A 49,560-nucleotide genomic window follows, 5' to 3' on the forward strand; every position below is an offset into this window, starting at 1 on the left:
AATAAAATCGCAAGTGGTGGGGCTGAGTTTTTAAAAAAACAAGGTGTAGAGGTTGAATTTGACATACTTAAAGAAGAAGGAAAAAAACTTTTAAAACCTTTTTTAAAATGGCAAAAAGGGCAATTTAAACTTTTTAAATTAGCCCTTTCTATGAACGGCTCACCTTTTGGTAAAATCGTAAGCAATGAGCTAAGTCGTACTTATGCACATAAAATTAGAGCGGTGATTGATTTACTTGTAGTCGGTGGAGAAACCATAAGAAAAGATCACCCTATACTAGATGCTAGGCTTTGCAAAGCAAAAGCGCCCAATCTTTGTATCTTAAGCCGTCAAAATATAGATAATTTTGATAAAAATATCCCTTTATTTAAAGTTCCAAATCGCCAAATTTATACCCAAATTCCAAGTGAAACTAAATTTTTAATGTATGAGGGTGGAGAAAATTTTCTCAAAACCTTTAAAGATGAAATAGATATGTTTTTGATTTTTCAAAGTTCAAGTTTAAATGATGAAAAAAATGTTACAATACCTTTAAATTTCAAGCCACTTTATAGGAATTTTTTAGGGAGTGATACTTATGGCATTTATGAACTTTAGTGGATTTTTTTATGCAAGAAATGATTTAAGATTATTTAAAATAGAAAAGAAAAATGAATTAAAATCCTTTTTTTACAAAGACTACACCTTATCAAGCTATAAAGATGCTTTAAATTTAAACAATGAAATCTTTTTTTATCAAAGTTTAAAAGAAGGCTTATTTAAAGAAAATGATGAAATTTTAGTTTCAAATTTGGGTAAAAAGATCATACTTTTTAGAAATTTCACTCAAAATTGCGATAATTTTAATGAAGCAAAATTAAAACAAATATTGCTTTTATTTTTTTTATTATTAGCGAGTGTATTTTTTGCAAGTTTGGCTATGATTAATGAATTTGGAGCCATAGATCTTGTTTTTTTAATGATTTGCTTATTGCTTTTAGTGATGGGAGTAATTAATCTTGGCTTGCTTTTTAAGCAAATTCGTATTCTTAAAAGTTTTTCCAAAGAAGAAATGAAAGAATTTTTAAGTCAAAGAATGAAAAAATATGCTAAAGTGTAAAAAACACTTTAGCATACTGTTTTTAAATTTGTAGCAAGACCACCTAAAGAAGTTTCTTTGTATTTATAATTCATATCTTTTCCTGTTTCATACATGGTTTCTATAACCTCATCAAGGCTTACCATAGGAGTAGATTTACGTGTCATTGCCATTCTAGCAGCACTTATAGCCTTAATAGCTCCAAAGGCATTTCTTTCTATGCAAGGAATTTGCACAAGTCCTGCAACTGGATCGCAAGTTAAACCTAGATGATGTTCCATTGCCATTTCAGCAGCGTTGCATGCTTTAAAAGCATTAGCTCCCAAAACTGTTGCCATAGCCGCAGCTGCCATCGAACTAGCACTACCAATTTCTGCTTGACAACCTGCTTCTGCTCCGCTAATACTTGCATTTTTCTTATAAAAAGAACCTATAAGCATTGCTGTTAATAAAAACTCTATAGCCTTTTCATCGCTAAAACCTATAGTATGATTTTTAAGATAAAGCATAACAGCAGGGATAACAGCACATGCTCCATTTGTTGGCGCGGTTACAACTTTTGCTCCGCTAGCATTTTCTTCAGCAATCGCAATAGCATATAAAGAAATAAAATCGATAATGCCCATAGGATCAGCTGTCATCGCCACTCTTTCTTTAAGTCCTTTAGCTCTACGCTTTAAATGAAGTTTTCCAGGCAAATAATCTTCATTTGGATGTGTACCATTATAATACACTTCTTGCATTACTTCCCAAATTTCAAGACAATAAGCACGAATTTCCTCTTTAGTGTGAAATTGCAATTCATAACAATAAGAAAGCTCTGCTAAATCCCAATCTCTTTTATCGCAAAGCTCTAAAGCTTCTTTTGCATTGTTAAGCTCTATATCTAGTTTTTTCTTTTTATTTTGGTTAGAATTTTTACCTTTTTTTTCTAATTCCGCAGCTGTTAAAACAAAGCCTCCACCTACAGAATAATAAGTTTCCTCATCAACTAACCCACCTTTACAATCATAAGCTTTAATCTTCATACCATTCTCATGTAAAGGTAAAAAATCTTTGGAAAATATCAAATCTTTTTCATAATTAAAACAAAGTTTTTTCTCACCACAAAAATCAATTTGAGCATTTTCAATAGCATTTTTATTTACTTCATCTTGTATTGCCGCACTTAAATTTTTAGCTTCTAGGCCATTTAACCCCCAAATTACAGCCTTATCACTCAAATGTCCTTTACCTGTTAATGACAAAGAACCATAAAGAATGACTTCAACTCTATCAATTTCATCAAGCTTTTTAGCAACTTTTTTACAAAATAAATTTCCAGCAAGCATAGGCCCTAAAGTATGAGAAGAAGAAGGACCGACACCTATTTTAAAAATGCTTAAATTACTCATTTTTTATCCTTAATTTATAAAAGATTGTGAATTGCAGCAGAAATCGCAACTATTCCCATTACCAAAATAAAAAGATCTAAAAATTTATTACGAAATCTTGCCAAAATATCAAAACGATAAATACAATAAAGCGGCATCAAGAAAAGCAAAATAGCCAAAACAGGACCACCAATAGCCTCAATAATTCCTATAACACTTGGATTTTTATACGCAACAAGCCAAGCGATAGCAAAGGTAATGATCGCTGTTAAAGTTTGAGCGAATTTACCTTGAATTTTACCATTACTTGCTTTATATAAAATACCGTTTAAGCCTTCTTGAGAACCAAGATAATGTCCTAAGAAACTTTTACTAATGGCCACAAGCGCAACAATAGGCCCAACATAAGTCAGCAAAGAAACTTCAGGAAATTTATTTGCTATAAAGGTAAGAATATTGATATTTTGTTCTTTTGCTGATGCAAAATCTTCTGGTGTAAAAGTTAAAGCACAAGAAAAAACAAAAAACATTACAACAAAAACCATAAGAATAATTGCCAAAGAAATAATTTTTCTAGCACGAGGTTCAGCATAATCACCATATTCTTTTTTACAATAACAAGCAAGCGAAGAAATAATAGGAGAGTGATTAAAACTAAACACCATCACAGGAATAACAAGCCATAAAGTAACCCAAAAATTACTTGTTGAGATTACAGAAAAATCAACATTTGTAAATAATGATGAATTCCATTGTGGAATTAAAAGCAATGAAAAAATAAATAAAAATATAATAAAAGGAAAAACAAGAAAACTCATTGCTTTTGTTACAACATTTTCACCAAGAATAGAAATCAAAACCAAAACCCCAACAATCAAAAAACTTACCCACCAACGAGCAGCATGAGTAAGATCTGCATTGAAATTAAACTGATTGATTAAGAACTCAAGCAAAGTTGTTGTAAGATTAGCACTATAAACCAGTAAAATGGGCAAAATAGCAAAAAAATACAAAAGCGTAATTAAAAATCCACCACCCTTGCCAAAATAACTTTCTGCAACAAAAGTAATATCATCTTTTGGGTTAGAACTTGAAAGCACAAAGCGACATAAATTTCTATGAGCTAAGTAAGTCATAGGAAAAGCTAAAACAAGTATAACTAACAAAGGTATCAATCCACCAAGCCCAGCACTAATAGGTAACAAAAGTACGCCGGCTCCAATAGCTGTTCCAAAAAGAGATAAAACCCACCTTGTATCGTGACTAGTCCATTTAGGAGTATTCATTATTCTTCCTTAAATTATAAGATTGTATCTCTTTTATTTTAGCAAAATATTTATAAATAATTATTTTTTTTAAAAAATATTTTAAATCTTATGTAACATTTTGTAAATTTAATTTTATAAAAAAACAATCACTTGTATCAATAAAGTATTATTTTAAAACTAAATATATTTTGGGTTTTGCAATCAAAAAATAAAAATTTGGAAGACTATGCTTCCAAATTTTTGCATCAAATTTTCTAAGGGAGTTAAATTTTCAAAAATTAATCTAATTTTTGACCTAGGATATTTCCTTGCATATCCGTATAAACTTTCATGTTATTATTAAACTTAAATTTATAACCATTAATTTCTTTATCTATTTCAAGAATTTGAGCATTTGGTTGAGTTGCACTCACTTTTTTCATAACACTAGGTAAAATAGTATGTGGTAAAGCCTTATATTTTCCATCAACTTCTTTCCAATCTCCATTGATCATAAAATCAATTTCAGTTCCATCATTTAAAATTACATCATAAGAATCTATATCTTTTTTCACCAAACCAATTTGAGCGGTTTTAAAATTTTTAGAAATAAATTCTTTGGCATTATTTGGAAGTTCGCTAGCAGGAACAACCATATCTTTAGCTAAAAGCACCGTAGCACCCAACAAAGCAAGTAAAGTTAATTTTGCTTTCATAATTTCTCCTTTTGTGTTTTGGTTGGCGAAAGTTTAACTCAAAACTGTGAAGTGAATGTGAAACTTAAAAAATAATTTTCAAGCTTTCGTTCTCAACACTTATACCTTGACTTTTTATAAATTTTATTTCTTTTCCATCTTCAAATTTTAAAATATCTTTATCTTTTAGATTAATATCATAAGTTAAAATATGTAAAACAATATCATAAATACAAAAGAAAAGTTCTTTTTCTTCTATGTTTAAATCACAAACTTCAAGTTCTAATTTATCAAAATTTCTAAGCCCATAAGTATAAGCATTGACTCCATTTTCACTAGGATAAACACTAACATATATCCAATTATATACCGGCAAGCGATTATCATCTAACATTTTTGCATTTTCTATATAAAAACTGGGCTCTAAAACAACTGCACCTGTATAAAAACCTAAAGCATGTTTATTATCCAAACATAAAGCTGCAATTTTCGTAAACATTTTAGCTTGTTCTAATTTGCTTTGATCTTGACTTAGCACCGCTATAAGAAGATGAGCTTTATGTTTTTTAGTTTGCTGTAAGGCATCTTTCCACATAAAATTAAAATTTGCATAGTATTCTGCTTCGTGATTAGGTATAGGATTTTTAATCAAATTTAGAGTAATCAACATATTTTCATGTGAAAAAATCACTCCCTCTTTGGTAAAATTTTCATCAGCTATTTTTATATTAAATTTATCTTCTAAAATGCTTTTTAATTCCGAAAAATTAAAATCAACTTCATCAAGAAGAACAAAAGAGGTAAAATTGTGATTTAAATCTATAGTCATGTTAAACCCTATTAAATTTTTATAAATTATAACCTAATAAAAATAAAAACTATAAACAAGAATTTCTTAAAAATTATGATAATTGATATTAATTATAAATTTATTTTTTATATAGTATAATCTTTTAAAATTTAGTAAGTATATTTTTGGAGAAAAATGTGGAATTTCTAAAAGATTACATCGATTTAATTATCTTTTTAATTCTAGGAATTATGGCATTTATAGCTTTTTGGTGTGTTGTAGAAAGAATGCTATTTTTTAGAAAAATTAACTTTAAAAATTATGAGAATCAAGAGCAATTTGATGATGCGATTAGTGAAAATTTAACCACTATATATATCATCTATTCCAATGCCCCTTATATAGGACTTTTAGGCACTGTAATAGGCATCATGGTTACATTTTACGAAATGGGCTTAACGGGCAATATAGATGTCAAATCTATAGTTGTGGGACTTTCTTTAGCTCTTAAAGCTACAGCCTTAGGACTTTTGGTTGCTATTCCTGCTTTAATGGCTTATAATGCCTTACTTAGAAAAGTTTCCCTCTTAAGTAATGCTTATAAGGCAAATAAAAATGCTTAAACTACCAAAAAATGAAGGTTTAAATATAGTTCCATTTATAGACATTATGCTTGTTTTGCTTGCTATAGTACTTAGTATTTCAACCTTTATTGCGCATGGAAAAATTCAAATCTCACTTCCTTCAAGTGAAAATGCTACCAATATAAGCAATAATGAAAAAAAACTTCTTATAACCATAGACGAAAAAAATACTTTTTATTTAAATGATAAATTAGCTGATTTAAATGAAGTTCAAAATGCTATTTTTTCACTTGATAAAAAAACCATAGTAGAACTAAAAAGCGATAAAAATGCTAAATTTGAAAGCTTTGTAAAAATTATAGATTTTTTAAAAGCCAAAGAACATGAAAATTTTCAAATTCTTACTGAGAAAAACAAATGAAAACTTTATTTTTAAATCATAAATACCAAGCTTCTTATATAACTTTTATAGTCTTTATACCTTTGCTTTTTGTCATTTTTCACTCGAATGACTTTTTTAAAATGGAAATTAAAAATGAAGATTCTTTTTCTTTAGCAATAAAACAGTTTACCCAAACTAATCCAACAAATGAGACTAAACCAACAGAATCCATTATAGAATCTATCAAAGCAAAACCTCAGCCAAAAGTTATTAAAAAAACTCCTGAAAAAATGCAAAAAAAGATAAAAAAAGATAAAAAAACACTTTCACATCCAATACCAAATAAAACCCCAATAGCACCAACTCAAGAAGTTAAAACTTTTACAAAAACAACTGATACAAATGTCAAACCTAAAATCACCCAATTGACACAAGGAAAAGATAATCACCCTGTATTAAAAGAAATCCAAAAAGCTATACAACAAGCACAATTTTATCCAAGGCAAGCAAAAAAAATGCGTATGCAAGGAACTGTAAAAGTAGAATTTTTATGGAAAGAAAATAAAACTTTAGCAGATTTAAAAATCATAGAAAGCTCAGGATATGATTTGTTAGATAAAAGTGCTTTAGAAAGCATAAAAAAAGCTTCTTTAAATTTTCCACACTATAACGGGGATTTAAGAATTACACTACCTATTATATATGATTTTAAAATCTTAAGAGGGTAAAATTATAATTTACTACACTCTCTTATCTACAATTTGTGTTTCTTGATTTTCAATTTTATTTTGAAAATCTTTACTTAAATTCTGACTTAATTCTTGCAAAGATTTTTGCTTCAGTTTTTCAAATTCTTCAGGATTACTAGCCTCAAGCTTTGCCTGCTCATCAGCACTTAAAGCACTTAAACCTTTTTCTTGGGCTTTTTGAAGCAAATCTTCGTCTTCTTTTTCTTTGATATTATTTTCCTTATCATCTTTTTTATTGATTTTTTGCGGATCTATGGTTTTCATAGCACTAGCTCCACTACCTGATGCCTCTTTAATGTCACTTAAAATTTCTCTCATGCTAGGTTCTTTAACATCACTATCATCAACTTTACCATCTTTATTTACATCTTTATCAATAAAAAAATTTAATTTTTCTTCTATATTTGCATCATCAGATATTTTTTCATCGCTTATTTTAAAGCCTAAATTTTGCATACTTTGTTGAAGGGTGCTTGTATTAAAATTTAATTTTACACTTTGTTGTTTATTATTTAAATTTGAATTTAAAGAACCAAAATTATCTTTTACACTTTCAAACCAATTTGAAACAAATTGATTTGCTTCGCCATTAAGCCTTATGCTACCATCATTTCTAGCAACATAATTCGTATAAGAACTGAAATTTTTTTGTAAACTACTATAATTTTCATTGCTTAAATTTAAAGCTATAAGTTCACCTTGCTTATTTTCAAAAACAACCTTAACACCATCGTTATTTAAACTCGAAAGATCTTGCACGGGAATTTTATCTTGATCTTCTTTTTTTAATACGCTAAGCTCTTTTTTATCAACATTATTAGTTAAAGAATGAGTTAAACTAGTAGAAGTATCGATTTTCATTATTTATCCTTTTTTACATTTTGCAAATAAACCTAAACGACACATTTTTCTCTCATGTGAATTTTTTAAAGAATTACACTTTTTAAGTTCTTGCTCGTAGTTAGCACAAGATTTTGCAAAAGCAAAAGAACTCAAAATGCTTAAAACCAAAATTATTTTTAACATTTTCCAATCCTTATTTTAAAGATTTTTTAGTTAAAATTATACCTTTTATAATCGACAAAATCTTAAAAAATTTTATAATCTCAGAAAGGAATCAATGAAAGCATTAGCTCTTTTTAGCGGTGGGCTTGATAGTATGCTTGCAATGAAACTCATCACTGCACAAGGCATAGAAGTTAAAGCTCTAAATATCAACATAGGTTTTGGAAGCACAAGTGATAAAAGCGAAATCATGAAAAAGCGTGCGGCAATGGTAGGTGCAGATTTTGAAATGATAGATGTAAGAAATTCCTATCTTCAAGAAGTACTTTTTAATCCACAATATGGCTATGGCAAACATTTTAATCCTTGTATAGATTGTCATGCTTTTATGTTTAAAACTGCTCTTGCTATGTTAAAAGAAGAAAATGCAAGTTTTATCATCACAGGAGAAGTTTTAGGACAACGCCCTATGAGTCAAAGAAGTGATGCGATGGCAAAGGTTAAAAAACTTGCTCTTGATGAAGAAGATTTAATCTTGCGTCCTATGTGTGCAAAAAACCTACCTCTAACCAAACCTGAAAGAGAAGGCTGGGTAGATAGAGAAAAACTCGAAGGTATTAGCGGAAGAAGTCGCAAAAGACAACTTGAACTTGCAGCTAAATTTGGCTTAGAAGACTTTGAAAGCCCAGGTGGAGGTTGTTTGCTAACTCTTGATAGTTTTGCTAAAAAAATTCGAGATTTCATAGAATTTAACAAAGATATGCAGGTTAATGACGCACAACTTTTAAAATATGGTCGTCATTTAAGATTACCCAATGGAGCTAAAATGATCATAGGTAGAAATGAACTTGAAAATACTCTTTTAAAAGGTTTAAAAACTTCTAAATATGAAGTAATAGAACTTGGGGATTTAATCGGAGCTTACTCTTTGGTAGATGAAAAAATTTCAGAAAAAGACTTAGAACTTGCCTTAAAAATAGCCCTTACCTATACTAAACACGAAGCAGGAAAAAGCTATGAACTTAAATTTAAAAATCAAGCTTATACAAGTATAGCTTTTGAAAATAAGGCTGATATTAATCAATTTTTTATTAGTTAAAGTGTAAAGTATTTAGCAAAACAAGCGATATAGTATTTGAATCTTTTCAAAATATTGCAATCAAGCCCATGAAAATGGGCTTTTTTATTTTAATCCATAAGCATTTTTTAAATTGTTTAAATTCGCACTCGCATTCAAAAGCAAACAATCAGCCAAAACCAAACGCACCATAGCACTAGCTACAACACTTCCTCTAACACCTACACAAGGATCATGCCTACCTTTGAGTTCAAATTTCAAATTATTACCAAATTTATCTATACTTTCTTGTTTGGCAAAAATAGAAGGAGTAGGTTTAAAATAAGTTTTTAAAATAAGATTTTCTCCATTTGAAATTCCTCCTAAAATTCCTCCGCTATGATTGCTTAAAAACTTGCCATCTTTTAAAGCATCATTATTACACGATCCGCGCATTTTGCTTGCATTAATACCTTCACCTATTTCAACTGCTTTAACAGCATTAACTCCCATTAAAGCATGAGCTAATTTAGAGTCTAACTTATCATAAAGAACTTCTCCAAGTCCCACAAGCATACCACTAACTTTTGTAAAAACGGCAGCGCCTACACTATCTTTTGAACTTCTAGCATTTAAAATTTCATTTTTAAAGTCACTTTCTAGTTTTGGATCAAGGCAAAAAATTTCACTTTTCTTAGCAAATTCAAAATCAAATTCTTCTTCTTTCAAATTTGATACAAAAGTTCCTACTCCAAAAACACCACTTTGAACACAAATACCAAATTCACGCAAAAGCATCGCTGCAACTGCACCACCAGCCACTCTAGCAACACTTTCTCTAGCGCTTGATCTACCTCCACCCCTATGATCTCTTATGCCATATTTATAAAAATAAGCAAAATCCGCATGAGCAGGACGAAATAGATCTTTTAAATTATCATAATCCTTAGAATGAGCATTTTCATTAAAAACTACTATAGCTATAGGATGACCCGTTGTATATCCTTCAAAAACTCCGCTTAAAACCTGAGCTTTATCACTTTCTTTTCTTGGTGTTGCAAATTTACTTCCGCCTTTGCGTTTATCAAGCTCATTTTGTAAAAATTCTTCATCAAATTTAACTCCAGCAGGCATTCCATCAATAATACATCCAACAGCCACACCATGAGACTCACCAAAACTTGTAAATTTCAATCTCGTACCAAAGGTATTCACTATAAAGCTCCTAATTTCTCAAGTGCAATTTTTGCTGCCATTTGCTGTGCTTCTTTTTTGCTTCCCGCAATAGCTCTTGCAAGTTCTTTACCATCAAGTATTAAAGCGATTTCAAATTGCTTTAAATGATCAGGACCAAAAGCACGCACTGTTTCATACTGCGGAGTTTGTCCGATTTTTCCCTGTGTAATCTCTTGTAATTTTGTTTTATAATCTTTTATAAGAATTTTTGCATCAATTTGAGGGAAATTTTTTTCTATAAGTCTTAAAGCAATAGTTTTTGCAAACTCAAACCCAGCTTCTAAATGTATAGCACCTATAATGGCTTCTAACGCATCTGAAAGTATAGAAGGCTTTTCTTTTCCTCCATTGTTTTCCTCAGCAACACTCATAAAAATAAAATCGCCCAAATTTAAACTATTTGCAATTTTTGCAAAAGACTTTTCATTCACTAAAGCCGCTCTAAGCTTAGATAAATCTCCTTCGGCATCTTTGGCGAATTTATGAAAAAGGTATTCACCCACAACTAAATCAAGCACAGCATCACCTAAAAATTCCAAGCGTTCATTGTTGTAAGATTTTTTAAAACTTTTATGGGTTAAAGCATGTATAAGAAGATTTTTATCTTTAAATTCATAAGTTAAACTCTGCTCTAGTTTTTCAATGTTTTTCATCATTTTCCCTTGCAATTTTCAAAGCAGCTTCACGCGCCAATGTATCACACCTTTCATTTTCCAAATGTCCATTATGTGCTTTTACCCAAAAAGCCTTAATCTTATGAGATTTTGCCACTTTAATATATTCCTTCCATAAATCTATATTTTTTTTACCTTTAAAATCCTTTTTTATCCATCCTTCTAGCCATTCATTAATACTTTGAACCATTAGGTTAGAATCTGTAAAAAGCGAAATTTCACAAGGCTCTTTTAAAGCCTTCAAAGATTCAATAATTGCCATTAGCTCCATTCTATTGTTAGTGGTATTAGCCTCAGCTCCAAAACCTTCCTTTTGATACTCCTTATAACGCAAAATATAAGCCCATCCGCCAAAACCCGGATTATTAAGACATGAACCATCTGTATAAATTTCAATGTGTTTCATTGTTTTTCACTTCATAAATAATTTTACAAGTATTAAACTCATAACAAACAGGACAGTGATAAAAAAACAAAGGCATAACATTTTTACACTCAGAACAACGATATGAAAATTCTAACCCCGCATTAAAAGAACTATCTTTTAAAATTTTTAACATTTTAAAATTAGAATTTTTAAAAACAAACTGATGCGTATCATCATGCTTTGAAATTTTACCCAAAGCATAAAAGAATTCTAAAAAATCTTGATTTTCTAAATTAAACGCTTCATTTTCTCTATAAAGCAAATCACAAATATCAAAAAAATTTTGCCCTAAAAACATATGATATTTTTCAAAAACTAAACGCCCTAACATAGGATTATCTTCTATTTTAAATTCTAAAAGTTTTTTCTTTTTTTCTTCATCAGTGATATTAAAAGTACAAAGTTCCAAAGCTTTGATAAAATCATGCTCTTTTTGCACATCTTCATTAAGCTCAAAAAGACATTCTAAAAGTTCTAAATTTTCTTTATAAGAACGAAGTTTTAAATAAACAATTTTTAAAAGTTTTAAGGCTTGTATATTTCTTGGACGCAGTTTTAAAGCTTGTAATAAAACTTCTTTTGCACGCTCTAAAAATCCTGCTTTAAAATAAACTTTTGCTAAAGAAAGGAAAATAAATTCTCTTTCTTGTTTATCTTTACATTTTTCAAGAGCAATCAAATAAATTTGAGTTGCTTTTTCAAATTCCCCGCTTTTAGTAAAAATTTCGGCCAAAAAACTTAAATTTCCAAAACTCAAGCTACTATTTCTTAACAACTCTTTATGAGCATTATCCATTTCAAATTTTTTTATAAATTTTTCAAGCTTTTGTTCTTCATCTTTGCTAGCAAATATTTTCCAAATATAATTTGCAACAGCTACAACAAATACTAAAATGGTTAAAATTATAAGCCCTACTAAAGGGTCTCTGTATTCTACAAAGAAAAAATCCATAGTCTCGCTCTAAAAAAATTTATGCCAAATTATAGCCAAATCTTTGTATAATTTTAACAAGGTTTATAAAATGATAACTAAAGAAAGTATAGAAAATTTATCCCAAAGACTTAATATTGTTGATATTATAGAAAATTATATTGAAGTAAAAAAACAAGGCTCAAGTTTTGTGTGTATCTGTCCTTTCCATGCAGATAAAAACCCGTCTATGCATATCAATCCTACCAAAGGTTTTTATCATTGTTTTGCTTGCAAGGCTGGTGGAGATGCTTTTAAATTTGTAATGGATTATGAAAAATTAAGTTTTGCCGATGCAGTTGAAAAAGTTGCAAGCCTTAGTAATTTTACTTTGAGCTATACAAAAGAAAAACAAGAAAATAAAAAAGAGCTAAAATCTATACTACCAAGCTTAAATGCGTATTTTAAAGATAATCTCAAACACCACAAAGAAGTTTTAACCTATCTTTACCAAAGAGCTTTAAATGACAAAGATATAGCCAAATTCGAATTAGGTTTTGCAGGAGCAAGTGAAGATAGTATAAGATTATTGCAAAATCAAAAAATTCCTTTAGAAGATGCTATGAGTGTTGGAGCTTTAAAAAAAGATGAAAATAATGAATTTTACGCAAGTTTTATATGGCGTATCACCTTTCCAATCTACGATCATAAAGACTTATTAGTAGGGTTTGGAGGGCGTACTTTAAATCCCAATGCACCGGCAAAGTATGTAAATTCACCCCAAAATATACTTTTTGATAAAAGTAGAATTTTTTATGCTTTTAACATCGCTAAAGAAAATATAGCCAAAAAAAAAGAAATAATAGTATGTGAAGGCTACATGGATGCAATAGCTTTTCACAAAGCAGGGTTTAACAATGCTGTAGCAGTTCTTGGAACAGCATTAACCGAACATCATCTACCCTTAATCCGCCGTTATGATGCAAAAGTGATTTTATGTTTTGACAATGATGAAGCAGGATTAAAAGCTGCGACACGATCTGCATTTTTATTAAGCACAAACAAAATAGACGGTAAAGTGGCAATTTTGCAAGGCGGAAAAGATCCTGCTGAGCTCGTAGCAAAAAATGAAAGCACAAAACTTCATAATATACTCGATGAAGGAATAGAGCTCGGTGAATTTTATATCAGACGCTTAATATCCACTCATTCCATAATTTCTGCTCTTGATAAACAAAAAGCTTTAGAAACTATACAAAAATTCACCTTTAATCTTGAACCTTTAGTGGCAAATTCTTACACTGGTCTAGTTTCAAATTTATTAAAAGTGGATGAAAAATTTATTGTCTTATCACAAAATTCAAAAAAAATCATACAAACCCCTTTAATTTCTCAAAATAAATACAATTTTCCTAAAGAAAAAATTCACATTGCAGAATTAGAACTTATAGCTTTTTTAAAACAGCATCCAGATATATGTAACGATTTTAAGCAAATTAGTGATAGTGTTTGTTTTAAGCATAAGATTTTATTGGATAAAATTTTAGAAAAAAAAGGTTATGAAGATAGTGATATCAGAGAATTTGAAAGTAAAAATATTCGAAAAAATTTAAACTATAGCGAATTCTTGTTAGGTATTTGCAAGGTTAATTTAGCTTTTTTAAACAATGTAAAAATTAAAAATTCTACACTCGCATTAAAAAAACAACTTTTTACGCTTATTGATAAAAATTTAAATCTTTTAATTAAAAATTTAAATACCGAAGAATTAAATAATTTTTTAAAAGAATATTTAAGCTTCTTAAAATATGAAAAAAACGAAGAAATTCTGCAACAATCATTTAGAAACTTAAATGGAATTTTTGGCAATAAAAACTTTACAGTTTATGATTTAGGATTTAGCGCGCAAGATAATGACGAACCTTTTTAATTTATTTAAATTTCAAGCCTTAATTTACCTTTTTTTAAACACAATCACGCTAAAGTATATAAAAATTTTTAAGGATAAATTATGATGCCTTTTAGTGATGAAGAGCTTATAAATCCTGTTAAAGCAAGTTTAGAAAAGAGTTTGCCTATGCTTGAACGTGATGGCGGAGGGCTTGAATTTTTAGGAATTAAAAATGGGATCGTTTATATCCATTTAATAGGAGCTTGTAAAGGCTGTGCATCGAGTGGAACAACGCTAAAATATGGTCTTGAAAGGCAACTTAAGATTGATATTCATCCAGAAATCACTATAATCAATTTAAACGGCGGAGCAGACGAATTTGCAAAATTATAAAAAACTTGGAATTGAACATTTTTACAAGAAAGATTTTAAAACTGCAAAAATGTATTTTTCTATGGCTTATGAAAAACGCAAAAATAAACGCTTGCTAAATTTTATCTGCCTTTGCGATCTTGCTTTAAAATCTCCTAAAGAAGCTTCTTTACTTTTTGATTTTTATATAGAACATTACAAAATCTCTAACATTGATAAAGACTTAGAAGAAATTTTAAGTACAATTGAATTTAAAAAACAAGAAAACAAACAGGAAAACGAATTTGAAGATGGACATGCGTTAAATTATCAAGATTTTTTAAAAAGCGAAGAAGAACTTGGTTTTCAAAAAAGTTTTGAAAATATCATTAATAGCACTAAGTTAGTTATTGATAATCGTGATGATTTTTTAGATTTTTTGGAAAAATTACTTGATAATGGCTATAAAGATATGACTTTAAATTATATAGAAAATGTTATGCCTCATTTTTGGGCAAATGATAGATTTATCAAACTCCAAGAAAAACTCATAGGATTTAAAAGTGAAATTAAAACTTGAAAATTCATTCATTACAGATAATACCTTAGAGTGTGAAAAAGAATGCTTTTTTTTGCAAACCACACAAAATGCTAAATTTCACGCTCAAGCCTTAGAAAAAGGTGCAAAAATCATTGATGTAAATGAGTGTAAAAAACTTTTAAAAATCGATGAAAAGATTCAAATCATAGGAATCACAGGAACCAATGGCAAAACCACAACCGCAGCAGCGATTTATTCTATCTTATTGGATTTAGGTTATAAATGCGGACTTTGCGGGACAAGAGGAGCTTTTATCAACGATGAACAAATTGATGAAAAATCCTTAACCACCTCCCCTATTCTTAAAACCTTAGAATACTTACAGATAGCCACTCAAAAAAAATGTGATTTTTTTATCATGGAAGTAAGCTCACACGCACTCGTTCAAAACCGCATCGAAGGCTTAAATTTTGCTGCTAAAATTTTTACCAATATCACTCAAGATCATTTAGATTTTCACGGTACTTTTGAAAATTATAAAGAAGCAAAAGAGCTTTTTTTTACCGATGAGAGTTTAAAATTTATCAACAAAGATGCTTTGGCTATTAAATTTAATGTGCGTAATGCTTTTACTTATGGCATAGAAAATCCTGCTTTATATCAAATCAAAGCTTATTCTTTAGAAGAAGGCATTAGTGCTATTGTAACAAATAAAAATCAAACTTTTCACATAGACTCGCCCTTGCTAGGACTTTTTAATCTTTACAATCTTCTAGTTGCTAGCGCTTGTGTGAATGAACTTGTAAAGCCTGATTTAAAAGACTTGGAAAATGCTATCAGTGGATTTGGTGGGGTTTGTGGCAGGGTAGAACAAGTAGCAAAAGGTGTGATTGTAGATTTTGCTCATACACCTGATGGCATTGAAAAAGTGCTTGACACTCTTAAAAATAAAAAACTCATCGTTGTTTTTGGAGCAGGTGGAGATAGGGACAAAACCAAACGCCCTTTAATGGGAAAAATCGTCGAACATTTTGCAAAAATTGCTATCATTACAAGTGACAATCCACGCAACGAAGAACCAAAAACCATCATGGAAGAAATTTTATCAGGCTTTGCTAAAAAAGAAAAAGTTTTAATGATAGAAGATAGAAAAGAAGCCATAAAAAAAGCTTTAGAACTAAAAGAAAATGACGATTTAGTCGTTATTTTAGGCAAAGGTGATGAAACTACTCAAGAAATTAAAGGGATAAAATATCCTTTTAGCGATAAAATAGTTGTTAATGAAATTTTAAAAAATCAAGGATAATCAATGTTTGAAAATATGGATTTTTCTAAAATGGGAGAACTTTTAAATCAAGTTCAAGAAAAAGCAAAAAATATAGAACTAGAACTTGCAAATCGTGAATTTAGCGCCAAAAGTGGAGCAGGACTTGTTAAAGTAAGCGCCAATGGAAAAGGTGAAATTATCGATGTTAGCATTGATGATTCTTTACTTGAAGATAAAGAGTCCTTGCAAATTTTACTTATTTCTGCAATTAATGATGTTTTGGCTATGGTTGCGCAAAATCGTTCCAATATAGCGAATGATGTTTTAGGCGGTTTTGGAGGTATGAAATTATGAAAAAAATTTTAATTATTTGCATGCTTTTTACTTTGTCTTTTGGTATAGAAAGACCTAAATTTGAAGATTTTTTAGCAGGTTATGAAAGAAATAAGGCAAGCATGCTCAACTATGAAGGAATGCCAGCTTTTGCACTCAGTGAAAATTTACTTGCTGTATTAAAACAACCTAATGCTAAGCTCAACAAATATGTAAAATACGATCCATTTTTAAATTTATATCTTGTAAGAACTGACTTTAGCCTAATCCCTACTCCTATGGGCGATGAAGAAAAACTTACTCGCAATGATTGGGTTGGAATTTGGGATCTTAATAAACCCTATATAGGGCATATTAAGTATTTAGCTCAAAATATTGATGAAAAAGATCAACTTGATTTTAATTCTAAAATAGGACTTTTAGGGACTCCATGCTGTGAAATGATGGGGATTGCTTTAAATAATAGCTCTTTTATAGGCAATCGCTATTTAAAACATTTTATGAAATATAACGATGTTTATTGGGGAGATATTGGCGTTGATTTTGTTGTTCGAGAAAATAAAATTTATGTTAACAATGTAAGAAAAAATCCACAATTTTTAATCAATGATCAAGTTATAAGTGTTGATGGTTTGCCCGCCAATGATTTAAGAAAACTCAATGAAAAAATTCTTTTTGCGGATCGCGGAAGTACTCTTTATTTTCAAGTGTTGCGTGATAATATGGATTTAAATATTTCTACCGAAGTTTTTGCAAAAGATTTGAGCAAATTTAACCTTCCTGATTCTAAACCAAAACCAAAAATTACAAATTTCACAAGCAATCTTGGTTTAACAGTTAATACTAGTCTTGTTGTAACCAAAATAGATCCAAAATCAAAAGCATCAAATGCAGGATTTATGGTAGGAGATAAAATTTTACGCGTTAATAATATTATTTTAAATAATTTTAAAGAATTACAAAATATTTTAAGCGCTGGTAATGACTTTAGCATCTTAATTGAACGCAAAAGTACTAAATTACCTTTATCAAATTTCAACAGTGAATTAGGCGGAAATGCCAACTCAGGTGGCGATGGTAAATTTCAATTTTTCATAAGGCTTACTAAGTGAATTTAAAAGAACTTTTTATCCATCACTTAGAAAAAAATCTACCCAAAGTTGAAAGCTTTCATCCTTTTTTCAATGAAGCTTTAGCTCTTATGCTAAAAGCAGGAGGAAAGCATTTTCGCGCACAATTGCTTTTAAGCGTAGTACAAAGCAATAAACCTGAACTTTTAAATCAAGCTTTAGATGTGGCTTTGGCTTTGGAATTTATCCATACTTATTCACTCATACACGATGATTTACCCGCTATGGATAATGCAGACTTTAGACGAGGAATTCCAACCTTACACAAAAGCTACGATGAAACTACAGCCATCTTAGTGGGCGATGCTTTAAATACTGAAGCTTTTTTAGTTCTAAGTCATGCTCATTTAAAAGATGAAATCAAAATCAAACTCATCAAAACCCTTGCCTTTAACGCAGGACTTAATGGAATGGTCATAGGACAAGCTATTGATTGTTTTTTTGAAGACAAAAAACTCAGTTTAAATGAACTTGAGTTTTTACATACACACAAAACCGCAAGATTGATCGCTGCAGCTTTAAAAATGGGTTGTGAAATTTGCGAACTTAACAACGAAGAAAGCAATCAAATTTACAAACTTGGTTTAAAACTAGGACTGATTTTTCAAATCAATGATGATATTATCGATGTAACTACAAGTCAAGAACAAAGCGGAAAGCCTACTAACAACGATATTCATAAAAATTCTTTTGTCAATTTGCTTGGACTTGAACAAGCCATAAAAACAAAAGAAAATCTTCTTAGTGAATGCGAACAAGACTTAGAAAAACTTAATGAAAAACTCGCACAAATGATACAAAATTTAATAATTCAATACTTATAAAGGCAAAAAATGGACATTCAAATTTTACAAGAACAGGCAAATACTCTAAGATTTTTAAGTGCTGATATGGTGCAAAAAGCAAACTCAGGACACCCAGGTGCACCTTTGGGCTTAGCAGATATTTTAAGTGTTTTAAGTTATCATTTAAAGCACAATCCTAAAAATCCCACTTGGCTAAACCGTGATAGACTTATATTTTCAGGTGGACATGCAAGTGCTTTGCTTTATAGTTTTTTACATTTAAGTGGCTATGATTTAAGCTTGGAAGATCTTAAAAATTTCCGCCAACTTCATGCTAAAACCCCGGGACACCCTGAAATTTCAACTCTTGGAGTAGAAATCGCTACAGGCCCTTTAGGACAAGGCGTTGCAAACGCTGTAGGCTTTGCTATGGCGGCAAAAAAAGCACAAAATTTACTAGGTAGTGATTTAATCGATCATAAAATTTATTGTCTTTGTGGAGATGGAGATTTACAAGAAGGCATTTCTTATGAAGCTTGTTCTTTAGCAGGACTTCACAAACTTGATAATTTCATACTCATTTACGATAGCAACAATATCTCTATAGAAGGCGATGTAGGTTTAGCCTTTAATGAAAATGTAAAAATGCGTTTTGAAGCACAAGGATTTGAAGTTTTAAGTATAAATGGACACGATTATGAAGAAATCAATAAAGCCTTAGAACAAGCTAAAAAATCCACAAAACCTTGTCTTATCATCGCAAAAACAACTATAGCAAAGGGCGCAGGAGAGCTTGAAGGCAGTCATAAAAGCCATGGTGCACCTTTGGGCGAAGAAGTGATTAAAAAAGCCAAAGCACAAGCAGGTTTTGATCCAAATATCAGTTTTCATATCCCACAAGCAAGCAAAATCCGCTTTGAAAGTGCTGTAGAACTTGGGGATTTAGAAGAAGCAAAATGGAAAGATAAGCTTGAAAAAAGTGGTAAAAAAGAACTTTTAGAAAGGCTATTAAATCCCGATTTTAGTAAGATAGCTTATCCTGATTTTAAAGGAAAAGATCTTGCTACAAGAGATAGCAATGGTGAAATTTTAAATGTTTTAGCTAAAAATTTAGAAGGATTTTTAGGCGGAAGTGCGGATTTAGGCCCTTCAAACAAAACAGAACTTCACGGTATGGGAGACTTTATAGAAGGTAAAAATATCCATTTTGGTATCAGAGAACACGCTATGGCAGCGATTAACAATGCTTTTGCAAGATATGGAATTTTCTTACCATTTTCAGCAACTTTTTTCATCTTTAGTGAGTACTTAAAACCTGCCGCAAGAATAGCAGCTCTAATGAAAATCAAACATTTTTTTATTTTCACGCACGATAGCATAGGCGTGGGCGAAGATGGGCCAACACACCAGCCTATAGAACAACTTAGCACTTTTAGAGCTATGCCAAATTTTTTAACCTTTAGACCTGCTGATGGGGTAGAAAATGTCAAAGCTTGGCAAATAGCCATAAATGCTGATATTCCGAGTGCTTTTGTACTTTCACGCCAAAAACTCAAAGCCCTAAATGAACCTGTTTTTGGAGATGTAAAAAATGGAGCGTATTTACTCAAAGAAAGCAAAGACGCTAAATTTACACTTTTAGCGAGCGGAAGTGAAGTTTGGCTTTGTTTAGAAAGTGCGAATGAACTTGAAAAACAAGGTTTTGCTTGTAATGTTGTTTCTATGCCTTGTTTTGAACTTTTTGAAAAACAAGATAAAGCTTATCAAGAAAGATTGTTAAAAGGTGAAGTTATAGGCGTTGAAGCAGCACACTCTAATGAACTTTATAAATTTTGCCATAAAGTGTATGGCATAGAAAGTTTTGGAGAAAGTGGCAAAGACAAAGATGTGTTTGAACACTTTGGCTTTAGCGTTTCAAAGCTTGTAAATTTTATCCTTAGCAAATAAAATGAATACAAATTTCAAATTTCAAAACAACACTCTTTTTATCTTTGGAATTTGGGATAAAACAAGCATTTATAAGTTAAAAATAAAAGATTTTTTAGCTTTGATCCAAAGCAAGGAAGTGATTTTTGATTTTAAAGATCTAAAAGCAATCGATACCGCTGGAGTGAGATTTTTCCTTGCTTTGGAAAATGATCTTAAAGATAAAAATATTAAAATCACCAAAGAAGGCTTAAATTCACGCTTTCAAACCCTTTTTGAACTTTGTGAAAAAAACTACCAAAGACTAAGCAAAACAAAAAAATCACATAAAAATTTCAGTGAATACTTTATCGATCTTGGAAAATTAAGTTTAGAACTTTTAAAAATTTTAAGAAAATTCATCAATTTCACAGGAGCTTTTTTCACAAGTCTTTTTTTATGCCTTAAAAATCCTAAAAATTTTCGCTTTATTGCTTTTTTATATCATATAGAAAATTCTGCTTTTAAAGCCTTGCCTATAGTTATTTTAACTGCTCTTTTAGTAGGAGTGGTTTTAGCCTATCAGGCCGCTTATCAACTCGCACAATTTGGAGCCAATATTTTCATAGTAGATTTGATGGGAATTTCAGCCACTAGAGAACTTGCACCTTTAATCGCTGCCATAGTGATCGCAGGAAGAAGTGCAAGCTCTTATACCGCACAAATTGGAGTGATGAAAATCACTGATGAAATTGCAGCTATGAATACTATGGGTTTTCGTTCTTTTGAATTTATTATTATTCCACGTGTTATGGCTTTGGTAGTGGCTATGCCTTTAATCGTTGCCATTAGCGATGCAATCAGTATTATAGGTGGAATGATGGTTGCAAAATTAAATCTTGATATTTCAATTGCCGAATTTTTAAGACGCTTTAGAGAAGCTGTAGATATAAAACATATCTTTATAGGACTTGCAAAAGCACCTATTTTTGGATTTTTAATAGGGCTTATTGCTTGTTTTCGTGGTTTTGAGGTAAAAAACACTACACAAAGCATAGGAATTTATACCACAAAAAGCGTTGTAAATGCTATTTTTTGGGTGATAGCTTTTGATGCTTTATTCTCTGTTATTTTAACTTCTGCAGGAATTTAAATGGTTATTAAAGCGCAAAATATCATTACAAAATTTGGAGAAAAAATCGTCCATGATGGCGTAAGTTTTGAAATCAAAAAAAACGAAATTTTTGGTATTTTAGGAGGTAGCGGAAGTGGAAAATCCGTCCTTTTAAAACAAATGCTTATGCTTGAACATTTTGATGGTGGAGAATATGAAATTTTAGGCTATAAGCTTAAAAATATCAACGAAGAAGATACACTCGCTTTGCGTAAAAAATGGGGTGTGGTTTTTCAGTTTGCTGCACTTTTTAGCTTTTTTAATGTTTATGAAAATATCGCCATTCCTTTAAAAGAATACACTCATTTAGATGAAAATAGCATACAAGAACTGGTTTTAATGAAGTTAAAAATGGTAGGTTTAAACGAAAGTGTTTTAAAACAATTTCCAAGCGAACTTAGTGGTGGTATGCAAAAAAGAGTGGCAATTGCTAGAGCTTTAGCACTTGATAGTAAGTTACTTTTTTTAGATGAACCTACCTCAGGACTTGACCCTCATAGTAGTCGCGAATTTGACGATTTGGTTTTAGAATTAAAAAAAAGTTTTGATTTAAATATCATTTTGGTTACACATGATAAAGAAAGTATGAAAAATTTACTCGATCGCTTTATCATTTTAGAAAATAAAAAAGTTGGATTTTGCGGTACTTATGAAGAATTACGCCTGCAAAATGAACAACTTTTTAAAAGATTTATGGAGTAAAAGTGGAAAATAGAGCAAATTATTTTTTTGTAGGACTTTTTGTTTTTGGAGTGTTTTTTGCAAGTCTTGGTTTCATACTTTGGCTTGGTGGATACTCTAAAGAAGAAAGTTTTAAGTATTATGAAATTCACACACAAGAATCCGTTGCAGGACTTGGCATAAAAGCACCCGTAAGGCTTTTGGGCGTGGAAGTAGGTAGCGTAGAAGAAATCAGCATTTACAATCAAGATGAACTCGGCGTTAACATACGCATTAAGGTCAAAAACAATACCCCTATAAAAGAAGACACCTTTGCTACTTTGCAACTTCAAGGTATCACAGGACTTAAATTTGTCCAACTTCAAGGCGGAAGCAAAAATAGCAAAGATTTAGTATCTATACAGGGAAAACTTCCAGTCATTCCTTTTAAAGAAAGTTTTTTAGCAACCATAGACAGACAAAGTGAACATATTTTTTCTTTGGTTAAAACGGCCGATGATAAATCAAAAGAACTTTTAAGCGAAAAAAATCTTAAAAATCTAGAAATCTTTTTGCAAAATCTAGCAGAATTAAGTGCAAATTTAAATGCTAATTCTAAAAATTTAAGCCTTAATCTTTCAAACACAAGTTTAAAAATAGGAAAAATGGCTGATAATATAAGCCTTAGTGCGCAAAATTTCAACTCCAGTCTTAAAGACATAAAAGAAAGCACGATGATTTTAAAAAATTTCATAAAAAAAGCTGATGAAAAATTAAACACTTATGATGATATTAAAGCATCTTTGATGCAAAATTTAGAGCTTTTTAAACGAGTTTTAATTGAAAGCAATATTCTAATAGAAAATTTACAAAATAGCCCTGCTGATTTGATTTTTAAAGAAACTAAACCTAAACTAGGACCAGGAGAAAAATAATGCTAAAGCAATTATTCTATATTTTGACTTTTACTTTTATATTATGCGGATGCTCTTTAAGACACGAAACCATCAACAAAAATGAAAATATCATATTAAAAGATGAAGGAATAGACTCAAATATTTTTTTTAAAAAAACCGGTAAAATTCTTAAAATTCGCAATGCAAATGCACCTTTGTATTTAAACTCGCGAGCTATTGTTTATATAGATAATGGTTTTAGCAACAAATACGCACATTATTTCTGGGGAGACTTACCAAGCAATCTTTATTCTTTTTTAATTTTGTCAAAATTTGAACAAAGCAATATTTTTACAACCTTACTTTCTTCAACAAGCTCTTTAAATGCGGATTATGCCCTTGAAAGCAGGATTAACTCTTTTGAACAAATTCTTAACAACAATGAAAACTACGCTCAAATTTCTATAAGCGTAAATTTCATAAATCTTGAAAATAATCAAATAATAGCTCATAAAATTTTCAATACTAAAGAAAAAATAGGAAAAAAAGATATCCGCTCTACTTATAATGCTTTTCAAAAAGCCTTAAATAAAATTGGAAATGAGATTGTTTTTTGGGTAAATTCTAATTTATCCTAATTTAGGAACACTTTTTGCTTTTTAAATATTTAGCAATATTTTTGAAAGGTAAACAATGAAAAGTGATTTAGATATATTTAAAAAACACTTAGGCGAAATTCAAAGCGTGAATGAATTTAAAGCAAATCAAATTTGCTCTCAAATCAATGATGCAAATGATTTTATAGGAGCACTTCAAGTACTTGATATGTCTTTAAAAAAAATAGAAAAAAGCATTCTAGAAAGAATAGATGAAAATTCAGATGATATGCAAAAAAGAACTCTTGATGCCACAGCATCACAACTTATACAAAACTGCTCTTTCATGGGAACAGCCCTTTTTGGAAATATTTTCAATGTTTATGTTGGTAAAAAACTTTTTGAATTTGAAATTGCTAATCCACTTTTAATTCTTCAAACAAGTAATTACGAAGGTGTATTGGCCTATATACAAGATAAAAGAGATGAAATAAAAATCATTCTATCAGAGTTAGCAACCGCAATCACCATGGGCGAAACTATGGATAATGCTGGAATTTATAACTCTACAATGGATTTTAAAAATTTATTTAAATAAGAATAGTAATCATTTGTTCTCTTTAAGCGAATATAATATATTTTAGCTTAAAGAGATTTTCCAAACTCTAAAAGAGAGTTAGGCTACGAATAAAAAGGGGGAGGGAAATAGCCTAACCCAAACGAGATCTTAAAAGATCTCTTTAAACTAAAATAAATATTTAGATAATTTAACAATTTTTATTAAATTATCTAAACCATATTTATGTTTTAGTTTAATACGATGTGACACTTTATTCTAATAACACTTAATATATGATAAAAATATTATTTAGTAACTTAAATTATTAAAGAATATTACTACAATATTATTTAAAAAATTTTAAATTTTTAGGATTTTAAGAAAAAAATATTATTTTTATAATTTAATATCATATCATAGAAAGAATTTCAGCACGCCCATTAATCACAGCAACACAATGTTCATAATGAGCCGCATTAAGCCCATCAATACTTCCAGCATCCCATTTTCCATTATAATGTTTTGGTGTTCCATCTTTTTGGCATATCATAGGCTCTATGCAAAACACCATTCCATTTTTAATTTTAGGGCCACTTTTTGCACTCGCACCTTTTTCTAAATAGTTTAAAATTTCAGGCTCTCCATGGGGCTTTCGTCCTATACCATGTCCACAATATCCACGAAGCGGGACAAAACCTCTTGCATGGATAAATTCGCCTAAAGCAGCTGAAAGTTCCTTAAAACGCATTCCATCATGAATAATATCTATAGCATGATATAACGCGTCTTTAGCACAAGAGATTAAAGCTTTATCAGTGGGTGAAACTTCTCCTATAGCAATAGTTCTTGCTGCATCCCCATAATACCCATCAATCAAACTTCCCACATCAAGACCTAAAATATCACCCTCTTTGATAATTTTATCATCTGGAATTCCATGGATACAAACTTGATTTAAAGATGTACAAATGGCACCTGGAAAACCATAAAGCCCCTTAAATGATGGCTTGGCACCAAGGCTTAAAATATAATCTTCTGCCATTTTATCAATTTGTTTTAAACTCATTCCTATTTTAATTTCATTCTCTAAAAAATTTAAAGTTTTTGCTACAATTTGATTTGCTATTCTTAATTTTTCTATTTCATCTGGTTTTTTCAATTCTATCATTTTATTTCCTTATAAATTTAGCCAAATTTTAGCAGTATTTTTTAAAGATTCAACATCGCTTGAAGCATAAAAATGCAATCTTGCTTTATGATTTTTCAAATCTATATTTTCTCTTTCTTTAAGAAATTCAACTATAGCATCTCCTGAATGAATTAATTTTGTTTTATCGCCAAAATACTTACTTAAAGAACGACCTAGTAAAGGGAAATGAGTACAAGCGAGTATCAAAGCATCTGGAGTTGTGATATTTTTAAAATAATACTCCATAGCACTTTGCAAAAAATCTCCTTCAAAAATACCTTCTTCAACCATAGGCACAAAAAGCCCTGTAGCTAAAGCATTTATATTTGTATATCCTTGAGATAATAAACGCTTTTGGTATTCTTCTGATTTAATGGTTGCTTTTGTTGCAATGACTAAAATTTCTTTATTTTTATCATGTAAAGCTTTTATCGTTGCTTCAACCCCTGCATCAATTACGCCATATACTGGAAAATGTGCTTTTGCTTTTAAAGCATCTAAAGCATAAGCACTAGCAGTATTACATGCAATGATAAGCATATCAATTTGAAATTGTTCAAAAAATTCCAATGCTTCAAGACAGAACTTGATAATAGTATCTTTATCTTTTACCCCGTAAGGAACTCTTGCGGTATCTCCATAATAGATAATTTCATCAAAAAGTCTAGCTTCATAAAGAGATTTTAAAACACTAAGCCCCCCTACTCCGCTATCAAATACACCTATTTTCACTTTAATACCTTCTTGCTCCTATATAACGAGCCTTCCAATAAGAACTATTTAACTCGACTTCTTTTACTCCACCTTTAGTAGATAAATGTATAAATTTTCCCTTGCTCGTATAAATACCAACATGCATACCATTTGGCCCTCTACCTGTCTTAAAAAATACCAAATCTCCTGTTTGCAATTTTGATTTAGAAACTTTTCTCCCAGAACCTAATTGAGTTTTTGTAGTGCGAGGTATGCGTATATTAAGCTGAGCTAATGCACTCTGCGTAAATCCTGAACAATCAGCACCTTTTTTAGTAGTTCCACCTAAAACATAAGGAGTTTTTTTCCATTCATTTGCTATAGTCTTAAGTTTTGTTTCTTTATTTGTATTATAAATCGGGCGAGTATAGTTTAAATTCTGATAAAAACTACATCCACTTATAAAGAATACAATCGCGATGATGAAAAAAATATGTCTCATCAGTCCCCTTAAGATCGAGTAGCAAAGAATTTAAGATAAATAAAACCCCAAATCCCAGAACAAAATGAAGCTATGAGAATAGCTAAATTATCTGCATAATTAAAAATATCACTAACTTCATACGCCAAACCATCGATAAACAAACTCATTGTAAAACCGATACCTGTAAGTATACAAACCCCATAAAGTTGTTTCAAATTTGAACCTTGGGGCAAGGCTGCAAATTTAAAGCGGATTGCCAAATAAGAAAACAAAAATACACCCACTTGTTTACCCACAAAAAGCCCCAAAAAAATACCTATACTTACACCTGAAAAAATTGCTCCCATATCGATATTGGATAAATTTACCCCAGCGTTAGCAAAAGCAAATAAAGGCAAGATAACAAAAGCGAGCCAAAATTTTAGACTTTCATAGATTTCTTCTAAAAATGCTTCTCCATTTTTAGTTTGCATCGGTATAAAAAATGCTGTTATGATTCCAGCTAAAGTTGCATGCACACCACTTTTTAAAACACTAATCCAAAGAATAACTGAGCAAATAAAATAAAAAGACTTTCTTGTTATTCCTAAAATATTTAAAACAAGCATTACCAAAATAGCAATTCCTGCAACGACAAAAGCAACTATTGATAATTTTGTCGTATAAAAAATAGCTATAATTAAAATAGCACCCACATCATCAAAAATAGCCAAAGAAAGTAAGAAAATTTTTAAACTTGATGGAATATGCTTACCACACATCATTAAAATCGCTAAGGCAAACGCTGTATCTGTAGCTGTAGGTATAGCCCAACCTTTTAAGGTATAAGCATCTCCTATATTCACCAAAGCAAACAACATTGCTGGTATGAGTATACCCCCTAAAGCAGCCATAAAAGGTAAAACAATATTTTTAGGATTTTTAAAATCCCCATGCAAAAATTCCTTCTTAAGCTCAAGCCCTATAGCAAAGAAAAATATAGATATAAGCCCATCATTTATCCAAAGCAAAAAAGGTTTATTAAGCTCAAATTCACCTACACTAAATCCGACTTTTAAATTTAGAAATTCTCGATAATGTTCGCTAAAAGATCCATTTTGTACAAGCAAAGCAAGCAAAGTACAAACTATAAGTAAAACACCACCAAAAGCCTCGTTTAAAACTAAAGTTTTTAATTTATGTACTATATTATTCATTTAACAATCTTAAGATAAATAAAACCAACAATGGCACTTAAAAAACTAGCTATTAAAATAGCAAGTTTATCCGCATGTTCAAAAATATCACTATTTTTATAAGCCAAACCATCAATAAACAAACTCATCGTAAAACCAATGCCTGTTAAAATACATATACCATAAAATTTTCCATATTTAATATTTTCAGGTAGTTTTGCAAGCTTAAGTTTGACAGCAATAAAACAAAAAGTAAAAACACCTAGTTGCTTTCCTAAAAATAATCCTAGAATAATTCCAAGGCTTACAGGCGAAAATACCGAACCAAGATGCATATCTCTGATATCAATCCCAGCATTAGCAAAAGCAAATAAAGGCAAGATAAAATAAACCACCCAAGGATTTAAATCCTTAAGAACTTCATGCAAATAAGGTTTTTTATTTTTTGTATCAAGTGGTATAAATAAAGAAATGATCACACCAGCCAAAGTCGCATGTACTCCACTTTTAAGCATAGCTATCCATAATACAACACCTACTAACACATACAAAGAAAGATGGGTGATGTGATAATAATTTAACAAAAGCAGAGCAAATATACAAAACAAACAAATAATAATCGCCAAAGCTGAAAGCTGGTCTGTATAAAATAAAGCAATAATAACAATAGCGCCCAAATCATCAAAAATAGCTAAAGAAAGTAAAAAAAGCTTTAAACTTGTAGGAATTTTATTTCCTAAAAGCATCAAAATGCCTACTGCAAAAGCTATATCAGTTGCTGTAGGTATTGCCCAACCTTTCATAGCAAAATCATGGGAATAATTAATAGCAGCAAAAATTAAAGCAGGAGTAATCATACCCCCCAAAGCTCCAAATATAGGTAAAGATACAGCTCTTATATTTTTAAGCTGTCCGCGTAAAATTTCATATTTTAACTCAAGCCCTATACATAGAAAAAATATAGCTATCAAACCATCATTTATCCATAAATCCAACGACTTTGAAATTTGAAAATGATCAAATCCTACTGTAAAATTAGCATGAAAAAAATCTGTATAAATAACACTTAAAGAAGAATTTTTACATAATAAGGCTAAAAATGTAAAAAATATAAGCAAAATACCAGGGAAAGTTTCACTTAAAACCATCTTCTTTATCATTTGCATCCTTGCTCCTAAATAAATATTATAAAAATTTAATACGATAAATAAAATGGCAAAATTATAACGAAAAAATACTAAAGAAATAATTATTTAAAAAAACAAGCTCAAGATACCAACAAGTTCTTAAGCTTGTTCTTAAGATATTTAAGCGTAAATATCCAAACCACTAGAGCTAGAAACTTGTGGAGCGGAGGCTTGAGAGACACCTTCCATACCTTCGATGAGTTCATTCATCAATGCCTCGTTTGTGTCCATAGATTTTTTCAAAACTGAAGTATTAACAGCAGTCATTAAATTAGCATTACCCATAGAAACATCTGAAACCATATCATCCTCCTTTTAGATTGAGTCTTAAGACTTTATTTAAATCGGATGATATTTTTAAAACTTAATATTTTTTACTAAACTTTTTAAAATTTTTAAGGAAACCAATATCTGAAATTAAAAATCATAAATTTTTTAAAATAAAATCCTATTTTAAAAAATTTTACACTATGAAGCAATAAGCAAAATATAAATGGTTGATACTTTTAGAAGCAAATTAAATAGATAAAATTTTACTTCAATAAATTTAAGTTTTATCTTATTTTATACTATTTATAATATAATCAAAAATTACAACTTAAAAGGCTATTACAATTATATAGGAGTTTGCTAATGTTACTTAATACACCTTGCAGGGGAATAGTAGATACAAATTTTGAAAGTAAAAGAATTAGTATAACTTCAACTTTAAAATCTCAAGAAAAAAAAGAAAAAGTAGAAGCTAAAGCTGAGAAAGAAGAAGCAAATAAAGACAATAGCGATTCTACAAACACAGATACCAACAAAAAAGATAAACTTTTGGATATATCTACTTAATCTAAAATATGCTATAACCATCTCCTTGAAGAATACACAATAAATGATTTTTTGATTTTTATTAACACTAAAAAAGAAAAAATTAAAAATACAAAAACAATATCCCAAAGTGCATAGCTTAGAAGAAAGACTTGCGATACTTAAAAATAACCCATATTAAATCACAAAAATAAGATATATTTAAAAATTTATTAAAATATATCTTAAATATAATTAATAAAAAATATTATCGATACAAAAGCTTATTTTTTAGTTCTATTTAAGATTTTTAATATTATACTAGCCATTATTTATTTTGATAATAAATATTATTTTTATCAAAAACCAAGGATAATGATAATGAAAATTTTTAAAATTGTATTTTTAATTATAAGTATTTCTTTATCAAGCTCAGCTTTTGCTAGAGTAGATGATTATATTAATGAAGCAAATCTTATCAAAGACATGCTAAAACAAAGCATAGAAACTTACAAAAAGGGTGATAATCTAGGTGCTAAAAAGCTTAGCGAAGATGCGTATTTTCAACATTTTGAAAATATGGAAGGCCCTATAGGAAGAAACATAGGAAGAAAAGCCATCACCATGGAGCGTAAATTTGTAAATTTGCGTCATATGTATAAAGATGAAGCTCCTTTGACACAAATTAATGCTTTAATTGATAGTCTTTATTATGATCTTGATGAAGTAGCCCCAATCTTACAAAATGGATATCGTTTAAAAGCAGAAGCAAGCGATACAAACTATGATAAGGCTAAAGCTGAAAAATCAAGCCTAGAAGCCAATGCCAAACGCGAAGCTGATGCAGAAGCTTTAATCGCACAAATGATGGGCGTGGATAAAAAAGATTTAGCACAAAGTTCTTTAACCACCCAAGCTTCTACACCTGCAAACAACGACACAAGCAAACTTACAGATGATAATGCAAGCGCTGATTTACAAGCTGCTGCTGCAATGGACGCAAGATTGCAATTTATACTAGATAATATCTCTACCAAATTTTCACAGGCAGCTAATGCTTTTAAAGAAAAAAACTACCAAGCTAGTAAAGATTTTTTAAATGATGCCTTATTTAGTGATTATCGCAATACCAAAGTAGAAATTTTAGTAAATAAATTTACCAAAGCAGGAAACGATCAAAAAATTCAACAAGCCATACGCACCCTTATACGCCAAATCAACGATGCAAAAATAGATGAAAAAGGCTTAAGAGATGGCTTAGATAACATAGAAGAACAAATTTTTGATGTTTTCTTACAAATTCCAAATTCAGAACTTTCAAGTTTGCAAATTTCAGGCTTTAATGATGAAACAAAAGGCAAAGATTACGCCAAAGTTTCTAATGATATCAAACTTGCTTTAGATGGAATTTTAAAAAATTATGATGGCTTTAGTGCTTCTATAGTAGATGATTTACAAGGAATTTATCTAGATATTTTTGAAGCAAGCGGTATGGAAAATAAAATCGGTGCTGTAGATAGCGGCTTAAAACTTAAAATAGAAAGTTTATTTTCCAAAGGCGTGGCACTGATTAAAGCAAGTGCAGATAAAAAAGAGCTTGAAGCTACTTTTAATGACTTAGAACAACTCATAGCAAGCAGCGTGGATAAAATTCAAGATTCTACTCCTTATTCGCTGTTTATATGGGCTTTAGGTATTATTTTGCGTGAAGGCTTGGAAGCTTTGATTATCGTTGTAGCCATTGTTTCTTATCTTGTACAAAGTGGTAATAAAAATCGTCTAAATATCGCCTATAGTGCTCTTTTTACAGGAGTGATTTTAAGTTTTGTTACCGCTTTTGGAGTTTCTTGGCTATTCAAAGAAAATGCAGGACAAAGTAGAGAGCTTATAGAAGGTATTACCATGCTTATAGCCGTATTACTACTCTTTTATGTGGGCTTTTGGCTACTTTCAAACGCACAAAATAAAAAATGGACAAGCTTTATCAAACAAGGTGCTATAGATGCTATATCAAACAATAGTGCAAAAACCCTTTGGATCACCGTATTTTTAGCTGTTTATAGAGAAGGTGCAGAAACTGTGCTTTTTTATCAAGCCTTGCTTTTTGATGCTAAAACAAGCACTGATTTTAGTGCTGTTTTTGGCGGGCTTGGACTTGGAATTTTAATACTTATTGTTTTATATTTTCTTTTAAAAGCAGGAGCCATTCGCATACCTGTAAAACAATTTTTCTATATCACTTCTTACATTATTTTTTACATGGTTTTTGTTTTTACAGGCAAAGGCATAGCCGAACTCATAGAAGGAAAAGTCATTATTCCTAGTCTTATACCTATGAATTTTGAACCGATTTTATGGCTTGGAATTTATCCTTACTATGAGACTTTAATCCCTCAATTTATAGTTTTGATTATGCTAATTATTGGCATTTTAATAACAAAACAAATTTCAAAAAAAGGAGTAAAATCATGATAAAAAAAGTTTTATCAGTAGTTGCTGCAGCTGCGGTTATTAGTACAAATTTATTTGCAGGTGAAGTGCCAATTGGCGATCCAAAAGAACTTAATGGCATGGAAATAGCCGCTGTTTATTTACAACCTATTGAAATGGAACCAAGAGGTATTGATTTAGCTGCATCTTTAGCAGATATTCACCTAGAAGCTGATATTCACGCACTTAAAAACAATCCAAATGGTTTTCCAGAAGGTTTTTGGATGCCTTATTTAACCATAGCTTATGAACTTAAAAATACCGACACAGGTGCGATTAAACGCGGAACTTTGATGCCTATGGTGGCTGATGATGGTCCTCACTATGGTGCAAATATCGCTATGGAAAAAGATAAAAAAGGTGGCTTTGGCGTAGGAAATTATGAACTTACTTTTTATATCTCAAATCCAGAAAAACAAGGTTTTGGACGCCATGTTGATGAAGAAACAGGCGTGGGTAAGTGGTTTGAACCTTTTAAAGTAGATTATAAATTCAAATACACAGGCACGCCGAAATGATTTTACACTCGGATTTTCCGAGTGTTTAAATATTTTTATTTTTATTGAAAAATTAAAATAACAATGTTTAAAGAGTAAATTATGAGTATATATTTTGTGCATTTTCTTATCAGTGTTTTACCGCTAAGTATTTTAATGGCCTTTATCACTCCTGATAAAAAATATATTTTTAAAAGTTTTTTAGTAGTTTTTTTGGGCTTTTTATTTGGATATTTTGCTTTTTTTATCGCAGCACAATTTTTAAAAACCGAAAATTTAATCTTTAATTTTGATTTTGTTTTTATAGGTTTATTGCTAGTAAGCTTTATATTTTATTTTTGGAAAAAAATTGAAATTTTAAATTTTATTTTATTGGGAATTTTAAGTTTTTGCACCGCTTTGCATTATTATTTTTTAAGTCAAGATTTCCCTATTTTTACTAGCTCTTTAATCGATAGCGAAGGTATAAGTTCTTTAGGTTTTATTGCTTTAGCCTTGCTTGTTTGTATTTTGATTTTCTTCTTTTTAAAATGGCAAAAAAATTTTAATCAAAAAACAAGCTTTATGCTGTTTTTACTGCTTATCCTTATAGAAAGTGATAAAGCTCTAGCCAATATCTTGCTTACTTTAATGCGAAATTCCATCATAGAAACTCATACTTTTTTGGTGAGTTTTGTAGGAAAAAGTAATTATTTTGGTGTTTTTGGAATTTATGTTTATTTAATTTTCATCGCTTTTTTAGCATTCTTAAGCTTAAAAATTCGCAAAAAAAATATAAGTAAAAAACAAATTTTAGATATAAATTATCGCAAAAACGAAGCTAAAACAAGTCTTATTAATCGTTATTTTTCCAGTGTTTTTATCTCCTGTGTTATAAGTTTTTGCATTATTTTATACTTTTTTATGGTAAGCTCTAAGCCTTTAACCATAGATGAGCCTAAAGAAATTTTACCCGATAAGAATGGCAAATTTATCTTTGATATAGCTCTTTTAAGGGACAACAAACTTCACCGCTTTGCTTATATCAGTGCTGAAGGCAAAGCGATAAGGTTTTTTCTTATCAACAAAAGAGAAGATAGGGATTCTCCTGTAGCTGTTTTTGATGCTTGTATGATTTGTGGAGATATGGGCTATATCAAAAAAGATGGGCAACTCATTTGCATTTCTTGCAATGTGCGTATTTTCTTACCTAGTGTAGGCAAAAGCGGGGGTTGCAATCCTATCCCACTCAAATACGAATACGATGGTAAAAAAATCACCATAGATGTTAAAGATGTAATAGCAGGATCTAATTATTTTAGTCAAATCAAGGAAATTGAAGTGCAAGATCCTATATCAAAAACAAAAATTATAAACACCCAAGCTCCTTTTTCTTATAGCTATAAAGGGATTACTTATTATTTTTCAAATCAAAACAACTATGAAGAATTTAAAAAAGATCCTACAAAATATGTAGAAGAAAACGAAGCCCAATTTTTAATCCAAAGGAGAAACGATGTTGGCTAAAATGATTTTTAACTCTATATTTAAAAACAAAATTCAAAAATTTTTAGCCTTTCTTACTTGTTTTTTAGCCACGCTTTTGCTCTCTACTATGCTAAATATTACCCTAAGTATAGGCGATGAAGTAACCAAACAACTCAAAAGCTATGGCTCTAATATCCTTGTTTTACCCAAAGGCTCAAGTCTTAGTATAGAAATAGGTAACGAACTTTATGAACCCTTAAAAAACAAAAACTACCTAGAAGAAAAAAATTTATACATGATTAAAGACATTTATTGGCGTAACAACATCACCGCACTTGCTCCTTTTTTAGAAGGTAAAATCACAATTGAAAACTCCCAGCAAAAAGCACTTATTTATGGCACTTATTTTCAAAAAGCCATAAAAATTAAAGATGATGATGATTTTATCACAGGTATAAAAAGTCTTTATCCTTATTTAGCAGTGCAAGGAGAATGGGCAAAAGATGATAGCAATGAAATCATGCTAGGCGAAGACTTTGCTAAAAACAATAAACTAAAATTAGGAGATACTATCAAACTCACAGGAGAAAACAATCGAAGCAAAGAAGCAAAAATCGTAGGCATTTTACTTCATGCCAATCCTAAAATGTCGAATAAAATCATCGCTCCTTTAAATTTAGCTCAAGATTTACTCAACAAACAAGGGCTTTACTCAAGTGCAGAAGTAAGAGCTTTTACCATACCTGAATCAGCCCTTTCTGAAAAAGTGCGTCGCATGGGCGAAGAAAAATTAGATCAGTTAGAATATGACAAATGGTATTGCTCAGCCTATGTAGGCTCAATCGCTAGTCAAATTAGCGATGGCTTACCAGGTGCTGATGCAAAAGCTCTAAATGCTATAAGCGATGCTCAAAGCTTGGTGGTTAAAAAGATCCAATCCTTAATGGGCATTACTTGCATTATTTGTCTTATTGTTGCAAGTATTGCGATTTCAAGCCTGATGAGTTCTGAAATTCATCGTAGAAAAAAAGAAATAGGACTTTTAAAAGTGCTTGGTGCTAATACTTTTCAAATTTATCTCATCTTTGCTAGTGAAAATTTAATCGTAGCTTTATTTGCTGCTTTATTTGGATTTATTTTTGGCACAGCACTTTCTCAAATCATCAGTCTTAGTATTTTTGGATATTTTATTGATATAGCCTTTGTAGCTTTACCTTTAAGCTTTATTTTTGCAGGACTTATTGCCTTACTAGGTTGCTTGCTTCCTATCAAAAATATCACACAACTTTCAGCTGCAGGAGTGCTTTATGGTAGATAAGTTTTTCCTTAATGAGCTTTTTAAAAGCATTAGCTTTTCTTATCAAAGACTTTTTATTATAGTTTTAAGTGTTTTTATAGGAGCACTTACTTGCTCAGCTTTTTTAAATATTTATTTTGATATTGACACCAAACTTTCTAAAGAATTAAAAGCCTATGGAGCAAATGTAATGATAAGCCCTAAACAGGATGAAAATTTTATCTCCAATGCTGAGTATGAAAAAATAAAAGAAAATTTAAAGGCTAGAGCTTTAACTCCTTTTTTGTATGATTTTTTAAATTTAGGCAGTACAAGCGGAGTGGTTTTAGGCACTGATTTTAGGGCTTTAAAAATCACTAAACCTTTTTTAGAAGTTAAAGAAGGAAGCTTTTCTCTAAATGATTTTGATGAAAATTCAGCCTTTTTAGGGGTTAATTTAGCCAAGCAACTAGGCCTAAAAACAGGCAATGAACTTCAAATTTACAATCCAAACAACGGAAAAAGCATAAAACTTACCATAAAAGGCATACTTTCAAGCAATGATGAATTTGATAGCATTGTTTTAGCCCCTTTAAGCGTGGTGCAAAATTTAAGCGATAGAGCCGGTATTAACTATGCTAATGCTGTAGTTTATGGAAATTTTGATGAAGTTAAAGCCAAAACACAAGCAATCAACAATGAATTCATCGATGCAAAACCTATATCTTCAGTATCCTTAAGCGAAGGTTTAGTACTTGGAAAAATCAAAGCTTTAATGTTTTTAATCATACTTGTAGTATTGATCATAGTCACTACTAGCGTTAATACGACCTTAAGTTCTATTATATTTTCTCGCAAAAAAGAAATCGCACTGCGTTTAGCCTTGGGTGCAAAAAAAAGTGAAATTTTTAAACTTTTTGCTAGTGAATGCTTTATAGTAAGTTTTTTTGCTAGTTTAATCGGAGCTTTTTGTGGGATATTTTTAGCCAATGTCTTTGGTTATTTGATTTTTAATTCTAGTATTGATTTTAGATTTATAGCTGTTTTTATAGCCTTAATCATTTCTTTGATTTTTGCCTTTTTGGCTGCATTTTTTCCTATAAAAAGAGCATTAAAAATCAATGTGTGTGAAAATTTGAAAGGTGAATGATGAAAAAAGAACTTATTAAAATAAACAATTTAAATAAAGAATTTGGCAAAGTTAAAGCCTTAAACAATATCAACTTAAGCGTCTATGAAGGAGAATGGCTTGCCATCATGGGTCCATCAGGAAGTGGAAAATCAACGCTTTTAAACATACTATCACTCATGGATACTCCAAGCTCTGGAGAGTATATCTTAGACAATGAAAACCTAGAGCAAATGGATGAGGAGCAAAAAATCACCTTGCGTCGTGAAAAAATAGGACTTGTCTTTCAACAATTTCATCTTATCCCCTATCTTAACGCCTTAGAAAATGTTATGCTCTCTCAGTATTATCACTCAAGCGTAGATGAAGAAGATGCTAAAATGGTTCTTGAAAAAGTAGGACTTTCACATAGACTCACTCATTTACCTAGCCAATTAAGTGGCGGAGAACAACAAAGAGTTTGTATAGCAAGAGCTTTGATCAACAACCCAGAGCTTTTACTCGCAGATGAACCCACAGGAAATTTAGATGAAGCCAATGAACAAATCGTTCTTCAAACCTTGCAAAAATTAAAAAATGAAGGCAAAACCATAGTTTTAATCACACACAATCCTGATTTAGCCAAATTCGCAGATCGAACCCTTATCTTACAACATGGGGTGTTAAAATGAAAAAAAGCCTTTTAATCTTAAGCATTTTGTTTTTGCTCAATGCTTGTTCTTTTGAAAATTCAAAAGATACTGGAAAAGTTGGAGAAAAAAGCGCTGAAATTTCAGCTAAAGATACTTTAGGAAAAGCTGTAAAACTTGCTGATGATAATACAAGTTTAAAAGTTTTGGTCTTTTTTCAAAATGGTTGCCCTTCTTGCTTAAAAGAACTCCCTTCTTTGGATGAATTCATACAAAATCATCCCAATAAAATCAGTGTTTATGCTATAAATTCCATCGATAATGCCAATGTGGTTAAGGTTTTAGCCGAACAATTTGACTTTAAAAATGTAAAAGTTTTAAAAGACGATCTTAAAATCACCAATGATCGTTATGCTGTGTTTGCAACCCCTACTACCATCATCATTAAAGATGGGATGATAAAAGATAGAATTTTAGGAGAAAAACCATGGGAATTTTTCGAATCCAAGCTTATTTCTTTGCTTTAATCATAGCTTTATTTTTTGTAGCTTGTGATAGTGGAGAAAATTTTAAAGCTTTAAATAGTGATAAAACCTATAATTTTGCCTACAATGGTTTTGAAAAAAGCCTAAAAATAAATGATAAAGCACAAAATTTTGCCTTAATATTTTTCACAAAAGATTGTGGAGTTTGTAAAGAACAAATTCCTATTTTACAGAATTTGGCTAAAAATTATGATTTTAATATCTTTGTGGTTTTAGGCGATGCAAACGATGCAAACGATGCAAAAGCTTGGGCTGATGAAAAAGGTTTATCTAATTTAGCAATGTTTTATGAAAAAAGAGCAGCTAAATACCTTTCAAGTGCCATTGGGGAAATATATGGAGTACCTGTACTTAGTTTTTTCAAAGAAGGAAAAATGGATGAAAAATTCATAGGCTTAACTCCTTATAGCATACTTGAAAAAGAAATCAAAAAAGTAAAAAGCTAAAAATTTACTTTAAAGCTTTTTATCTCCTATAAAATATCCATAAAGCTCATAGCTTCCATCTTTTTTCATCAAAATTACAGGATATTTTTCACTATAACCTTGTTCCATTCCTGGGCTTCCTTGCGGCATGCCAGGAGCTGAAATTCCTATAACATCTTTAGGTTTGTTTTCAAGCAACCAGCTTACAGCACTTTCAGGAACATGCCCTTCAATAGCATAGCCTTCCATCACACCTGTATGGCAACTTTGATACTCATCTTTTATACCCATTTTTTCTTTGATTTTAAGAAAATCATTGGTTTTATGAACACTAACCTCATAACCCTTAGCTTTCATATAATCAGCCCAAAGATCACAACAGCCACAAGTAGGACTTTCATAAACTTGTATTTCCTTAGCCTGCGTAAGAGTAAGTAAAAAAAGAATGGTTAAAATTGTTTTTTTCATAATCGCTATCCTAAGTAAAAAATATATAATAATACTTTTATAAAGTTAATACCATCACATTTTTAACACTAAAAATGAATTTACAAAAATTTAATCAAAAAAAGATTTTTAATGAGTGCTGATTTTGTCTTTACAGCAAAGATATAAAAGATAAAACGATTTTAAAAAACTAGAAATTTTTAACTTAAAAAGCTTAAAATTTAGATATATTTTATACTATGTTGTTTATAGTCAAAACCTTTATGGTGTGAAAGCTCTAAAATAATAGAGCTTTCAAGTATTATTTGAAATTATAGCGCTTTGAAGAGATACCAGAACGACAATTAACGCCATTGCTTAATTTTATAGGTCTATCAAAATGATCACATTCAATATCCCATTCAGAAGCCCAATTTGTTTTTCTATCTACAACTAAGAATTCATTATAATAAACAGTCTTTCCTTTTGCTATTTCTTGTTTCATTACTTTTAAAGCCCTTTGAACACCTTCATATTCATGCGGATCATCTTTTTTGATACTTTCTATAGCATAAATCTCTAAGTTATCAGTATTGAATTCATCTTTCATTTCTTCTTTAGCATCTTCTAAAGCTATTTTTGCATAGGCATCATCTCCTCCTGATACTTTAACTAAATTAGAATCATGTATAGTGATAACACCTGCAAATGCTGACACATTTAAAGCAACTAAAGCTGCTAACGCTAAACCTAATTTTTTCATTTTAATCTCCTTGAATTGAATTTTGTATATTTTAATTATTTTTCAAATCTTTTGCAAGATAATTTTTAAATTTATCTAAATTAAATTTGCATTTTATCTAACAATCATAAGAAATTTTAAAATGAAATAAAAATTTATGAGAAATCAACTCTTGTTTGAAAATGATAAAAGTAAGTGGTGCGGATGAAAGGACTTGAACCTTCACGCATTGCTGCACCAGATCCTAAGTCTGGCGTGTCTGCCAATTTCACCACATCCGCTAAAGTGGTACGCCCAAGAGGATTCGAACCTCTGACCTACGGCTTAGAAGGCCGTTGCTCTATCCAGCTGAGCTATGAACGCATATAAAATCTTGGTGGTGCGCCCGATAGGAATCGAACCCATAACCTACAGATCCGAAGTCTGTCGCTCTATCCAGTTGAGCTACGAGCGCTAGTGGGGTGAGTGATGGGAATTGAACCCACGACCCTCAGGACCACAATCTGATGCTCTAACCGACTGAGCTACACTCACCATTTTGTATAAATTTATAAAAAATGGTCGGGGTGAAAGGATTCGAACCTTCGGCCCCTTGGTCCCAAACCAAGTGCGCTAACCAGACTGCGCTACACCCCGAATAAATAAAAGGAAATATTTTATCACAAAATAATTTTAAAGTCAAGGATTTTCATCTCTTATTCTTAAAAACACCGGAAAGCGAGGTAAGGAATTTTTGGTTAATCCATTAAATTTATAAGTCACAATACTACCAATTTTTGGAGGATTTTTTCTATCTTCATCTTTTAAACCACTGCCTATTTTAATGATTTGTCCATTAGGCATTTTACAAAGTAAGGCACCTACTTGATTTTCAAATTTACCCTTACCCTTGCGAAATCCTACTAACTCACACTCTGCATCATCATAGAGTTTTAATTTCATAGCATTTTTACTTCTGCCTTTTTCATAAGGACTTAAATTTTTGCGTATGACAATACCTTCACCTTGATTTTTTATAATGCTTTCGTAAAATTGATTTAAATTATTTTGATTTTCAACTGGAATTTGAGGAATAATTTTTATATAGGCACTAGGATATTTTTGCAAATACTCTTCTAAAACAGCCAAACGATTTTTAAGGGTGCAAGTAGAAATTTTAAATTCTTCACAAGCATTTGGCACATCAAAAATATTATAAGTTACTTCCTTCCATAAGGTCAAATTGCTATCGCCACTACGAATTAAAGCTGAAATTTCATCAAATTTATTTCTTGCTATCCAAAGCTCACCATCAATAACAAAAGGAGGGAAATTTTTTGTAAAAAAGTCAGGAGTTTTTATTTTGTAATTTTGGCGAGTTTTTAGATATTTCCCATCCCAAATTCCACGCACTCCATCAAGTTTTTCGCTCATCAAATAAGCATTAAAATCTTTAGAATTAAAATCTTGCTTATCGAATTTGCTAAGAAGTAAAATTTCATTAGCAAAAACTAAACAAGCGCAACATATTAAAAAAATAAATCTCATCAAAGCAGATTAATCATATATCCAGTTGCATCTTTTTGAATATTATAATTATAAGTTCCATCAAGATATATTACAAGTCGATAATATCCTTTATGAGATCCAAAGTCTATGCGTTTAAAAATAGAATTACTAAGGCGTATATTTTTTGTAGGGCTAATCAAATTAGATCTAAAATCTATAACGATTTTGCTTGGATTTCCTACTGAAAAATCTGTGATCATTTCATCACTAGTGTTAAGTTTTATTTTGTTTTTATAAACCGCGTAAGAAATAAAATCATAAATCTTTGCAACCTGCAAAGGTATTTCAACATTGGCTGTTGAGTTTGATTCTTGTTTAGAGCTATTTTTTTCAGGTATAGTAACTGAAACATCAAGTACTTTTGAAGGATCAGGGCTTTTAAATCTTGATATAGTATAAGTATCGTGCCAATCAATACTTTTATTGACATCTAAATCGATCTTATCTTCACTTCCATCTAAATTGATATAATTAAAAGTGATGCTTTTTAAAATTCTTGCACTAGAATTAAATTTAACTTCCTCTTTTTGAAATTCAGGTGGAGCAACCAAGGTTATATTTTGATCTGTCTTGAAAGGATTTTCATCAGCATATAAAAGAGAGGTAAAAATAAAAAATATTGCCAAAATTCTAGTTTTCATTTGGGTATAATCCTTTTAATTCAAAATAATCTTTTTGTGCTTTAGCATTTTGTTCTTTGAGCAAAATAATCTTTTTATTAAGCTCTTCTTTGGTATTTTCTAAGCTTAATAAAGTATCTAAAGAATACTGCCCAAAAAACATATTGCCAAAATAAATCGCTCCAATTACAACAAGAAAAGCCCAAAAAATCATTTTTATAACATGGGTATAAAAACTTTTTTTTCTTGTGCTTTCGTCGTATTCTTTAAGTAAATCGCTCAGAGCTTTTCTCCTAAGTATTCATCACTTTCAAGTTCAATTTCAAGCAAGCGATTGTATTTTGCAGTTCTTTCGCCTCTTGCTAGGGCTCCTGTTTTGATTTGTCCTGTATTTAAAGCTACGGCAAAATCTGCTATAAAAGCATCTTCACTTTCGCCGCTTCTATGACTCATCACGCATTTATAGTTATTTCTTTGTGCTAAACGCACAGTTCTCATAGTTTGGGTAATAGTTCCGATTTGATTTGGTTTAATAAGCACAGCATTTGCCATTTTTTTGATGATGCCTTCTCTTAAAATATCTTCATTAGTTACAAACAAATCATCGCCTACAAGCTGAATTTTATTGCCCAATTTTTCAGTAAGCTTAATCCAACCTTCAAAGTCATTTTCAGCTAAGCCATCTTCGATACTGCAAATTGGATATTTTGCACAAAGTTCTACATAGCGTTCGATCAAATCCTCGCTTGAAAAAGCCTTGCCTTCCATGTGGTATTTACCATCTTTGAAAAATTCTGTACTTGCTACATCAAGAGCAATTTTTACACGATTTTCATAACCTGCTTTTTTGATACAAGTCATTAAAAGATCGATAGGTTCTGTGTTATTAGCTAAATTTGGAGCAAAACCGCCTTCATCACCTAAAGCTGTAGAATGTCCAGAATTTGCGAGTTCTTTTTTTAATATCGCATAAATTTCACAAACTGAACGCAAAGCTTCTTTAAAACTAGTAAAACCAAAAGGCATGATCATAAATTCTTGAAAATCTACATTGTTGTTTGCATGAGCACCGCCATTTATGATATTACACATTGGTACAGGCAAAATGCTTGCATTTGCACCACCTAAGTAGCGATACAAAGGCATTCCCAAAGCAGCTGCAGCCGCACGAGCTGTTGCCATAGACACGCCTAAAGTCGCATTTGCGCCTAAATTTGAATAGTTCTTTGTTCCATCAAGCTCACGCAAAGTATCATCAAGTTGAGTTTGATTAAAAGCATCTAGCCCTAAAATTTCATCTGCAATGGTTTCATTGACATTTGCAACAGCTTTTAAAACGCCTTTTCCGCCAAATCTTTCATCATTATCACGCAATTCTAAAGCCTCTTTTGAACCTGTACTTGCACCACTTGGAACTATGGCCGCACCTACACTTCCATCGCTTAGCGTAACTTCGGCTTTTACAGTTGGATTTCCTCTGCTATCAAGAACTTCATAGGCTCTAACATCTTCAATTACTAACATTATTCTTCTCCTTCGTCATCTTCGCTACCGCTGAACATACCTTCTATTCCCATAGAATTTTGAATCGCTTTTGTGATTTCATCTGCAATTTCAGGGTTTTCTTTTAAAAAAGCTTTTGAGTTTTCTCTACCTTGTCCAAGTTTTTTATCTTTATAAGAGAACCACGCACCACTTTTATCTACAATATCAAGTTTTACACCGTAATCAATCAACTCACCTTCACGGCTTAAACCCTCTCCAAACATCACATCAAATTCAGCTTGTCTGAATGGAGGAGCAACTTTATTTTTAACTACTTTTACTTTAACGCGGTTTCCTATAGGTTCTTCGTTTTGTTTTAAGGTTGCTACTTTTCTAACATCTAAACGCACAGAAGCATAAAATTTTAACGCATTTCCACCTGTTGTGGTTTCAGGAGTACCATAACCCATAGCACCGATTTTCATACGAATTTGGTTGATGAAAATTACTGTGGTATTCATTTTATGAACTATACCTGTAAGTTTTCTTAGAGCTTGAGACATAAGTCTTGCTTGAAGTCCTACATGTTGATCACCCATATCGCCTTCAATTTCTGCTTTTGGGGTAAGTGCTGCAACGCTATCTACTACGATAAGATCTACTGCACCACTTCTTGCTATAGTTTCTACAATTTCTAAGGCTTGCTCTCCAAAATCAGGCTGAGAAACATACAAATCATCTGTATTTACACCTAAATTTTTAGCATATTTTACATCAAGCGCATGTTCTGCATCGATAAAAGCACAAACTCCACCTGCTTTTTGGCATTCTGCGATAATGTGTAAAGTTAGAGTGGTTTTACCTGAACTTTCAGGCCCATAAATTTCTATAATTCTTCCTTTTGGAACACCGCCTATACCTAAAGCAAGATCAAGCCCAACTGAACCTGTGCCTATGCTATCGATTTGCTCAACTTCTTTATCCCCTAGTCTTAAGATAGTGCCTTTTCCAAAGGTTTTATCTAAACTTTTTAGGGCAGCGTCTAGGGATTTTCTTTTATTATCATCCATAACTTTCCTTAAAAATTCTAAATTTTTAGTTAGAATTCTAACAAAATAAAATTAAATAATGGTTTATTTTGCTAGAATTAAAGCAAAGATTTAAAGGAAGTGTAGATGAAAAAAATTACTATTGCACATTCTCCTGATGCTGATGATATTTTTATGTATATGGCTATTAAATTTGGGTGGATAGGGAATGATTTTGCTTATGAAAATACAGCTTTAGATATACAAACTTTAAATGAATTTGCTTTGAAAAATGAATTTGATGCTACGGCTATTTCTTTTGGGCTTTATCCTTTAATTGCTTCTGAGTATGCGCTTTTACGCACAGCAGTGAGTTTTGGTAAAGGTTATGGGCCAAAACTCATCAAGAAAAAAGACACGCATTTAAAAAGAAATTTTAAAGTCGCTTTGAGTGGAGCAAATACCACCAATGCTTTGATTTTTCGTATGAAATACCCTGAAGCAAGAATTATTTATAAGAATTTTTTAGACATTGAAAATGCAGTTTTAAGTGGTGAAGTAGATGCAGGAGTTTTGATCCATGAAAGCATTTTAGAATTTGATCAAAGTCTTTGCGTGGAAGCAGAACTTTGGGATATATGGCTTGAATTTGCTAAAGAAAATTTACCTTTGCCTTTAGGTGGAATGGCTTTGCGTCGCTCTTTGCCTTTAAGCGATGCGATTAAGATCGAAAAGGATTTAACCAATGCTGTAAAAATCGCCGATGCAAATCGTAAAATTTTAGCCCCTATGCTTATAGAAAGAAAACTTATCCGTGTTGATGAAGAAAAACTGGATGCTTATCTTAATCTATATGCCAATAAAAACTCCATTAGCATGAATCAAACTCAACTTTTAGCTGTAGATACGCTTTTTAAACTAGGATATGATTATAAATTTTATGATAAAATCATACATGTAAATGATTATCTTATCCCTAGCGAATACGAAGAAGCTAGAAATTCTTAAAAAGGATAAAAATGGATGAAAGCACCTTGGTTGCTCTTGGAGTGCAAACCTTTAAAATCACACTTTTACTTTCCTTGCCTATGCTTTTAGCAGGGCTTATTGCAGGGCTTGTAATCAGTATTTTTCAAGCAACTACACAGATTAACGAAATGACACTTTCTTTTGTTCCTAAAATCATCTTGGTTGTAGTTATTTTAATCTTTTTAATGCCTTGGATGACTACAACTATGATTGACTTTACCGAAAACATACTAAATCAAATTCCAACTTTTATCAAATGATCATTGATTTTAAAAAATACTCTTCTGTGCGTATAGGAAATGAATTTGAAGTTTTGGTTTTGGATCAAATTTGTGATTTTGATGGTTTTTTAATAGGCGGCGCAAATAACCTTTTAGTCAGCCCAAAACCTAAAAATATAGGAATTTTAGGAGATAGTTTTGATTTTATACAAATTTTAGATCAAAATAAAGATTTTATACATCTTCGCATAGGCTGCAAAACAAAATCAAGCAAAATATATCGCTTTGCCAAAGAAAATAATCTTAAGGGTTTTGAGTATTTAAGCAAAATTCCTGGTACACTTGGCGGGCTTTTGAAAATGAATGCAGGACTTAAAGGAGAGTGTATTAGTCAAAATTTAATCAAAATTGCTACTTCTCAAGGCGAAATTTTAAGAGAAAATATAAATTTTGATTATCGTTTTTGTCCTTTAAATATGCCTTTTTTTTGGGCTGAATTTAAACTAAATTTTGGCTTTGATACCCTTAAAGATAAAACTTTAAAAAATGCAAGGAGCAACCAACCTAGTGGAGCAAGCTTTGGCTCTATCTTTAAAAATCCAAAAAACGACTTTGCAGGACGTTTAATCGAAGCTGTAGGACTTAAAGGATTTAGCAAAGGAGATGCTATGTTAAGCGACAAACACGCAAATTTTTTAATCAATAAAAAAAATGCAAGTTTTGAAGATGCGTTTTTTCTTATCGAATTGGCTAGAAAAAAAGTTTTTGAAGAATTTGGCATAAACTTAGAAAATGAAGTGATTATAATCTAAACACAGAAAACAATAAAAGTCTAAAAAATTTACTCTTAATCTAACTTTAAATAAAACATAAATTCAAACCATATAGTTTTATTATAATAAGTATTTAATAATATTTTAAGTATAACTATTTTAATATTCTGTCGTTTTATTTTGTATTTTATATTATTTTTAAAAAATATAATATATAGAACAAATTATAAAGGGAGGAAATTCTTATGAAAAATATCACATTAACTAAAACACCTATAGGAGAGGTTAAAGAACCCTGTTTAAATTCTAAAAAGATAGTTTTATCTTTAGCTACTATTTCTTTTTTGGCAAGTTGTGCTAATGCTACATTAAATTCTGAAATAAAAACTTATGATGAAGTTCATAAAAATGTTAAAGCTAGATCAGCAGCAAGCGTGTATAGTCCTCAAGCAAGAATTGATACAACTGTAAGTAGTTCAGAAACTAGCACAATCAACATTTCCGATTCAGGTCCACATACCATAATAATTCAATCAGGTGGAACTTTAGGTAGTATAGGTAATACGGGTAATATTATTTATGCTTCTACTAACAATGGCAATACTCTTACTCTTACTAATCTTACCAATAATGGAACCATCAATGGTAAAGTAGCCATACAAAATAGCCGAGATAACCTCACAGGAACCATCACTGTCAATACCTTTGAAAATAAAGGTCAAGTTAATGGTCAAATTTATATGGGAGTTTGGGGAAATAAAAACTCAGGAATTCTCACTGTGGATAAATTTGAAAATAGTGGGACTATAACAGCTACTAATAACAATCAAGGAGTTTTTTTCGAAGGCGGTGCTAATAATAAATCCACGATTAATAATTTTAACAATACTGGAGTTATAAGTTCAACAAATAAAGAAGCTGTCCAGTTTACTCATACTGATGTTAAAACCATTACCAATAATGGAAACATTAAAAGCGAAGGACATAGAGGTATAAGCATAAATAATTCAAGCGTACAAACTCTTAATAATAGTGGTACTATTCAAACCAGCAATCAAAATGTAAATAACTGGGATACGCAAGCAATATATATTGGCAGTTCTACAATCCAAACGTTTATCAATAGCGGAACCTTAAAAGGCGATGGAAGAAAAGATCCAGGAGGACCTAATGGGGCTATGTTTGCTAGCTCTGGAGTTAATCTTTCTGGCTCTACTATAACAAATTTTGATAACTCAGGTATTCTTTCAGGAAGAGTAGGTATAAATATATCAAGCACTACTATAGATAATTTTAAAAACACTGGTACTATAGAAGGAACATCTGGAGCCAAACAATTATCAGGAGCAATATTCATTCAAAGTTGGCTTCAAACAAGCTCCACTATTAAAAATTTTGAAAACACAGGCCTAATCAAAAATCAAAACGGCAATGCTATCTTCATAGGTGATGGCAACAAGATAGAAACCCTTAAAAATAGTGGAACTATAGAAGCAGGCAACAATGGTATAACTTTTTATGCATTTGATACAAATAAAAAGCCCGTTAATATTGGTAAAATCACTATAGAAAGTGGTGGTGTTATTAAAGCAGGCAATGATGCAATCCATATAGATGGAAGTAAAAATGGTATTGAGGGTGAAGGTATTGAAGTTAAAGAAGGGGGTAGATTAGAAGGTGGTAATGCAGGTATTTATATAGGCGGTGGTAAGCAAGTAAATACTAGCATCAATGTATCTGGAACTATCCAAGGTGGTAATGGGGGTATTATAAATACTGGAACCATTGGAAAAGAAGGACAAGAAAAACAAGAATACGGAATCACTATTGAAAATGAAGGTCTTATTGCTTCGGCAAAAGGAAGCGGTATTTTAAATACTGACAATGGAATTATTTATGGTAATATTTTCAATAAAAGTAATAATAATTTAAGTTTAAAAAATGATTCTGATGCGACTATTACAAGTGGTATTAAAAATGAAGGTAGTGGAACCATCTTTGTTAATAACCAAGGAACCATAGATAAAGATAATAGTGGTAATCATTTAGTTAACAGCGGATCTGGTAGCATAGTCATAGAAGATTGGCTTGTTACTACAGATAAAGATACGGGTAAATTAGACACTATAGTTGTAGGTGGAAGCAATACGGATAATGTAAAAGTAGATAATATAACCGTTGATCAAGGCAATGCTGATCTAGATGGAATAGGAGATATAAATGATATCATCTCAGGGGTAAAACCAGATAATATTGGCAATATAGGAACCAATGGTAGCGGGGAAATTGATTTAATCTATGATCCAATAACAGGAAAAGTTCATAAAAGGTTTGATCTTAGTGCTTCCATATCTGGAGCAACCTTTAGATCTTTAATCTCTACTACTTCAAGAAGATCTACCTTTATAGACAATGTTATGGGTAATTCTATGCAAAGCTTTGCTTTAGCTTCTTCAAGTAAGTCTCAAAGCATTGCTATGTCTGAAAAGGGTAATTTATATGCAGATGCAAGTGATTATATAAAGAGTGATTTAAATAATGGAAGCTATGGTTCTAATAAAGAACATTCTTTATTCATCCTTCCTTATGCTTCTTCACAGAATGTTGAACTTTCTTTAAATGAAGAAAGCAAAGGACACACTAAAGGAACCATTATAGGTTATTCTACTTTAAAAGACAGTGGAATATATGGCGTGTATGCAGGTTATGAAGATACAAGAATGGGTTCAACTTATTTTGATATTAATAATAGAACCTATTATGCAGGTTTAAAATACTTTAATACCTTATTTACTACAGAAAAAGGTCAAGAAGTTTATATCAAAGCTCAAGGTAAAGCTGCTTTGATTAAAAATGATTTAACTAAAAAAATAGGAAATAATGAAGCTAAAGCTGAACCTAATTCTTATGCTTATGGAGTCAATACAGCCTTAGGTATGAATTTTATTTCTAATAAAGATATATTCTCCCCTGAAATAGGTCTTGCTTATGAAGGAGGTTATACTGAAGCTTTTTCTATGAAAGACACTATAGGACAAGCATCAGTTCAAGGTGGAGAAAGAACCTATGCAAACTATTTAAATCTTTTCTCTACTAAAACAAGTCTTACTTGGTTTAGAGATTGGTTGCCTAATTTAAAAACTTCAGTAGAACTTGGAGCTAAGTTTAATATCAATCCTAAAGTAGAAGCTGAGGCTAGATTTGGAAATATAAAAGTAAGTGATGAGTTTGATTTACCAAGAATACAAAAATTTGTAAGCACTTCTTTTATCGTTCCTGTTAATGAAGCTTTCTATTTTAGTTTAAACTATAATGGAATGTTTGATAAAGATGGCAATACCCATACAGGATTTGCTCAGTTTAATTATCTTTGGTAATCTTATAAAAGATCATACCTTAGTTTAATTAGTTT

Annotated in this window: 55 protein-coding genes and 5 tRNA genes (1 of these 60 only partly in view); 32 read left to right on the forward strand and 28 right to left on the reverse strand. The window is 30.8% G+C overall.

Going from position 1 to position 49,560, the window contains the following annotated elements; genetic code table 11:
• Positions 1 to 597: the 3' portion of a bifunctional diaminohydroxyphosphoribosylaminopyrimidine deaminase/5-amino-6-(5-phosphoribosylamino)uracil reductase RibD gene (ribD, locus tag AJ930_RS09535; protein ID WP_079860874.1), read on the forward strand. Its footprint begins 414 nt before the window's first position; the window shows 597 of its 1,011 coding nt (coding positions 415-1,011); its start codon lies beyond the left edge, outside the window; it ends in the stop codon at positions 595 to 597.
• Positions 578 to 1,099, forward strand: coding sequence for a hypothetical protein (locus AJ930_RS09540; RefSeq protein ID WP_070239860.1), 522 nt, complete (start codon positions 578 to 580; stop codon positions 1,097 to 1,099). Before ribD ends, AJ930_RS09540 begins: the two co-directional genes overlap by 20 nt.
• An 8-nt stretch (positions 1,100 to 1,107) precedes the next feature.
• Here AJ930_RS09540 and AJ930_RS09545 read toward each other — a convergent pair whose 3' ends face one another.
• The 4 genes from AJ930_RS09545 to AJ930_RS09560 all read right to left on the reverse strand — a co-directional run bounded on the left by AJ930_RS09545 (position 1,108) and on the right by AJ930_RS09560 (position 5,222).
• Positions 1,108 to 2,472, reverse strand: a complete 1,365-nt coding sequence (locus tag AJ930_RS09545; protein ID WP_070275267.1) for an L-serine ammonia-lyase — start codon at positions 2,470 to 2,472, stop codon at positions 1,108 to 1,110.
• A gap of 14 nt (positions 2,473 to 2,486) precedes the next feature.
• Positions 2,487 to 3,737 (reverse strand): serine/threonine protein kinase, encoded by a 1,251-nt coding sequence (locus AJ930_RS09550; RefSeq protein ID WP_070275268.1) that lies wholly within the window; start codon positions 3,735 to 3,737, stop codon positions 2,487 to 2,489.
• A 260-nt stretch (positions 3,738 to 3,997) separates the two neighbouring features.
• Positions 3,998 to 4,414: a PepSY-like domain-containing protein gene (locus tag AJ930_RS09555; protein WP_070239865.1), complete on the reverse strand. Its 417-nt coding sequence runs from the start codon at positions 4,412 to 4,414 to the stop codon at positions 3,998 to 4,000.
• 64 nt (positions 4,415 to 4,478) lie between these two features.
• Positions 4,479 to 5,222 carry a DUF4261 domain-containing protein gene (locus AJ930_RS09560; protein WP_070239867.1) on the reverse strand — a complete coding sequence of 248 codons (744 nt, stop codon included), beginning with the start codon at positions 5,220 to 5,222 and terminating at the stop codon, positions 4,479 to 4,481.
• Between the two features lie 158 nt (positions 5,223 to 5,380).
• Between AJ930_RS09560 and exbB the strand changes: the two genes are divergently transcribed.
• Genes exbB through AJ930_RS09575 form a run of 3 tightly spaced genes read left to right on the forward strand, consistent with a single transcriptional unit; the run spans position 5,381 to position 6,877 of the window.
• The gene (gene exbB, locus AJ930_RS09565) at positions 5,381 to 5,806 is read left to right on the forward strand and encodes a TonB-system energizer ExbB (RefSeq protein WP_044778643.1); all 426 of its coding nucleotides are present in this window, start codon (positions 5,381 to 5,383) and stop codon (positions 5,804 to 5,806) included.
• Entirely contained in the window at positions 5,799 to 6,188 is a 390-nt protein-coding gene (gene exbD / locus AJ930_RS09570; RefSeq protein WP_002851470.1) for a TonB system transport protein ExbD, read from the forward strand. Before exbB ends, exbD begins: the two co-directional genes overlap by 8 nt.
• The gene (locus AJ930_RS09575) at positions 6,185 to 6,877 is read left to right on the forward strand and encodes an energy transducer TonB (protein ID WP_070275269.1); all 693 of its coding nucleotides are present in this window, start codon (positions 6,185 to 6,187) and stop codon (positions 6,875 to 6,877) included. Before exbD ends, AJ930_RS09575 begins: the two co-directional genes overlap by 4 nt.
• A gap of 12 nt (positions 6,878 to 6,889) precedes the next feature.
• On the opposite strand, the gene AJ930_RS09580 is transcribed toward AJ930_RS09575, so the two are convergent.
• Both AJ930_RS09580 and AJ930_RS09585 read right to left on the reverse strand, forming a co-directional pair.
• The gene (locus AJ930_RS09580) at positions 6,890 to 7,759 is read right to left on the reverse strand and encodes a hypothetical protein (RefSeq protein ID WP_070275270.1); all 870 of its coding nucleotides are present in this window, start codon (positions 7,757 to 7,759) and stop codon (positions 6,890 to 6,892) included.
• Positions 7,760 to 7,762: 3 nt separating this feature from the next.
• Positions 7,763 to 7,924: a hypothetical protein gene (locus AJ930_RS09585; RefSeq protein ID WP_070239873.1), complete on the reverse strand. Its 162-nt coding sequence runs from the start codon at positions 7,922 to 7,924 to the stop codon at positions 7,763 to 7,765.
• A gap of 94 nt (positions 7,925 to 8,018) precedes the next feature.
• On the opposite strand from AJ930_RS09585, the gene AJ930_RS09590 reads away from it, so the two are divergent.
• Positions 8,019 to 9,002 carry an MnmA/TRMU family protein gene (locus AJ930_RS09590; protein WP_070239875.1) on the forward strand — a complete coding sequence of 328 codons (984 nt, stop codon included), beginning with the start codon at positions 8,019 to 8,021 and terminating at the stop codon, positions 9,000 to 9,002.
• Between the two features lie 84 nt (positions 9,003 to 9,086).
• On the opposite strand, the gene aroC is transcribed toward AJ930_RS09590, so the two are convergent.
• Genes aroC through AJ930_RS09610 form a run of 4 tightly spaced genes read right to left on the reverse strand, consistent with a single transcriptional unit; the run spans position 9,087 to position 12,249 of the window.
• Complete coding sequence (aroC, locus tag AJ930_RS09595) at positions 9,087 to 10,175, reverse strand: chorismate synthase (RefSeq protein WP_070275271.1); 1,089 nt, start codon at positions 10,173 to 10,175, stop codon at positions 9,087 to 9,089.
• Positions 10,175 to 10,849: a ribonuclease III gene (gene rnc / locus AJ930_RS09600; protein WP_002871251.1), complete on the reverse strand. Its 675-nt coding sequence runs from the start codon at positions 10,847 to 10,849 to the stop codon at positions 10,175 to 10,177. The genes aroC and rnc overlap by 1 nt, the downstream gene beginning before the upstream one ends.
• Positions 10,836 to 11,276 carry a ribonuclease HI gene (gene rnhA, locus AJ930_RS09605; protein WP_002851277.1) on the reverse strand — a complete coding sequence of 147 codons (441 nt, stop codon included), beginning with the start codon at positions 11,274 to 11,276 and terminating at the stop codon, positions 10,836 to 10,838. Before rnhA ends, rnc begins: the two co-directional genes overlap by 14 nt.
• Positions 11,263 to 12,249 (reverse strand): CDC27 family protein, encoded by a 987-nt coding sequence (locus AJ930_RS09610; RefSeq protein WP_070252326.1) that lies wholly within the window; start codon positions 12,247 to 12,249, stop codon positions 11,263 to 11,265. Before AJ930_RS09610 ends, rnhA begins: the two co-directional genes overlap by 14 nt.
• 70 nt (positions 12,250 to 12,319) lie before the next feature.
• Between AJ930_RS09610 and dnaG the strand changes: the two genes are divergently transcribed.
• From dnaG to AJ930_RS09675, 13 genes are all read left to right on the forward strand, one after another.
• On the forward strand, positions 12,320 to 14,137 hold the full coding sequence (dnaG, locus tag AJ930_RS09615) for a DNA primase (protein ID WP_052858764.1): 1,818 nt from the start codon (positions 12,320 to 12,322) through the stop codon (positions 14,135 to 14,137).
• Positions 14,138 to 14,218: 81 nt separating this feature from the next.
• The gene (locus AJ930_RS09620) at positions 14,219 to 14,491 is read left to right on the forward strand and encodes a NifU family protein (protein WP_002871253.1); all 273 of its coding nucleotides are present in this window, start codon (positions 14,219 to 14,221) and stop codon (positions 14,489 to 14,491) included.
• Positions 14,478 to 15,029, forward strand: a complete 552-nt coding sequence (locus AJ930_RS09625) for a hypothetical protein (protein ID WP_052858762.1) — start codon at positions 14,478 to 14,480, stop codon at positions 15,027 to 15,029. Before AJ930_RS09620 ends, AJ930_RS09625 begins: the two co-directional genes overlap by 14 nt.
• Positions 15,013 to 16,296, forward strand: coding sequence for a UDP-N-acetylmuramoyl-L-alanyl-D-glutamate--2,6-diaminopimelate ligase (locus AJ930_RS09630; RefSeq protein WP_070275272.1), 1,284 nt, complete (start codon positions 15,013 to 15,015; stop codon positions 16,294 to 16,296). Before AJ930_RS09625 ends, AJ930_RS09630 begins: the two co-directional genes overlap by 17 nt.
• A gap of 3 nt (positions 16,297 to 16,299) precedes the next feature.
• Positions 16,300 to 16,611, forward strand: coding sequence for a YbaB/EbfC family nucleoid-associated protein (locus AJ930_RS09635; RefSeq protein WP_002871256.1), 312 nt, complete (start codon positions 16,300 to 16,302; stop codon positions 16,609 to 16,611).
• On the forward strand, positions 16,608 to 17,702 hold the full coding sequence (locus AJ930_RS09640; protein ID WP_070275273.1) for a PDZ domain-containing protein: 1,095 nt from the start codon (positions 16,608 to 16,610) through the stop codon (positions 17,700 to 17,702). The genes AJ930_RS09635 and AJ930_RS09640 overlap by 4 nt, the downstream gene beginning before the upstream one ends.
• A complete protein-coding gene (locus tag AJ930_RS09645; protein WP_004298095.1) occupies positions 17,699 to 18,544 on the forward strand; it encodes a polyprenyl synthetase family protein in 846 nt (281 codons plus the stop codon). The genes AJ930_RS09640 and AJ930_RS09645 overlap by 4 nt, the downstream gene beginning before the upstream one ends.
• 9 nt (positions 18,545 to 18,553) lie before the next feature.
• Positions 18,554 to 20,452 carry a transketolase gene (tkt, locus tag AJ930_RS09650; protein WP_070275274.1) on the forward strand — a complete coding sequence of 633 codons (1,899 nt, stop codon included), beginning with the start codon at positions 18,554 to 18,556 and terminating at the stop codon, positions 20,450 to 20,452.
• 1 nt (position 20,453) lies between these two features.
• A complete protein-coding gene (locus AJ930_RS09655; RefSeq protein WP_070275275.1) occupies positions 20,454 to 21,563 on the forward strand; it encodes an ABC transporter permease in 1,110 nt (369 codons plus the stop codon).
• A complete protein-coding gene (locus AJ930_RS09660; RefSeq protein WP_070275276.1) occupies positions 21,564 to 22,286 on the forward strand; it encodes an ABC transporter ATP-binding protein in 723 nt (240 codons plus the stop codon).
• A gap of 2 nt (positions 22,287 to 22,288) precedes the next feature.
• Entirely contained in the window at positions 22,289 to 23,179 is an 891-nt protein-coding gene (locus tag AJ930_RS09665) for an MlaD family protein (RefSeq protein ID WP_002871261.1), read from the forward strand.
• A complete protein-coding gene (locus AJ930_RS09670; protein WP_070275277.1) occupies positions 23,179 to 23,778 on the forward strand; it encodes an ABC-type transport auxiliary lipoprotein family protein in 600 nt (199 codons plus the stop codon). The genes AJ930_RS09665 and AJ930_RS09670 overlap by 1 nt, the downstream gene beginning before the upstream one ends.
• A 55-nt stretch (positions 23,779 to 23,833) precedes the next feature.
• A complete protein-coding gene (locus AJ930_RS09675) occupies positions 23,834 to 24,334 on the forward strand; it encodes a flagellar FLiS export co-chaperone (RefSeq protein WP_002871263.1) in 501 nt (166 codons plus the stop codon).
• A 370-nt stretch (positions 24,335 to 24,704) separates the two neighbouring features.
• On the opposite strand, the gene map is transcribed toward AJ930_RS09675, so the two are convergent.
• From map to AJ930_RS09705, 6 genes are all read right to left on the reverse strand, one after another.
• Positions 24,705 to 25,463 (reverse strand): type I methionyl aminopeptidase, encoded by a 759-nt coding sequence (gene map, locus AJ930_RS09680; RefSeq protein ID WP_002856112.1) that lies wholly within the window; start codon positions 25,461 to 25,463, stop codon positions 24,705 to 24,707.
• 9 nt (positions 25,464 to 25,472) lie between these two features.
• Positions 25,473 to 26,216, reverse strand: coding sequence for a glutamate racemase (murI, locus tag AJ930_RS09685; RefSeq protein ID WP_002871264.1), 744 nt, complete (start codon positions 26,214 to 26,216; stop codon positions 25,473 to 25,475).
• A gap of 1 nt (position 26,217) precedes the next feature.
• Positions 26,218 to 26,679 (reverse strand): C40 family peptidase, encoded by a 462-nt coding sequence (locus AJ930_RS09690; RefSeq protein ID WP_002871265.1) that lies wholly within the window; start codon positions 26,677 to 26,679, stop codon positions 26,218 to 26,220.
• A gap of 8 nt (positions 26,680 to 26,687) precedes the next feature.
• A complete protein-coding gene (nhaA, locus tag AJ930_RS09695) occupies positions 26,688 to 27,857 on the reverse strand; it encodes a Na+/H+ antiporter NhaA (RefSeq protein WP_032603390.1) in 1,170 nt (389 codons plus the stop codon).
• Positions 27,854 to 29,002 (reverse strand): Na+/H+ antiporter NhaA, encoded by a 1,149-nt coding sequence (nhaA, locus tag AJ930_RS09700; RefSeq protein ID WP_070233508.1) that lies wholly within the window; start codon positions 29,000 to 29,002, stop codon positions 27,854 to 27,856. The genes nhaA (AJ930_RS09695) and nhaA (AJ930_RS09700) overlap by 4 nt, the downstream gene beginning before the upstream one ends.
• 141 nt (positions 29,003 to 29,143) lie before the next feature.
• Complete coding sequence (locus AJ930_RS09705) at positions 29,144 to 29,326, reverse strand: YjfB family protein (RefSeq protein WP_002856010.1); 183 nt, start codon at positions 29,324 to 29,326, stop codon at positions 29,144 to 29,146.
• 330 nt (positions 29,327 to 29,656) lie between these two features.
• On the opposite strand from AJ930_RS09705, the gene AJ930_RS09710 reads away from it, so the two are divergent.
• From AJ930_RS09710 to AJ930_RS09750, 9 genes are all read left to right on the forward strand, one after another.
• Entirely contained in the window at positions 29,657 to 29,860 is a 204-nt protein-coding gene (locus tag AJ930_RS09710; RefSeq protein WP_002870596.1) for a hypothetical protein, read from the forward strand.
• 339 nt (positions 29,861 to 30,199) lie between these two features.
• A complete protein-coding gene (locus tag AJ930_RS09715) occupies positions 30,200 to 32,290 on the forward strand; it encodes an FTR1 family iron permease (RefSeq protein WP_070233507.1) in 2,091 nt (696 codons plus the stop codon).
• Complete coding sequence (locus AJ930_RS09720) at positions 32,287 to 32,826, forward strand: iron transporter (protein WP_002778842.1); 540 nt, start codon at positions 32,287 to 32,289, stop codon at positions 32,824 to 32,826. Before AJ930_RS09715 ends, AJ930_RS09720 begins: the two co-directional genes overlap by 4 nt.
• Before the next feature lie 81 nt (positions 32,827 to 32,907).
• On the forward strand, positions 32,908 to 34,311 hold the full coding sequence (locus AJ930_RS09725; protein ID WP_070233506.1) for a Fe-S-containing protein: 1,404 nt from the start codon (positions 32,908 to 32,910) through the stop codon (positions 34,309 to 34,311).
• Positions 34,301 to 35,590, forward strand: a complete 1,290-nt coding sequence (locus tag AJ930_RS09730) for an ABC transporter permease (RefSeq protein ID WP_070275278.1) — start codon at positions 34,301 to 34,303, stop codon at positions 35,588 to 35,590. Before AJ930_RS09725 ends, AJ930_RS09730 begins: the two co-directional genes overlap by 11 nt.
• Positions 35,580 to 36,698 carry an ABC transporter permease gene (locus AJ930_RS09735; RefSeq protein WP_002862294.1) on the forward strand — a complete coding sequence of 373 codons (1,119 nt, stop codon included), beginning with the start codon at positions 35,580 to 35,582 and terminating at the stop codon, positions 36,696 to 36,698. Before AJ930_RS09730 ends, AJ930_RS09735 begins: the two co-directional genes overlap by 11 nt.
• Positions 36,695 to 37,348 (forward strand): ABC transporter ATP-binding protein, encoded by a 654-nt coding sequence (locus AJ930_RS09740; protein WP_002860103.1) that lies wholly within the window; start codon positions 36,695 to 36,697, stop codon positions 37,346 to 37,348. Before AJ930_RS09735 ends, AJ930_RS09740 begins: the two co-directional genes overlap by 4 nt.
• On the forward strand, positions 37,345 to 37,833 hold the full coding sequence (locus AJ930_RS09745; RefSeq protein ID WP_002851267.1) for a TlpA family protein disulfide reductase: 489 nt from the start codon (positions 37,345 to 37,347) through the stop codon (positions 37,831 to 37,833). Before AJ930_RS09740 ends, AJ930_RS09745 begins: the two co-directional genes overlap by 4 nt.
• Positions 37,794 to 38,297 carry a TlpA family protein disulfide reductase gene (locus AJ930_RS09750; protein WP_070233505.1) on the forward strand — a complete coding sequence of 168 codons (504 nt, stop codon included), beginning with the start codon at positions 37,794 to 37,796 and terminating at the stop codon, positions 38,295 to 38,297. Before AJ930_RS09745 ends, AJ930_RS09750 begins: the two co-directional genes overlap by 40 nt.
• A 9-nt stretch (positions 38,298 to 38,306) precedes the next feature.
• Here AJ930_RS09750 and AJ930_RS09755 read toward each other — a convergent pair whose 3' ends face one another.
• From AJ930_RS09755 to recA, 12 genes are all read right to left on the reverse strand, one after another.
• Entirely contained in the window at positions 38,307 to 38,744 is a 438-nt protein-coding gene (locus tag AJ930_RS09755; RefSeq protein WP_070275279.1) for a DUF411 domain-containing protein, read from the reverse strand.
• Positions 38,745 to 39,024: 280 nt separating this feature from the next.
• Complete coding sequence (locus AJ930_RS09765) at positions 39,025 to 39,465, reverse strand: hypothetical protein (RefSeq protein WP_070275280.1); 441 nt, start codon at positions 39,463 to 39,465, stop codon at positions 39,025 to 39,027.
• A gap of 175 nt (positions 39,466 to 39,640) precedes the next feature.
• A tRNA-Leu gene (locus AJ930_RS09770) sits at positions 39,641 to 39,725 on the reverse strand.
• A gap of 5 nt (positions 39,726 to 39,730) precedes the next feature.
• Positions 39,731 to 39,807: transfer RNA gene (locus AJ930_RS09775), tRNA-Arg, on the reverse strand.
• Positions 39,808 to 39,821: 14 nt separating this feature from the next.
• Positions 39,822 to 39,898 (reverse strand) — tRNA-Arg (locus tag AJ930_RS09780).
• A gap of 3 nt (positions 39,899 to 39,901) precedes the next feature.
• Positions 39,902 to 39,978 (reverse strand) — tRNA-His (locus AJ930_RS09785).
• Positions 39,979 to 40,002: 24 nt separating this feature from the next.
• Positions 40,003 to 40,080, reverse strand: a tRNA-Pro gene (locus AJ930_RS09790).
• 42 nt (positions 40,081 to 40,122) lie between these two features.
• Positions 40,123 to 40,971 carry a DNA ligase gene (locus tag AJ930_RS09795; protein ID WP_002911141.1) on the reverse strand — a complete coding sequence of 283 codons (849 nt, stop codon included), beginning with the start codon at positions 40,969 to 40,971 and terminating at the stop codon, positions 40,123 to 40,125.
• Positions 40,971 to 41,633 (reverse strand): glycoprotein CgpA, encoded by a 663-nt coding sequence (gene cgpA / locus AJ930_RS09800; RefSeq protein ID WP_002866836.1) that lies wholly within the window; start codon positions 41,631 to 41,633, stop codon positions 40,971 to 40,973. The genes AJ930_RS09795 and cgpA overlap by 1 nt, the downstream gene beginning before the upstream one ends.
• On the reverse strand, positions 41,623 to 41,826 hold the full coding sequence (locus AJ930_RS09805) for a hypothetical protein (RefSeq protein ID WP_002839177.1): 204 nt from the start codon (positions 41,824 to 41,826) through the stop codon (positions 41,623 to 41,625). Before AJ930_RS09805 ends, cgpA begins: the two co-directional genes overlap by 11 nt.
• Positions 41,827 to 41,891: 65 nt before the next feature.
• Positions 41,892 to 43,136, reverse strand: coding sequence for a phosphopyruvate hydratase (gene eno / locus AJ930_RS09810; RefSeq protein WP_002862301.1), 1,245 nt, complete (start codon positions 43,134 to 43,136; stop codon positions 41,892 to 41,894).
• Positions 43,136 to 44,167 (reverse strand): recombinase RecA, encoded by a 1,032-nt coding sequence (gene recA / locus AJ930_RS09815; RefSeq protein ID WP_002862302.1) that lies wholly within the window; start codon positions 44,165 to 44,167, stop codon positions 43,136 to 43,138. The genes eno and recA overlap by 1 nt, the downstream gene beginning before the upstream one ends.
• Before the next feature lie 105 nt (positions 44,168 to 44,272).
• On the opposite strand from recA, the gene AJ930_RS09820 reads away from it, so the two are divergent.
• The 4 genes from AJ930_RS09820 (at position 44,273) to AJ930_RS09835 (ending at position 49,525) form a co-directional block, all read left to right on the forward strand.
• Positions 44,273 to 45,133: a menaquinone biosynthesis family protein gene (locus AJ930_RS09820; RefSeq protein WP_070275281.1), complete on the forward strand. Its 861-nt coding sequence runs from the start codon at positions 44,273 to 44,275 to the stop codon at positions 45,131 to 45,133.
• An 11-nt stretch (positions 45,134 to 45,144) separates the two neighbouring features.
• Positions 45,145 to 45,414, forward strand: coding sequence for a flagellar biosynthesis protein FliQ (fliQ, locus tag AJ930_RS09825; RefSeq protein ID WP_002851290.1), 270 nt, complete (start codon positions 45,145 to 45,147; stop codon positions 45,412 to 45,414).
• The gene (locus AJ930_RS09830) at positions 45,411 to 46,187 is read left to right on the forward strand and encodes a UDP-N-acetylmuramate dehydrogenase (RefSeq protein ID WP_070275282.1); all 777 of its coding nucleotides are present in this window, start codon (positions 45,411 to 45,413) and stop codon (positions 46,185 to 46,187) included. Before fliQ ends, AJ930_RS09830 begins: the two co-directional genes overlap by 4 nt.
• Before the next feature lie 206 nt (positions 46,188 to 46,393).
• Entirely contained in the window at positions 46,394 to 49,525 is a 3,132-nt protein-coding gene (locus AJ930_RS09835) for an autotransporter outer membrane beta-barrel domain-containing protein (RefSeq protein ID WP_070275283.1), read from the forward strand.
• The last annotated feature ends 35 nt before the right edge of the window (positions 49,526 to 49,560 follow it).

This window comes from Campylobacter sp. BCW_6871, assembly GCF_001762325.1.
Classification (GTDB): Bacteria; Campylobacterota; Campylobacteria; order Campylobacterales; family Campylobacteraceae; genus Campylobacter_D; species Campylobacter_D jejuni.

Excerpts from the sequence above, each read along its gene's own strand:
- AJ930_RS09540 (WP_070239860.1), top strand. The coding sequence starts at position 578 with ATGGCATTTATGAACTTTAGTGGATTTTTTTATGCAAGAAATGATTTA.
- AJ930_RS09545 (WP_070275267.1), bottom strand. The coding sequence starts at position 2,472 with ATGAGTAATTTAAGCATTTTTAAAATAGGTGTCGGTCCTTCTTCTTCT.
- AJ930_RS09550 (WP_070275268.1), bottom strand. The coding sequence starts at position 3,737 with ATGAATACTCCTAAATGGACTAGTCACGATACAAGGTGGGTTTTATCT.
- AJ930_RS09555 (WP_070239865.1), bottom strand. The coding sequence starts at position 4,414 with ATGAAAGCAAAATTAACTTTACTTGCTTTGTTGGGTGCTACGGTGCTT.
- AJ930_RS09560 (WP_070239867.1), bottom strand. The coding sequence starts at position 5,222 with ATGACTATAGATTTAAATCACAATTTTACCTCTTTTGTTCTTCTTGAT.
- exbD (WP_002851470.1), top strand. The coding sequence starts at position 5,799 with ATGCTTAAACTACCAAAAAATGAAGGTTTAAATATAGTTCCATTTATA.
- AJ930_RS09575 (WP_070275269.1), top strand. The coding sequence starts at position 6,185 with ATGAAAACTTTATTTTTAAATCATAAATACCAAGCTTCTTATATAACT.
- AJ930_RS09580 (WP_070275270.1), bottom strand. The coding sequence starts at position 7,759 with ATGAAAATCGATACTTCTACTAGTTTAACTCATTCTTTAACTAATAAT.
- AJ930_RS09585 (WP_070239873.1), bottom strand. The coding sequence starts at position 7,924 with ATGTTAAAAATAATTTTGGTTTTAAGCATTTTGAGTTCTTTTGCTTTT.
- AJ930_RS09590 (WP_070239875.1), top strand. The coding sequence starts at position 8,019 with ATGAAAGCATTAGCTCTTTTTAGCGGTGGGCTTGATAGTATGCTTGCA.
- rnc (WP_002871251.1), bottom strand. The coding sequence starts at position 10,849 with ATGAAAAACATTGAAAAACTAGAGCAGAGTTTAACTTATGAATTTAAA.
- rnhA (WP_002851277.1), bottom strand. The coding sequence starts at position 11,276 with ATGAAACACATTGAAATTTATACAGATGGTTCATGTCTTAATAATCCG.
- AJ930_RS09610 (WP_070252326.1), bottom strand. The coding sequence starts at position 12,249 with ATGGATTTTTTCTTTGTAGAATACAGAGACCCTTTAGTAGGGCTTATA.
- dnaG (WP_052858764.1), top strand. The coding sequence starts at position 12,320 with ATGATAACTAAAGAAAGTATAGAAAATTTATCCCAAAGACTTAATATT.
- AJ930_RS09620 (WP_002871253.1), top strand. The coding sequence starts at position 14,219 with ATGATGCCTTTTAGTGATGAAGAGCTTATAAATCCTGTTAAAGCAAGT.
- AJ930_RS09635 (WP_002871256.1), top strand. The coding sequence starts at position 16,300 with ATGTTTGAAAATATGGATTTTTCTAAAATGGGAGAACTTTTAAATCAA.
- AJ930_RS09640 (WP_070275273.1), top strand. The coding sequence starts at position 16,608 with ATGAAAAAAATTTTAATTATTTGCATGCTTTTTACTTTGTCTTTTGGT.
- tkt (WP_070275274.1), top strand. The coding sequence starts at position 18,554 with ATGGACATTCAAATTTTACAAGAACAGGCAAATACTCTAAGATTTTTA.
- AJ930_RS09655 (WP_070275275.1), top strand. The coding sequence starts at position 20,454 with ATGAATACAAATTTCAAATTTCAAAACAACACTCTTTTTATCTTTGGA.
- AJ930_RS09660 (WP_070275276.1), top strand. The coding sequence starts at position 21,564 with ATGGTTATTAAAGCGCAAAATATCATTACAAAATTTGGAGAAAAAATC.
- AJ930_RS09670 (WP_070275277.1), top strand. The coding sequence starts at position 23,179 with ATGCTAAAGCAATTATTCTATATTTTGACTTTTACTTTTATATTATGC.
- AJ930_RS09675 (WP_002871263.1), top strand. The coding sequence starts at position 23,834 with ATGAAAAGTGATTTAGATATATTTAAAAAACACTTAGGCGAAATTCAA.
- map (WP_002856112.1), bottom strand. The coding sequence starts at position 25,463 with ATGATAGAATTGAAAAAACCAGATGAAATAGAAAAATTAAGAATAGCA.
- AJ930_RS09690 (WP_002871265.1), bottom strand. The coding sequence starts at position 26,679 with ATGAGACATATTTTTTTCATCATCGCGATTGTATTCTTTATAAGTGGA.
- nhaA (WP_032603390.1), bottom strand. The coding sequence starts at position 27,857 with ATGAATAATATAGTACATAAATTAAAAACTTTAGTTTTAAACGAGGCT.
- nhaA (WP_070233508.1), bottom strand. The coding sequence starts at position 29,002 with ATGCAAATGATAAAGAAGATGGTTTTAAGTGAAACTTTCCCTGGTATT.
- AJ930_RS09705 (WP_002856010.1), bottom strand. The coding sequence starts at position 29,326 with ATGGTTTCAGATGTTTCTATGGGTAATGCTAATTTAATGACTGCTGTT.
- AJ930_RS09710 (WP_002870596.1), top strand. The coding sequence starts at position 29,657 with ATGTTACTTAATACACCTTGCAGGGGAATAGTAGATACAAATTTTGAA.
- AJ930_RS09715 (WP_070233507.1), top strand. The coding sequence starts at position 30,200 with ATGAAAATTTTTAAAATTGTATTTTTAATTATAAGTATTTCTTTATCA.
- AJ930_RS09720 (WP_002778842.1), top strand. The coding sequence starts at position 32,287 with ATGATAAAAAAAGTTTTATCAGTAGTTGCTGCAGCTGCGGTTATTAGT.
- AJ930_RS09725 (WP_070233506.1), top strand. The coding sequence starts at position 32,908 with ATGAGTATATATTTTGTGCATTTTCTTATCAGTGTTTTACCGCTAAGT.
- AJ930_RS09730 (WP_070275278.1), top strand. The coding sequence starts at position 34,301 with ATGTTGGCTAAAATGATTTTTAACTCTATATTTAAAAACAAAATTCAA.
- AJ930_RS09735 (WP_002862294.1), top strand. The coding sequence starts at position 35,580 with ATGGTAGATAAGTTTTTCCTTAATGAGCTTTTTAAAAGCATTAGCTTT.
- AJ930_RS09740 (WP_002860103.1), top strand. The coding sequence starts at position 36,695 with ATGATGAAAAAAGAACTTATTAAAATAAACAATTTAAATAAAGAATTT.
- AJ930_RS09745 (WP_002851267.1), top strand. The coding sequence starts at position 37,345 with ATGAAAAAAAGCCTTTTAATCTTAAGCATTTTGTTTTTGCTCAATGCT.
- AJ930_RS09750 (WP_070233505.1), top strand. The coding sequence starts at position 37,794 with ATGGGAATTTTTCGAATCCAAGCTTATTTCTTTGCTTTAATCATAGCT.
- AJ930_RS09755 (WP_070275279.1), bottom strand. The coding sequence starts at position 38,744 with ATGAAAAAAACAATTTTAACCATTCTTTTTTTACTTACTCTTACGCAG.
- AJ930_RS09765 (WP_070275280.1), bottom strand. The coding sequence starts at position 39,465 with ATGAAAAAATTAGGTTTAGCGTTAGCAGCTTTAGTTGCTTTAAATGTG.
- AJ930_RS09795 (WP_002911141.1), bottom strand. The coding sequence starts at position 40,971 with ATGAGATTTATTTTTTTAATATGTTGCGCTTGTTTAGTTTTTGCTAAT.
- cgpA (WP_002866836.1), bottom strand. The coding sequence starts at position 41,633 with ATGAAAACTAGAATTTTGGCAATATTTTTTATTTTTACCTCTCTTTTA.
- AJ930_RS09805 (WP_002839177.1), bottom strand. The coding sequence starts at position 41,826 with ATGATTTTTTGGGCTTTTCTTGTTGTAATTGGAGCGATTTATTTTGGC.
- eno (WP_002862301.1), bottom strand. The coding sequence starts at position 43,136 with ATGTTAGTAATTGAAGATGTTAGAGCCTATGAAGTTCTTGATAGCAGA.
- recA (WP_002862302.1), bottom strand. The coding sequence starts at position 44,167 with ATGGATGATAATAAAAGAAAATCCCTAGACGCTGCCCTAAAAAGTTTA.
- AJ930_RS09820 (WP_070275281.1), top strand. The coding sequence starts at position 44,273 with ATGAAAAAAATTACTATTGCACATTCTCCTGATGCTGATGATATTTTT.
- fliQ (WP_002851290.1), top strand. The coding sequence starts at position 45,145 with ATGGATGAAAGCACCTTGGTTGCTCTTGGAGTGCAAACCTTTAAAATC.
- AJ930_RS09830 (WP_070275282.1), top strand. The coding sequence starts at position 45,411 with ATGATCATTGATTTTAAAAAATACTCTTCTGTGCGTATAGGAAATGAA.
- AJ930_RS09835 (WP_070275283.1), top strand. The coding sequence starts at position 46,394 with ATGAAAAATATCACATTAACTAAAACACCTATAGGAGAGGTTAAAGAA.